This window comes from Burkholderia sp. BCC1638, assembly GCF_902833195.1.
GTDB classification, from domain to species: Bacteria; Pseudomonadota; Gammaproteobacteria; order Burkholderiales; family Burkholderiaceae; genus Burkholderia; species Burkholderia diffusa.
Genome location: NZ_CADFEC010000023.1, coordinates 1 through 57,219, shown reverse-complemented (window position 1 = coordinate 57,219; position 57,219 = coordinate 1). Strand labels below are relative to the sequence as shown.

Sequence of the window (57,219 nt, the reverse complement as noted above, 5' to 3'; positions counted from 1 at the left end):
GGCGATCGCGTCGTCCTGCCGGGCGGCGCTGGCCTCGTCGGCGGCGCTCACGTCGTCAGAAGTTCTGGTAGTAGACGTAGGACGTTTGCTTCACGCGCGATTCCTGCTGCTCGGCGCGCTCGTCGAGGTCGATCGGCTGCTTGTCCCACAGCAGCGAGCGGCCCTTGCGCTGCTCTTCTTCGAGCGTCGGCTTCTGTTGCTTGAGCTGGTTCAGGAATTGCGTGACGTCGGACTGATACGGCATGGCTTGGCTTTCCGTTTCGGGCGGCGCACGATGCGCCGGGTTCGCGATGGCGGGATTTTACCGCATAGCGGGGAACAGCCGGCGGCAATCGCGCGTCGAATCCGCTGGCCGACACCCGCGGCGCGTCCGGCCGGCCCCGCGCGCGTCGCGTTGCGTCCAGGCGTCAAAGCGGCGCCCGTGCGGGCAGCGCCGCCGCCCTGTGGTCAAATACGGGGTTTTCCACAAAATCACCAACCGAGGACGAGGTCATATTTGGCGGGTCAGGTGAACCAGCAGGCACATACGGCGCATGAGGCGAGCCCGCGCGCGGCGCGTCACCACGGTCGTCGCGCGCGGCGTGGCGCCGGCGCGGCGGCCCGGGCGGCCCTCGCGGGCTGTCTCGCCGCGTGCTTCGTGCTGCCGGCGTATGCGAAGTACGACGTCGAGATCGACTCGCCGCGCGCGATCCGCAAGCTCCTCGAGGCCCATCTCGACATCGCGCGCTTCGCCAAGCGCGACGACATCAGCGACGACCAGTTCGACTTCCTCGTGACCGCCACGCCGCAGCAGGTGCGCGACCTGACCGCGACGGCCGGCTATTTCTCGCCGGTCGTGCGCACCGACGTGCGCACGCGCGACGGCAAGCGTGACGTGCGCGTCGCGGTCGATCCGGGGCCGCAGACCGTCGTGTCGACGGTCGACCTGGCGTTCAAGGGCCCGGTCGAGACCGAGGATCCGAAGCAGGAGGCCGCGACCCGCTTCGCGTTCTCGCTGAAGCCGGGCGACCCGTTCACGCAGTCCGACTGGGACGGCGCGAAAGGGGCGGCGCTCCGGCAGTTGCAGTCGCGCCGCTACCTGGGCGCGAAGATCGCGTCGTCGGAAGCGCGCGTCGATCCGCGCACGCAGCGCGCGACGCTGGCCGTCACGTTCGACAGCGGCCCGACTTTTACGATCGGCAAGGTCGACGTCGACGGCGTGCGCCGCTATCCGGAAAAAATCGTCACGAACGTCAATCCGCTGTCGGAAGGCGAGATCTACGACGTGCAGCGGATCACCGAGCTGCAGCGGCAGCTGCAGAACACGCCGTACTACGCGAGCGTCGCGATCGACGTCGGCGACGATACGACGAAGCCCGAGCGCACGCCCGTGCACGTGAAGGTCAGCGAGTTTCCGTACAACAACATTCGCGGCGGCGTCGGCTACGCGACCGATACGGGCCCGCATGTGCAGGGCTCCTACACGTATCTCGACACGTTCGGCGCCGCGTGGCCGCTCACCGTGTCCGGCCGGCTCGACCAGATCCAGCAGTACGGCCAGGTCCAACTGTCGATGCCGCCCGGCGAGAAAGGCTGGACCAACAGCGTGCTCGCGTCGTACACGAACACCAACGTGTCCGGCACCCGGATCTACAGCGCGCGGATCGGCGCGCAGCGCACCCGCACCGGTCAGTTCATCGACTACGCGTATTCGCTGATGTTCTACCAGGACCGGCTCGACCAGAACGGCGCCGGCCCGACCACCAGCCGCGCGCTGGTGCCGCAGTGGGCATGGACGCGCCGCAACGTCGACGATCCGTTGTTCCCGCGCTCGGGCAACCTGATCCACGCGGAGGCCGGCTTCGCGATCAAGGGCGTGTTGACGGACCAGACCTTCATCCGCGGTTACGCGCGCGGCCAGCAGTACGTGCCGATCGGCAAGCGCGACCTGTTCGTGTTCCGCGCGGAGCTCGGCGGCGTGTTCACGAGCGGCAGCTCGGCCGGTGTGCCGGCGTCGCTGCTGTTTCGCGCGGGCGGCTCGAATTCGGTACGCGGCTACGGCTACCAGAGCATCGGCAACAGCGTCGACGGCTCCGTGCTGCCGACCAAGTACCTGATGACGGGCACCGCCGAATACCAGCACTGGTTCAATCGCGACTGGGGCGCCGCGACCTTCTTCGACATCGGCACCGCGACCGATGCGTGGGGCGAGAAGGTGTTCTACCCGGGCGTCGGCATCGGCGCGCGCTGGCGCAGCCCCGTCGGCCCGATCAACGTCGACGTCGCGTACGGACTGCGCAACCACAGCGTGCGCCCGTACCTGACGCTCGGCATCGCTTTCTGACCTTGTTGCACGAGCCACGACGAACCGCATGACGAAGGATCCGAACGACACGCCGCCGCCTCACGATCCGGACTCGCCCGAGCGCGCGCCCGACGCGCCGCCGCGCGCGCCGCGCCGCGTGCGTGCGGGCCGGATCGTCGCGTGGACGCTCGTGACGGTCGTGCTGCTCGCCGTGCTGGCGGCCGGGCTCGTGCTGGCCGCGGCGACGACCGAGCGCGGCACGCGGCTCGCGTGGCAGACGGCCGTGCGCGTGCTGGGCGGCCGGCTGGCGGGCACGCTGGAAGGCGGCGCGCTCGCGACGGGCGTGCGGTTGCGCGGCTTCGCGTGGACGAGCCCCGGCGGCGCCGGCACCGAAGTGCGGATCGACCGGCTCGACGGCCGCTGGGCGCTGACCCGCGCGCCGTGGCGGCTGTCCGTCGACTACCTTCGCGCGGGCACGATCGACGTGCGGATCGCGCCGGGGCCGTCGACGCCGAGCACGACGCCGCAGGACCTGCGCCTGCCGCTGCAGTTGCGGATCGACGATCTGCGCGTCGATCACCTGGCGATTCACGAAGGCGGGTCGACGACGCAGCTCGACCATCTCGCGCTGAACGGCCGCAGCGACGGCCGCCACCATGAACTTGCGCTCGACGGTGTCGACACGCCGTACGGCGCGCTGACCGCGCGCGCGAAGCTCGACGGCGTGAAGCCGTTCGCGCTGACGGGCAACGCGACTTACGTGGGCAAGCTCGCGAACGAACCGGTCAACGCGAGCGCGAACGTATCGGGTTCGCTCGAAGCGCTCGTCGCCGACGTCGCCGCGAGCGGGATGAAGCTGAACGGGCGCGCGCACGTCGAGGCCGCACCGTTCGGCGCGGTGCCGCTCACGCGCGCGTCGCTCGCGTTCGATCACGTGAACCCGCAGGCGATCGCGCCGGGCGCGCCGGCCGCCGATCTCGCGGTGCGCGCGGAGCTGGCGCCCGTGACCGCGCCGGCCGGTGCCGCACCGGCGAAGGGATTCGCGGTGACCGGCCCGGTGTCGATCGTCAACGCGAAGCCCGGCACGCTCGGCGAGCACCTGCTGCCTGTCGTCGACGCACATGCGACCGTCAATCTCGACGCACACGCGCAGCGGATCGACGGCCTCGCGCTGAAACTGATCCGCGACGGCAGCGTGACCGGCAACGGCGCGCTGACCGGCGGCAAGGGCCGCTTCGACCTGAAGGTCGCGAACCTCGACCTCAATGCATTCGTCGCCGAGTTGCGGCCGATGCGCCTCGGCGGCCCGCTCGGCGTGACGCTCGCAGGCGACGTGACGACCGTCGACTTCAACCTGAACGATCCGAAGCTCGCGCTCGGCGCGCGCGCGAAGGTCGCGCTGACGCAGCAGCAGACGGTGCTGACCGATGCGCGCGTGACGGCGGGCAAGGGCCGTATCGACCTGACCGGCGTGTTCCGCCACGACGCGCATTCGAGCTACGACGCGAAGGCGACGCTGACCGCGTTCGATCCGCTGCTGCTCGCCGCGATGCGCGCGCCGGGCGCGGGCGGCGGCAAACCGGCCGCCAAAGCGGCGAAGGCGACCGCGAAGGCGCCGGCCAGGCGCGGCGAGACGCGCGTATCGGGCACGCTGACGGCCTCCGGCGCGTTCGCGCCGCAGGTGTCGACGAAGGCGACCTTCAAGCTCGGCGACAGCCTCTACGACGGCGTGCCGCTGACCGGCGCGGGCGTCGTGCAGCTCGTCGGCGCGCGGATCCTGCCGAGCAACGCGAACCTGTCGATCGCGGGCAACCACGTCGACCTGCGCGGCAGTTTCGGCGCGCCGGGCGACCGGCTGCGCTTCGTCGTCGACGCGCCCGAGCTCGACCGGCTCGGCTTCGGCGTGCAGGGGCTCGTGCAGGCGCAGGGCGAGCTGACCGGCAGCTTCGCGCATCCGAACGTGACGGGCACCTACAAGGCCCAGCACGTCGTGGTCGGCTCGAACCGGATCGGTGCCGCGCAGGGGCGCGCCGACATCCGCGACGGCGCGCACGGTGCGCTCGTGTTCACGGCCGATGCGACCGACATCGCGCTCGGCTCGCTGCAATTGAAATCGCTGCGCGCGAACCTCGACGGCACGCGCGCGAAGCACACGCTCGACGCGTCGGCGATCGGGACCGCCGGCGGCCGCGTGATCGACCTGACGCTCGCGGCGAACGGCGGCGTGATCGAGAATCGCGACGGGATGCGCTGGGACGGTACCGTCACGCGCCTCGCGAACCGCGGCACGCCGTCGGTGGCGCTGCAGGCGCCGCTTCCCGTGTCGGCCGGCGCCGGCCGCGTGACGCTCGGTGCGACGCGGCTCACGCTCGAAGGCGCGGCGATCGACCTGAAGTCGTTCGTGTTCGATCACGGGCAGATGCGCTCGGCCGGCGCCGTGCGCGGCGCGTCGGTCGCGCGCTTCCTCGAGATCCGCCAGGAGCTGACGGGCCAGCGACCGCCGGTGCGCACCGACGTCGTGCTCGATGCCGACTGGGATTTCTCGCTCGGCGCGAACGCGACGGGCTACGTGCAGGTGAAGCGGCGCGGCGGCGACGTGACGATCGAGACCGGGCGCGGCATCGCGTCGCTCGGGCTGACCGACCTGTCGGCGCGCGCGAGCTTTGCACCGGGCAACCGGCTCAACGTGGTGGCGCTCGCGAAGGCGAACCGGGTCGGCACGCTCGACGCGAACGTCACCGTGCCGTTCGCGCTGCGCGACGGCGTGTTCGGCGTCGTCGACGACGGCCCGCTGGCGGGCCGCATCGACGCCGACATCCCGTCGCTGAAGTCGACCGGCAACCTGTTCGGGCCGAGCTACCTGCTCGGCGGGCGCGCGGCGCTGAAGCTGACGATCGCGGGCACGCCGGTGAAGCCGAACGTGTCGGGCATGCTGACGGGCGACGATCTGTCCGCGACGCTCGTCGACCAGGGCGTGCAGTTGAAGGACGGCATCGTGCGCGTGAAGCTCGCGGAGAACCTCGTCGAATTCCAGCAGGTCGAGTTCCACGGCGGCGACGGCACGCTGCGCGCGATCGGCCGCGTGCGTCTCGACGGCGAGGCGCCTGACCTGACCGCGAGCATCGTCGCGGACAAGCTCGAGCTGTTCGCGGCGCCGGACCGCAAGCTGTCGCTGTCGGGCAAGGCGACCGTCGCGAACGACGGGCCGCGCGGCGCGCTGTCGATCGACGGCAAGTTCGTCGTCGACCGTGCGTTGTTCGACCTGCCGGAAGACGCGGCGCCGCACTTGTCCGACGATGTCGTCGTGGTGCGGCCGGACGGGACGGTGCGCGGCGAGACGCCGACCGGCACGGCGGTCGCGAAGCCGCAGAAGGTCGAGGACAAGCCGGCGCCGTCGCTCGCGCCGCGCGCGAACATCGACATCGGCCTCGGCAACAGCTTCCGCTTCAAGGGGCACGGCGCGGATCTCGGGCTGCGCGGCACGATCACCGTGATGAGCGCGCCGGGCGTGCCGCTGCGCGCGGTCGGCAACGTGCGCGTGACGGAAGGGTCGACGTATACGTCGTTCGGCCGCAAGCTCGCGGTCGAGAACGGCTTCTTCACGTTCAACGGCCCCGTGTCGAATCCGGGCGTGAACATCCTCGCGATGCGGCGCAACCAGGAGGTCGAGGCAGGCGTGCAGGTCACCGGCACGATTCAGTCGCCGACGGTCAAGCTCGTGTCCGAGCCGAACGTCACCGACAACGAAAAGCTGTCGTGGCTGCTGTTCGGGCACGGCACCGACCAGGGCAACAACGTCGGCCAGCAGAATGCGATGACCGCCGCGCTCGGGCTGCTTGGCAGCGCGACCGGCAGGCGCGTCGCGCAAAGCATCGGTCTCGACGAGTTCTCGATTGGCCGCAGCGACGTCGGCCTCACCGACGCACAGGTCGTGCAGATCTCGAAGGCGATCAACGAGCGCTTCGTGCTCGGTTACGAGCAAGGGCTGCAATCGGCGAGCAACGCGTTCAAGGCGACGATCAACCTGACGCGCTTCTGGTCGGTGTCGGCGTATGGCGGCACGTTCCAGGGCGTCGACCTGAACTACACGCGGCGCTTCGATCGCTGGTTCAGCCAGCGGTGACGATGCCGCGCGCCGGCTCGCACCGCCGTCGCGCGGTCCCCGTTGCGAACATAAAAAAGCCCCGCACACATCGGTGCGGGGCTTTCTCGTGCAAGCGGCCGTGCGTGCGGCTTACTTCACGCGCATGCCGGGCTTCGCGCCGCTGTGCGGCTCGAGGATGTAGAGGCCCGGCTCGGCCTTCTCGTCGGCAGCCGACGCGGCGAGCACCATCCCTTCGGACAGCCCGAACTTCATCTTGCGCGGCGCGAGGTTCGCGACCATCACCGTCAGCTTGCCGACGAGCTGCTCGGGCTGGTACGCGGACTTGATGCCCGAGAACACGTTGCGGGTCTTTTCCTCGCCGATGTCGAGCGTGAGCTGCAGCAGCTTGTCCGAGCCTTCGACGGCCTGGCACGCGACGATCTTCGCAATGCGCAGGTCGACCTTCGCGAAATCGTCGATCGAGATCGGACCGTCGTCGGCGCCGTTCGTAGCGGCCGCCTTCGCGTTCGCCTTGGCGTTCTTGCCTTCCTTCGCGGCGTTGGCCGTGGCCGCGGCAGCGGCGCCGGAGGCCTCGGCCTGCAGCGAATCGCGGTTCGCGGCGAGCAGCGCGTCGATCTGCTTCGGATCGACGCGCGTCATCAGGTGCTGGTACGCCTTGATCGGCTGCGTGGACGACAGCGGTTTCGCGGCGTCGGCCCACGTGAGCGGCGCGATCCCGAAGAAGGCCTCGACGGCTTCGGCCACGCGCGGCATCACCGGCTTCAGCGCGAGCGACAGCAGGCGGAACGCCTCGAGGCTCACGCTGCAGGTTTCGTGGAGGGCGACCGCATTGGCCGGATCCTTCGCGAGTTCCCACGGCTTCGCGCCGTCGACGTATGCGTTCACTTCGTCGGCGAGTTCCATCGTCTGGCGCAGCGCACGGCTGTATTCGCGCGCTTCGTAGTGCGCGGCGATCGCGGGAATCGCATCGCGCAGCTTCGCGACGAGCGGATGGTTCATCGCGCTGTCCTGCACGCGGCCGTCGAAGCGCTTGAGCAGGAAGCCGGCCGCACGGCTCGCGATGTTGACGTACTTGCCAACGAGATCGCTGTTCACGCGCGCCTGGAAGTCGTCGAGGTTCAGGTCGATGTCTTCCATCGTCGCGTTCAGCTTCGCGGCGAAGTAGTAGCGCAGCCATTCCGGGTTCAGGCCGGTGTCGATGTAGCTCTGCGCGGTGATGAACGTGCCGCGCGACTTCGACATCTTCGCGCCGTCGACCGTCAGGAAGCCGTGCGCGAACACGTTGGTCGGCGTGCGATGGCCCGAGAACTCGAGCATCGCCGGCCAGAACAGCGTGTGGAAATACAGGATGTCCTTGCCGATGAAGTGGTACTGCTCGGCGGTCGAGCCCGACCGGATCCACGCGTCGAAGTCGATGCCCTTGCGGTCGCACAGGTTCTTGAAGCTCGCGTAATAACCGACCGGCGCGTCGAGCCACACGTAGAAGTACTTGCCGGGCGCGCCCGGGATCTCGAAGCCGAAGTACGGCGCGTCGCGCGAGATGTCCCAGTCGGCGAGGCGGGCTTCGCCGGCGTCGCCGAGCCATTCGCGCATCTTGTTGGTGGCTTCGGGCTGGGCGAGGCCGCTCACCCATTCGCGCAGGAACGACTCGCAGCGCGGGTCCGACAGGCGGAAGAAGTAGTGCGTCGACGTCTTGCGCACCGGCGTCGCACCGGACACGACCGAATACGGGTTCAGCAGTTCGGTCGGCAGGTAGGTCGAACCGCACACTTCGCAGTTGTCGCCGTACTGGTCCTTCGCGTGGCACTTCGGGCATTCGCCCTTGATGAAGCGATCCGGCAGGAACATTTCCTTGACCGGGTCGTATGCCTGCTCGATCTCGCGCTCGGCGATCAGGTCGTTGTCCTTCAGCGCGAGGTAGATCTTCTCGCTCAGCACGCGGTTCTCGTCCGAGTCGGTCGAGTAGAAGTTGTCGAACGACACGCCGAAGCTGTCGAAATCGCGCTTGTGCTCGGTCCACACGCGATCGATCAGCTGCTTCGGCGTGAGGCCTTCCTTCTCCGCGCGCAGCATGACCGGCGTGCCGTGCGTGTCGTCGGCGCCGATGTAGTAGACCTCATGGCCGTGCATTCGCAGCGTCCGCACCCAGATGTCGGTCTGGATGTACTCGACCAGATGGCCGATATGAATCTGGCCGTTGGCATAGGGCAGTGCGGACGTAACGAGGATCTGGCGGCTGCCTTGCGGCGCCGCGGCCTGCACGGAAGTGAGGTCGGATGCGGACATAGGGTCTGTAGAAGAACGGCGGGAAACGACGGAAACTGCGATTCTAGCAGGGGCGCGGGCAGGTCAGCCGGCGCGGGCGCCGTGGACCGGGCGCCGGAAGGGGCGGGGCCGCCGTGGCGGCGCGCCCGGTGGCATGCTGCTGCGGCGCAGCATACAAATTCCGGGCAAAAAAAACCGGGGCGGATACGGCCCCGGAGCAACAACGACAAGAGGAGAATGGTGACGCGCCGGCTGCGCCAGCCGCGTACCGTAAAGACAGACCGCGGGCCGCGACAGAAGTTCGAAATTTTTTTCGATTTGTTACGGGCCCCGCGGAAAGCCTTGTGCGACGGGGGCGCGCGCCCCCGTTTCCTCCTCTCGCGTCGATGCTTACTGCTGTGCTGCGCGCAGGTAGATCTCGACGCGGCGGTTTTGCGCACGGCCGGCTTCGGTTGCGTTGTCCGCGATCGGGTTCGACGGGCCCATGCCTTGTGCCGACAGGCGGCCGCCGGCGACGCCGCGCTGCACCAGCGCGTTCACGACGCTCTGCGCACGGTTCTGCGACAGCGTCTGGTTCAGCTGCGCCGAGCCCGTGCTGTCCGTGTAGCCGACGATCGATGCCGTCACTTGCGGGTTCTGGTTCAGCGTCGTCGCCAGGTCGTTCAGCAGCGGCGTGAAGGCCGGCGTGATCGCGTACTGGTTCGTCGCGAACGTCACCGAGCTCGGCACGTTCAGCTTCAGCGAGCCGTCCGGCTGCTCGGTCACCTGCGTGCCCGTCTTGGCTGCCGACGGCGCGAGCTTGTTCTTGATCGCTTGCCAGTTGTAACCCGTCACGCCGCCGACCAGTGCGCCGACGCCCGCGCCGATCGCCGCGCCCTTGCCGCCACCGGCCAGCGCGCCGATGCCCGCGCCCAGCGCCGCACCCGTGCCGGTGCCGACGGCCGTATTGTTGCCTTGCTGCGTGGCGCAGCCTGCCAGCAGCGCGCCGGCGAGTGCGAAGACGGACAGGCGAGTCGCGATTTTCATGTTCATCTTGGATTCCTCTCTTGGTTGAACGAGTCGACAACGACAAACAACAGTTACGGCTTCCTGCACGGACGCCCGAAAAAGGAAGGGCAGGCCCGTGCTCGCGGCAGCCGCCGAGGCGGCTGCATGCCCTGTTCGCCAGCGGGGCTGTTCCGGACAGGGCGACGCATCAGCCTCTACAATATAGGCGGTTGGCGGCCGATTTGGCCCCATAGCATGCCGCACGCGAAGATTGCTCCGACGCGCGCATTCGCGCAATGGCGTGCAACAGATTCTTTCACTTTTCCCGATTTTCGCAGCGTTATTTGATATTTTTTGACGTTTGCGCGAGAGAAAAACGTTTTCACGGAGTTTCGATGAGCATTGACCGGGCACAAGTCGACGCCGCATTGGCGGCTGTCGTCGACCCCAATACCGGCCGTCCGTACGCGGCGAACAAGGGCGTGCGCAACGTCGCGATCGACGGCGACGCCGTGGCGGTCGACGTGGTGCTCGGCTATCCCGCGCGCAGCCAGCACGACGACGTGCGCGCGCGCATTGAAGACGCGCTGAAGGCCGTGCCGGGCGTGCGCGACGCACGCGTCGCCGTGTCGCAGGAGATCGTCGCGCACACGGTGCAGCGCGGCGTGAAGCTGCTGCCGAACGTGAAGAACATCGTCGCGGTCGCATCGGGCAAGGGCGGCGTCGGCAAGAGCACGACGGCCGTGAACCTCGCGCTCGCGCTCGCCGCGGAAGGCGCATCGGTCGGCATTCTCGACGCCGACATCTACGGTCCGTCGCTGCCGACCATGCTCGGCATTCACGGCCAGCGCCCCGAGTCGCCGGACAACCAGTCGATGAATCCGCTGGTCGGCCATGGGCTGCAGGCGAACTCGATCGGCTTCCTGATCGAGGAAGACAACCCGATGGTGTGGCGCGGCCCGATGGCGACGTCGGCGCTCGAGCAGCTGCTGCGGCAGACCAACTGGCGCGAGCTCGACTACCTGATCGTCGACATGCCGCCGGGCACGGGCGACATCCAGCTCACGCTCGCGCAGCGCGTGCCGGTGACGGGCGCCGTGATCGTGACGACACCGCAGGACATCGCGCTGCTCGACGCGAAGAAGGGCCTGAAGATGTTCGAGAAGGTCGGGATTCCGATCCTCGGCATCGTCGAGAACATGAGCATCCACATCTGCTCGAACTGCGGCCACGAAGAGCACATCTTCGGCGCGGGCGGCGCCGAGCGGATGGCCAAGGATTACGGCGTGAACGTGCTCGGCAGCCTCCCGCTCGACATCGCGATCCGCGAGCGCGCCGACAGCGGCACGCCGACGGTCGCGGCCGAGCCGGACGGCGCGCTGGCGCGGCGCTACCGCGACATCGCGCGCGGGGTCGCGCTGGCGATCGCCGAGCGCGCGCGCGACATGACGTCGAAGTTCCCGTCGATCGTTGTTCAAAATACGTAAAACCCTTGCGGGGCGGGGCCTCACGCTGTTTACGGCGCCGCGAGGCGCGGTATCATGGCGACTTTTCCCGGGTCCCTTTACCCGCCCGGCATGGCCGCCGTATCGAACGGCCCCCAGCCGGCATGAGGATCGAATGAACCAACGACATCACGGCGCGTACGCCGGCCGCGCGCGGCGCGCGCTGCTGGCCGCCGCCGCGCTGGGCCTGCTGGCCGGCTGTACCTCTTTTTCCTCGTCGCACGAGAAGCGCGCCGACGCGCAACTGCAGCCGACCGTCGGCTCGCAGACACGCGGCGCGGTGACGTTCGTCGAACGCCCGGACGGCGTCCAGGTCACGTACAACCTGGCCGGCCTGCCGCCGAACAGCGATCACGCGCTGCAGGTGCACGAGCGCGGCGACTGCAACGCGGGCGACGGCTCGAGCGCCGGCCAGGTGTTCGCGCCGGCCGCCGACCGGTTGCGCGCGGGCGCGCGCGTCGCCGGCGATCTCGGCAACATCCATGCGGATGCGAACGGCGTCGCGGCCGGTTTCATCGTCGCGCCCGATCTGGCCCTCGACGGCGTGCGCTCCGCGCTGAATCGCGCGGTGCTGGTGCACCGTGAACCGAGCGACCCGGCGTTTCCGCAGCATGCAGCGGGCCCCGCGCTCGCCTGCGGCGTGATCCGTTGACGGCCGCCGCGTGCGCGCGCCGATGATCGCGTAAAATGTGCGCCTTCCCCGGCCGCCGCCTTGAACCGGCGGCCGTCGTTTACCGTCACGCAGCGTTTCCTGGCGCCCCGTTATGAGCATCAAGTCCGACAAGTGGATTCGGCGCATGGCCGAAGAACACAAGATGATCGAGCCGTTCGTGCCCGATCAGGTTCGCGCGTCCGAGGACGGTCGCAGGATCGTCAGCTACGGCACGTCGAGCTACGGCTACGACATCCGCTGCGCGGACGAATTCAAGATCTTCACGAACATCAACTCGACGATCGTCGATCCGAAGAACTTCGACGAGGGTTCGTTTGTCGATTTCAAGGGCGACGTGTGCATCATCCCGCCGAACTCGTTCGCGCTGGCCCGCACCGTCGAATATTTCCGCATCCCGCGCACCGTGCTCACCGTCTGCCTCGGCAAGTCGACGTACGCGCGCTGCGGGATCATCGTCAACGTGACGCCGTTCGAACCCGAGTGGGAAGGCTACGTCACGCTGGAATTCTCGAATACCACGCCGCTGCCCGCGAAGATCTACGCGAACGAAGGTGTCGCGCAGGTGCTGTTCTTCGAAAGCGACGAAGTGTGCGACGTGTCGTACGCCGATCGCGGCGGCAAGTATCAGGGTCAGCGCGGTGTCACGCTGCCGAAAACCTGATCTGGTTGCATAACGTCTCACCAGTTTCCGGGTGACCGCTGCGCGTGACGCGCCGCGGTCGTTCTTTTTGGAGAATCGCCCATGAAGTTTCGTTTCCCCGTCGTCATCATCGACGAAGATTTCCGCTCCGAGAACATCTCGGGCTCCGGCATCCGGGCGTTGGCCGAAGCGATCGAGAAGGAGGGCGTCGAAGTCCTCGGCCTCACGAGCTACGGCGATCTGACGTCGTTCGCGCAGCAGTCGAGCCGCGCGTCGTGCTTCATCCTGTCGATCGACGACGACGAACTCATGCTCGGCGAAACGGGCCCGGACGGCGAGCTGCCCGAACTCGCGACCGCGATCATCGAGCTGCGCGCGTTCGTCACCGAAGTGCGCCGCCGCAACGCGGACATCCCGATCTTCCTGTACGGCGAAACGCGCACGTCGCGCCACTTGCCGAACGACATCCTGCGCGAACTGCACGGCTTCATCCACATGTTCGAGGACACGCCGGAGTTCGTCGCGCGCCACATCATCCGCGAGGCGAAGGTCTATCTCGACTCGCTCGCGCCGCCGTTCTTCAAGGAACTGGTGAAGTACGCGGACGAAGGCTCGTACTCGTGGCACTGCCCGGGCCACTCGGGCGGCGTCGCGTTCCTGAAGAACCCGCTCGGCCAGATGTTCCACCAGTTCTTCGGCGAGAACATGCTGCGCGCCGACGTCTGCAACGCGGTGGACGAACTCGGCCAGCTGCTCGATCATACGGGCCCGGTTGCGGCGTCCGAGCGCAACGCGGCGCGCATCTTCAGCGCGGACCACCTGTTCTTCGTGACCAACGGCACGTCGACGTCGAACAAGATCGTCTGGCATGCGACGGTGGCGCCGGGCGACATCGTGCTGGTCGACCGCAACTGCCACAAGTCGATCCTGCACGCGATCACGATGACGGGCGCGATTCCGGTGTTCCTCACGCCGACGCGCAATCACTTCGGCATCATCGGGCCGATCCCGCGCGACGAATTCAAGCCGGAGAACATCCGCAAGAAGATCGAGGCGAACCCGTTCGCGCGCGAGGCGCTGCGCGAGAACCCGGACATGAAGCCGCGGATCCTGACGATCACGCAGAGCACGTACGACGGCGTCGTCTACAACGTCGAGATGATCAAGGACCTGCTCGGCGACCTGCTCGACACGCTGCACTTCGACGAAGCGTGGCTGCCGCATGCGACCTTCCACGATTTCTACCGCGACATGCACGCGATCGGCGACGGCCGTCCGCGCACGGGCGCGCTCGTGTTCGCGACGCACTCGACGCACAAGCTGCTCGCGGGCATCTCGCAGGCGTCGCAGATCGTCGTGCAGGATTCGGAGAACCGCACGTTCGACAAGCACCGCTTCAACGAGGCGTACCTGATGCACACGTCGACGAGCCCGCAGTACGCGATCATCGCGTCGTGCGACGTCGCGGCCGCGATGATGGAGCCGCCGGGCGGCACCGCGCTCGTCGAGGAATCGATCGCCGAGGCGATCGATTTCCGCCGCGCGATGCGCAAGGTCGACGCCGAATACGGCGACGACTGGTTCTTCAGCGTGTGGGGTCCGGACGACCTGTCGGAAGAAGGCATCGGCTCGCGCGAGGACTGGATGCTGAAGCCGAACGACCACTGGCACGGCTTCGGCCCGCTGGCGGAAGGCTTCAACATGCTCGACCCGATCAAGGCGACGATCATCACGCCGGGGCTCGACGTCGACGGCGAGTTCGGCGAGACGGGCATTCCGGCCGCGATCGTCACGAAGTACCTGGCCGAGCACGGGATCATCGTCGAGAAGACGGGCCTGTACTCGTTCTTCATCATGTTCACGATCGGCATCACGAAGGGCCGCTGGAACTCGATGGTCACCGAGCTGCAGCAGTTCAAGGACGACTACGACAACAATCAGCCGCTGTGGCGCGTGCTGCCGGAATTCGTCGCGCAGCATCCGCGCTACGAGCGCGTCGGCCTGCGCGACCTGTGCACGCAGATCCACGACGTGTACCGCGCGAACGACATCGCGCGCCTGACGACGGAGATGTACCTGTCGGACATGGAGCCGGCGATGAAGCCGTCGGACGCGTTCGCGAAGCTCGCGCACCGCAAGATCGACCGCGTGCCGCTCGACGAGCTCGAAGGCCGCGTGACGAGCATCCTGCTCACGCCGTACCCGCCGGGCATCCCGCTGCTGATTCCGGGCGAGCGCTTCAACAAGACGATCGTGAACTACCTGCGGTTCGCGCGCGACTTCAACGAGCGCTTCCCGGGCTTCCACACCGACATCCACGGCCTCGTCGCGGAAGAGGTGAACGGCCGCGTCGAGTACTTCGTCGATTGCGTGCGCGACTGATGGCGGCGCAGGGACGAATCCGGACGATGCGTGCGGCGCTGGCCGCGCTCGTCGTCTGGGCAGGCTGGTCGGCAGGGCCGGCGGGGCTGAACGTCGCGCATGCGGAAGTGGCGGCGGCCGACCCGATCGACGTCGCGATGCGGCAGTGTCTCGCGCGGCGCGACCGGTCGTCGACGGCCGGCCAGATCCAGTGCATGGGCGAAGCGCAGCAGCAGTGGCAGGCGGTGATGGACGGTGCGTACCAGCGCCTGTCGAACGACGCGCCGGCCGACGCGAAGCGCGGCTGGCAGGACAGCCAGCGCCGCTGGGTCACGTGGCGCAAGGATGAAGTTCATCTGCTGAAGGCCGTGTACGACACGACGCGCGGCACCGCGTACGCGATGTCGAGCGCCGACATGCAGTTGCAGCCGGTGCGCGATCGCGCATTGGCGCTGCGCGCGGCGGCCGACCGCTATGCGCCGCCCGCCGCCGTGCCGGTGGCGGCCACGAGCGGTGCGCAAGGCGACACCCAGGGCGGTGCGGGCACTGCCGCGGCGGCCACCGGCAAGCCGGCGAACGCGCCGCGCGAACCGGCCATACGCCGTGTGCGGCCGTGCGTGCAGGATGCCGCGTGCGAGCACGCGCTGTTCGATTTGAACCGCTATTACCAGAAGCTGCGTCGCAAGATGCCCGCGCATTCGGCCGCGACGCTCGTGCGCGCGCAGCGCGCGTGGGTCGCGTTCAGCGATGCGACGGCGCCGCTCGTCGGCGAGGACGGACGCGTCGACCTGATCGGCGCGCGCATCGCGACGATGAAGCGTCTGTCGGAGACAGCCGGCAACGACTGACGATCGCCGCGACGCCGGTCATTCGGCGCGGAAACGGAAAACGGGCACCCAAGGGTGCCCGTTTTGCATGTGGCGTGCCGCGCGCGACGTCTACGCGGGCTGCTGCGTGTCCAGACGGCCGAACCACGAGGGCACGAGCGCGACCGCATCGTCGAGCGACGCGAGCACGTGCAGGCTCAGCGCGACGATCTCGGGCGTCGGCGCCTTCAGGTCGGGCACGGTGACGACCGATGCGCCCGCGCCGGCGGCCGATTGCGCGCCGAAGTCGCTGTCCTCGAACGCGACGCACGCGTGCGCCGGCACGCCGAGGCGTTCGGCCGCGAGCCGGTACACGGCGGGGTCGGGCTTGCCGCGCGCGACTTCGTCGCCGCCCGCGATCGCGCGGAAGAACGGCAGCACGCCGACCGCATCGAGCCGCGCACGGATCACGTCGCGCGCGGACGACGATGCGACCGCGCACGGAATGCCGGCCTGCGCGAGCGTCTCGAGCAGCGCCAGTGCGCCGGACTTCAGCGGAAATTTCGGATGAGGTTCGGGCGCGGCGAGCCGTTCGCGCACGAGGGTGCGCACGGCGTCGAACGTGTCGATGTCGCCGATCAGCCGAGCGAGAATGACCTGGCCCTCGGCGAACGAGCGGCCGACGATCTGCAGGTAGTCGATCTCGGTCAGCACGACGCCATGTGCGGTCGACACGTCGATCCACGTGTTCATGATGGTCCGCTCGGAATCGACGAGCAGGCCGTCCATGTCGAAGAGCGCGGCGGAGAAGGTCATCGGCGGTATCCGGGAAGCGGGAAGGGCGTCGGGCGGCGCGGCGGCCGCCCGAGCGAAAGACCGACGCCGAAGGCGCCGGTCCGTGCCGGCTGGCTTACTTGCCGAGCGCGGCGCGAGCGGCCTTGACCGCCGCACGCACTTGATCGGGCGCGGTGCCGCCCGGGTGGTTGCGGCTTGCGACCGAACCTTCGAGCGTCAGGTAGCCGAACACGTCGTCGCCGATCAGGTGCGCGACGTTCGGCAGTTCCTGCTTCATTTCGTCGAGCGTCAGGTCGGCGAGGTCGATCCCGCGATCGTCGCAGATCCGCACCGCGTGCGCGACGGCTTCGTGCGCATCGCGGAACGGCAGCCCGCGCTTCACGAGATAGTCGGCGAGGTCGGTGGCGGTCGAGAAGCCCTGCAGCGCGGCCGCGCGCATCGCGTCCGGCTTCACCGTGATGCCGGCGACCATCTCGGCGAAGATCCGCAGCGTGTCGGCGACGGTGTCGACCGTGTCGAACAGCGGTTCCTTGTCTTCCTGATTGTCCTTGTTGTACGCGAGCGGCTGGCCCTTCATCAGCGTGAGGAGGGCCATCAGGTGGCCGTTCACGCGGCCCGTCTTGCCGCGCGCGAGCTCGGGCACGTCCGGGTTCTTCTTCTGCGGCATGATCGAGCTGCCGGTGCAGAAGCGGTCGGCGATGTCGATGAAGCCGACGCGCGGGCTCATCCACAGCACGAGTTCTTCGGAGAAACGCGACACGTGCGTCATCACGAGCGCGGATGCCGCCGTGAATTCGATCGCGAAGTCGCGATCCGACACCGCGTCGAGCGAGTTCGCGCAGATGCCGTCGAAGCCGAGCGTCTTCGCCACCGCGTGACGGTCGATCGGATAGCTGGTGCCGGCGAGCGCGGCCGCGCCGAGCGGCAGGCGGTTCACGCGGGTGCGGCAGTCGCGCATGCGCTCGGCGTCGCGCGTGAACATCTCGACGTACGCGAGCAGGTGGTGGCCGAACGTCACCGGCTGCGCGACCTGCAGGTGCGTGAAGCCCGGCATGATCGTGTCTGCGTTCTGTTCAGCGAGGTCGATCAGCGCGCCGCGCAGGTCGTTCAGGAGGCCGCCGATGCGGTCGATCTCGCCGCGCAGCCACAGACGGATGTCGGTCGCGACCTGGTCGTTGCGCGAGCGGCCCGTGTGCAGGCGCTTGCCGGCGTCGCCGATCAGCGCGGTCAGGCGCGCCTCGATGTTCAGGTGGACGTCCTCGAGATCCAGCTGCCATTCGAATTCGCCGCGCTCGATCTCGCCCTTGATTTGCGTCATCCCGCGTTCGATGGCGGCGAGGTCGTCGGCGCTGATGATCTTCTGCGCCGCGAGCATGCTCGCGTGCGCGAGCGAGCCGGCGATATCGACGAGCGCGAGGCGCTTGTCGAAAAACACCGACGACGTGTAGCGCTTGACCAGCTCCGACATCGGTTCCGAGAAGCGGGCCGACCAGGCCTCGCCCTTTTTGTGCAGTTGGGACGTCATGGCGATTCTTCGAAGGGGAGTTGGGCGGCGTGCGCCGCCGAGGGAATCCCGCAATTCTAGCATTCGCGGGGCTGGCGGCCGGCGTGCGCGTCGGCCGCGAACGGGCGCGGATTACCGGGGGCCGCAGGTCAGCGGTCCGATGCGCGGCAGCGTGCCGTCGTCCGGGCGCCGGTACGCGAATTCGACGGCGCAGTCGCGGCCGCCGCCCGAGATTTCGAGATGATTGTTCGCGCCGAGGCCGTCGACGAAGGTCAGGCCGTCGTAGCCGACGATCGTGCGCTGACCGCTTTCGACGTGGCGAACCTCGAGCCCGGGCGGCAGCGGGGTGCCGTCCGGCGCGCGCAGCGCGATCGACGCGGCGCTGTAGCGCGTCACTGCGAAGTGCGCGAGCACGCCGGAGCGCGCCTGCGGCACGACGTCGAGCGTCGTGTCGGCGATCCGCGCGTCGGCGGGCAGCGCGGTGCCGTCGATCGCGACGCGATTGCTCTGGTACGCATTCAGGTCGGGCACGAGCAGGTAGCCGGCCCGGTCGGTCTCGCCGATTAGCCGGTTCTGGTGGAGCACGGGGACGCGCCCGGTGTCGGTCGAGACGAGCGCGAAACCGTCGTCGACGCGGCGCGCGGTCATCAGCCGGCCGTCCATCAGCACGAACGCACCCGTGACGTCGACCGACGCGTTGCCGCGTCCGTCGAACGATTGCGCGAGCAGCGTGACCTGGCCGGCGCGGCCGAGATACTGCAACTGCCCCTGCGCGTAGCGGATACCCGCGTTGGCGCCCGCCTGCACGTTCCAGCCGACGCCGCCGCCGTAATCGGGCGGCTTCGTCGCGTTCAGCGTGTAGGTCGAGTCGCCGTTCTGCCGGCCGGCGTTCGCCGAGACGGACGTGTTGCCGCCGAGCCCGATGCTCAGGCTCACGAAGAAGCCGCGTGCGTCGTGCTGCCGGAAATCCTGGAAGCCGCTGAACGTGATCGAGCTCAGCCCGCCGAGATTGACGAGGTACGCGATCGAGCCGATCCGCGACGGGGCGACGCCCGGATACTTGAGGCCGAGATAGCTGAACGACAGCGTCTGCGCGCGCAGGAACGGGAACGAGACCGTGACGCGGTCGGTGGCGCGCGAGACCGGCACGCCTTCGCGGCTGCCGAGGTCGCCGTAGTCGCCGAAGGCGCGCAACGTCTGCGCATCGATCGAGAAGCGCGGCGTCACGTACTGGTAGCCGACGCCGGCCTGCACGCCCGCGCGGCCCGGCGCGCTGAGCGCCAGCGATGCGTTCGCCACGCCACGCTCGCCGAGGCGCGCGAGCGCGCCGGCGCCCGCGTTATAGACGCCGGCCGTCGCTTCCGCATGCGCCTCGACGGTCAGCCGCTCGCTGATGCCGTAGCGCAGCGAGCCGCTCGCCGCCGGCGTGCGCGCATAGTCGAACGAATCATTGCCATACGCGCGGCGCAGGAACCCGGCTTCCGCCGAATAGCTGGCGAGGCCGGGCGCGAGCAGGCGCGTGTCGACGTACAGCGGAATGGTCGTCGCGATCGAGCGGCCGAGCGCGTCGCGCGTGACGACCGTCGCGTTGCCCGCGCCGGTGATTCCGGGCACGCTGTTGATCACGAACGGCCCGCTCGGCACGTCGCCGCTGAACTGGCGCACGTTGTTCACGTACAGGTCGACGGAAGTCGGCACGACCGCGCTGCCGGACAGCGCCGGTACCGGAAACGTGACGAGGTCGGGGCGCAGGCCGAAGTTGCTGCGCCACTGCACGCCGCCGAGGCGCAGCGAGCGGGTCCATGACAACGACGACGAAATCGTGTCGCCGATCTGGGTCGTCGTGAGCGTGCCGGGATTCGAGTGGCTCCACGACGTGTCGTAGCGCACGTAGCGCCGGCGGTCGTCGTACAGGTACGCGATGCCGGTACTGCTGAACACGCCGGCCGGATCGAAATAGCGCGCCTCGCTCCAGACCGCGAGCGGGGCGTGGGCGACGGTCTGCGCGTAGGCGTCGTAGTTCAGCACGAAGCCGCGGCCGGAGGTGGCGGGCGGCGCGGCCGCGAGTGCGCGCGTATCGAACGTATGCGGGATGCGCAGCGCATCGGACACGCGCAGGTCGAGCGTCTGCCGACCCGCGTCGTAGTCGTAGCGCAGCCCCGCGAGCGTATCGAGTGCGACGAGCGTGTTCGACGGCGCGGTCGCCCGGTCGCCGGTCGCGATGCCCAGGTCGTTCAGGTCGGCGGACGCAGCGTACAGCCGGCCGTCGATTCGCTGGAAGCGCGCGATGCGGTGCGTCGGTTCACCGTTGAGCGACACGTCGAGAAACAGCGTGTCGGGGGCAGGCGCGGGTGCGGCTGCCCCCGGCATTGGCATCGGCACCGGCTGAGCACGGACGGCGCCGGCATGCGGTGCCAGCGCCGCCGCGAGTGCCAGCACCGCGGCGGCGGGCCGGGCGTATCGGGCGGGGCAGGCAGCCCGGAGGGCCGTGCTCGTTGTCGGAACGGGCAACGTCGTGCGATCCTCCGGCGTGGATCAGGGCGGTGCCAGCCGGGCTTCGACCGGCTGCGCATTGACGGTCGCCTGGATCCTGACGAACCCGGCCGCGCCCGCGTCCAGCTTGAGCGGCCAGCGTCGCGTGCTGCCCGCGAGCGCATAGCCGAGCAGGCCGCGCGTGACGTCGTGCACGGTGCCGCGCGCGTCGACGAGACGGACCGCGGAAATCTGCGCACGGCGTCCGCCGCGATTGTCGACCGCGAGCCGCGTGCTGGATCCGTCGCGCTCGACGCGCCAGTCGAGGCGTGGCATTTGCGGTGTGCCGGCGGACTCGACGAAGATGGGCACGGAATAGCGCAGCCGGATCGTGATGCCGTTCTCGGCCGGCGTGCCGGGCGCGGGCAGTTCGTCGATCAGCACGCGATAGCTTTCCTCGGCGGCCGGCGCGCCGCGTCCCGTGCGTACGAGCCGGATCAACTGCTCGGCGTTCGCGCCGATCTGCAGCAGCGGCGGCGAGGCGGCGAGCGCATCGGTTGGCGTCATCACGTCATCGCCGTTTTCCTGCGTCCAGCGATAGGCGCGGACCTGGCCGTAGATCGGCTGCCCGCCCGGATTGCTGAGCGTCATGCTCGCCGCAGCCGCCGACGGCGGCAGCTCGATCGTCACGGGCGTGATCTGCAGTGTGGCGGCGCACGTGGCCGCGGACGCCGACGCGACGCACAGCGCGGCCAGGGCGCGCGGGATCGATGCCACGGCGCGTCAGAAGTACACGGTGGCGGTGACGGCGGCCTGGTAGGTGTCCGGCTTCGGCGTCGCTTGCGTCGGCACCTGGCCGTACACGTTCAGCACTTGCGCGGAGCCGGTGCCAGTGCCGCCGACCGTGTCGGTGCCTTGCGTGTTGCCCCAGACCGTCGTGTGGCCCGAGTCCTGGTAGAGCTGGTAGCCGACCGTCGTGCTGGTATTGCCGCTCGTCGTCCCGGCCATCAGCCGGCTGGAGACCGTCGAGCCGCTTACCGAGCCGGCATCGAGTCCGATGTTGTACGGCGTCGAGTTCGAGCAGGTGACGGAGACCGTGGTCTGCTGGTTGATCGCCGCCGTGAGCACGCCGGACGAGCCGAATGCAAGCGGATTCGCGGCGATCGCGCAGTTTGCCTGGATCGTGAGCGTGACGTTGAACTGGGCGGTGGCCGTGCCGTTCGAATAGACTGCGGCAACGGTGACGGGCTGCAGCGCGGGCGCGAATGCGAAGATGGCCGCGAGCGTGGCTGAAAGAATACGACGTCGGGAAGCGTTCATTATGATTATCTCCTGCCGTTCAATGGGGTCGCCCGGCCGCGGAGTGCCCGCCGCGTGGTCTGTTGCCGGTCGCCGTAACCGCTCTGTCGTTGGTGGAAGACTACTCCACGGATTCGCTCGCGCGCAATGGAGAAAACGCCGACTCGGAGCGCATTGTCAGGGGTTCGAGATCGATGGCCATCGGCGGTTTTGACATGGATCAAGTAACAGTGCGAATGATTGGTGCGCGGACGGATACCATGAGGGCGCTGCCCGGGCCGGAAGCCGGGTCGAACGGACGGGCATTTTCGGGGGAATGCATGGCGGATCACGGACTCCACACGGCGCGCCGCTGGTTGCGCGCGCTATCGTGCCTGTTGCTGGTCGTGCTGCTCGGCTTGCCGTGGATGTCGGCCCGCGCGGATTCGTGTTCGGTGACGCCGCCGGTGCCGAGCTTCGGCTCGGTCAGTCCGATTACGCAGCAGGCCTATACGACGAACAGCACGATGACCGTGAGTTGCACGTGGGACACACTGAGCCTGAACACAGGTGTGCTCGTTTGCGTGAACCTCGCCGGCACGAGCCCGCGCTACCTGACCAACGGGGCGAACCAGATGCAGTACGACCTGTATCAGGACTCGGGTTATTCGCAGCCCTGGGGCGCGGTCAGTGCCGGCACGACGCCGATATCCGTCTCGTTGACGAAACCGGGGCTCGGCACGTCCGCGAGTACGAACGTGACCATCTACGGCCGCATCGCGGCGAACCAGCCCACCGTGCCGACCGTGAACAATGCCAGCACGGTCTATACGCAGAGCTTCAGCGGCAACCAGGCCGCCTACAGCTACAGCTTTTCGCTGCTCGGCGTGCTGCCGACGCCGTGCGCATCGCAGGCAACGGCGGGCACGACGAGTTTTACCGCCACCGCCACCGTCATCAACAACTGCATCATCAGCGCGACCGGCGTTGCGTTTCCGGCGTCGGGCGTGCTGGCGTCGGCGCTGACCGCGAGCGGCTCGATCAGTGCGCGATGCACGAACGGCGATGCGTTCCAGATTGCGTTGAACGGCGGCGCCAGCGGCAGTGTCAGCGCACGCACGATGCAGCGCACGGGCGGCGGTTCGGTCGGCTATCAGCTCTATCAGGACAGCGCCTTTACACAACCGTGGGGCGACGGCACCGGCGGCACGACGATGGCGACCGGAACCGGGAGCGGGTTCGCGCAGGCGATCACGATATACGGCCGCGTACCCGCGCAGACGACACCGGCGCCCGGCAACTACAGCGACACCATTACTGCGACGATCAGCTTCTGAGGGGCATCAATCGCGCACGAGCACGACCAGCTTCAGGTCCTCGCGATGCGCGGGCTTCAGCGTGATCTGCTGATACACGAGGCGGCCGTCGGTCGGATGGTCGAATTCGCGCAGGCCGCCTTCGCGCTCGAACACGTCCTGCGACGCCCAATACTGCGCGAAGGCATCGCTGCCGGCCATCAGTGCGTCGATCAGCGCGCGGGTCGGCGCATCGGCGAGGTGGCGGATCGAGTCGGCGCGGAATTCGGCCGCGAGTCGCCGCGCGCGGGTTTCCCAGTCGACGATCAGCGTGCGCGCGGCCGGCGCCATGAACGTGAAGCGCAGCAGGTTGCGGTCGTGTTCGCCGTCGAGCCAGCCCGTGAACAGCGCGGCGGCCGGTGCATTCCATGCGAGCGCGTTCCATTGCCGGTCGAGCACGTAGGCGGGCGTGGCGATCGCGGCGACGGTTGCCGCGAGCGTCGGCGGCAGGTCGCCGGCCGCGACGTCGGGCTCGGCCGGATCGCGCTGCGCTGCCAGTTCGAACAGGTAAGCGCGTTCGGCCTTCGACAGCTGCAGAGCGACGGCGATCCGCGCGAGCGCATCGGCCGACGCCGACACCGGGCGGCCCTGCTCGATCCACGTGTACCAGGTGGGGCTGACGCCGCACAGCTGCGCGACTTCCTCGCGCCGCAGCCCTGGCGTGCGGCGGCGCGGGCCGGGCGGCAGGCCGACGGCCTGCGGCGACAGCCGTTCGCGGTGCGCGCGGATGAATTCGCCGAGTGCGCGGGCGGGCGTGGCGTCGAGGGGCGGGGTGGGGGCGGAGGACGGCAGGTTCATGCGGAAACGGCTGAAAAGGGGCGCCGAAGGCGCGACAAGGATCAGGCAGGTGTAACAAATACCAGAATAACTGCTTAACTTGTACTGGTACAAGCGCGGCCCTATTGTAGCGATTCGCGCGCTGACAGGCAGCGAGCGCCCCACCCAAAGAAGGAGCGAACGATGAAACACCACGACCAGGTCGCCGACGCATTCGGCACGACGGCCGCCGCCTACCTGACGAGCACTGTCCACGCGACGGGCGCCGATCTGCAGGCGCTGGCCGACGCCGTGCGCGCGACGCCCGACGCCGCGGTACTCGATCTCGGTTGCGGTGCGGGCCACGCGAGCTTCGCGGTCGCGCCGCACGTGCGCGAGGTAGTCGCATACGATCTCGCGGCGCCGATGCTCGCGACCGTCGACGCCGCCGCGCGCGAGCGCGGGCTCGCGAACATCCGCACGCAGCAGGGGCCGGCCGAACGGCTGCCGTTCGAAGCCGGCACGTTCGACTGGGTGGTCAGCCGGATGAGCGCGCACCACTGGCACGACGTGCGCGCGGCGCTCGCCGAGGTGCGTCGCGTGCTGAAGCCGGGCGGCCGCGTGCTGATGATCGACATCGCAGGCAACGACCATCCGCTGCTCGACACCTATCTGCAGGCCGCCGAAGTGCTGCGCGACGCGTCGCACGTGCGCGACTACCGTGCCGACGAATGGCTCGCGATGTTCCGCGACGCCGGGTTCGACGCGCACGTGCAGAGCCGCTGGCGCTTGCCGATCGATTTCGATACATGGGTCGAGCGGATCCGCACGCCGGCCGACAGCGTCGCGGGCATCCGCGCGCTGTGGGCGCATGCGCCCGACGAGGTGCGCGGCTACTACGCGGTGCGGACGGACGGCTCGTTCGAGCACGACGCGCTGCTGATCGACGCGCAATGAGCGTATGAGGCGACACGGCGGCCGGCGCCGTCGTGCCGCTCCATGAAAAAAAGCCGCGATACGCGTGGTTGCGTATCGCGGCTTTCGTTTTGCGGCTTTCGCTTCGCGATGCCGGCGCGGTGCCGGGCAGGCCCGCGCCGCGCACGGATCAGCCCGTATTGCGCAGGCCGGCCGCGATCCCGTTGATGGTCAGGTGAATCCCGCGGCGCAGCCGAGCGTTCGTGTCGCCCGCGCGGTGACGCTTGATCAGCTCGACCTGCAGGTGGTTCAGCGGATCGAGATACGGGAAGCGGTTCTTGATCGAGCGCGCGAGCAGCGGGTTGGTCGCGAGGCGGCCTGCGTGCCCGGTGATTTCCGCGAGCGCCTGCGACGTGCGCTCCCATTCCGCGACGATCCGCTCGAACACGTGCTTGCGCAGCTTGCGGTCGGCGACCAGTTGCGCATAGCGCGACGCGACCGCGAGATCGGTCTTCGCGAGCACCATGTCCATGTTCGACAGCAGATTCGCGAAGAACGGCCAGGTCTTGTTCATCTTCTTCAGCAGCGCGACGCGCTTCGTGCGTTCGGCCGCGTCCTGCGCGCCGTCGAGATACGCGCTCACCGCGCTGCCGAAGCCGTACCAGCCCGTCAGCAGCAGCCGGCACTGGCCCCACGAGAAGCCCCACGGAATCGCGCGCAGGTCTTCGATCCTGCGGTGCTTCGGATCCTGCAGCTTGCGCGAGGCCGGGCGGCTGCCGATGTTCAGCTCGGCGATCTCGGTGATCGGCGTCGACGAGAAGAAGTAGTCGGTGAAGCCGGGCGTTTCGTAGACGAGCGCGCGATACGACGCCATCGCGGCGTCGGACAGCGTCTGCATCACGGCTTCGAACGCGGGCAGCTGGGCGGGCGCGTTCGATTGCGGCAGCAGCGACGCCTCGAGCGTCGCGGCAACCACCGTCTCGAGATTGCGCCGGCCGATTTCGGGGTTCGCGAACTTGCTCGCGATCACCTCGCCCTGTTCGGTCAGGCGGATCTGGCCGTTCACGGTGCCCGGCGGCTGCGACAGGATCGCCTGGTAAGTCGGGCCGCCTCCGCGGCCGACCGTGCCGCCGCGGCCGTGGAACAGCCGCAGCGTGATCTTGCGTTCGCGGAACAGGTCGACGAGCGCGAGCTCCGCGCGATACAGCTCCCAGTTCGACGTCAGGAAGCCGCCGTCCTTGTTGCTGTCCGAGTAGCCGAGCATCACTTCCTGCTCGGCGCCCTGGTGCGCGATCAGCGCGTCGATGCCCGGCAGTGCGAAGTATTCGCGCATGATGCGCGCAGCGTCGCGCAGGTCGGGGATCGTCTCGAACAGCGGAATCACCATCAGGCCGTTGCGCGCGCTGTCGTGAGCGGCGCCGAACGCGCCTTCGAGCAGCCCGGTTTCCTTCTGCAGCAGCAGGACTTCGACGAGGTCGCTGACCGTCTCGGTGTGCGAAATGATGTAGTTGCGTACCGCGCGCGGGCCGAACTGCGCACGCACCTCGCGTGCCTTCTCGAACACGCCCAGCTCGCTCTGCGCGAGCGCCGAGTATTCGATGTACGGCGAGCGCAGCGGGCGCGGATCGGCAAGCGCGGCAAGCAGCGCGATCAGCTTGTCGTCCTCGGAGAGCGACGCGTAGTCTGCGTGTACGCCGGCTCGCGCGAACAGCTCGGCAACCACGGCTTCGTGGATGTCGGAGCTCTGGCGCAGGTCGATGCTCGCGAGATGGAAGCCGAACACCTCGGCCGCGCGCACGAGCGGTGCGAGGCGCGGCGCGGCGAGCGACGTGCCGTGATGTTCGTCGAGCGAGGCGGTCAGCACCTTGAGGTCGGCGACGAACGCCTCGGAATCGGCATACGGCACCGCACGCACCGGCGGCGCGCCGCGGCCGGCGCTGCGCACGGGCACCGTGCCTTCGCCGAGTCGTACGCGCGCGCTTGCGGCGAGCCGCGTGTAGATGCCGATCAGCGCACGGCGATACGGTTCGTCGACACGGTGCGGCGACTGGTCCGGCGACGCGGCCGCGAGCGCTTTCACCGCATCGTTCGCGCCGACCAGCAGATTCGACACCGACAGCTCGGCGCCGAGCTTGTGCACCTGTTCCAGGTAGTGTTCGAGAATCACTGCGGCCTGGCGGTTGATCGCTTCTTCGAGCGTCGGGGCGGTCACGTTCGGATTGCCGTCGCGGTCGCCGCCGATCCAGCTGCCCATCTGGAAGAACGCGGGCACGCGCGCGGACAGGCCGTGCTCGGCGAGCGCGGCCTCGATGTCGCCGTACAGCGCGGGCAGCTCGTCAAGGAACGTCGCGCGGTAGTACGACAGCGCGTTCTCGATCTCGTCGCCGACCGTCAGGCGCGCGTCGCGCAGCATGCGGGTTTGCCACAGCGCGGTCACGCGCGCGCGCAGCATCGATTCGTTGTACGAGCGTTCGCGCGCCGTCAGCGGCTGGTCGCGCTCGGCGAGCAGGCGCGCGATGTCGTGCTGCGCGTCGAGGATGCTCTTGCGCTGCACTTCGGTCGGGTGCGCGGTCAGCACCGGGACGATCAGCGCATCGTCGAAGAAGCGCTGGAGCAGGCGCTTCGACGCGTTGCCGGTCGTCTTCAGCTGCTCGAGCGCGTACGCGACGGTGCCCGGCTGTGCAGCGGAGCCGGCCAGCGCGTGGATGCGGCGGCGGCGGTTGTGATGGCGGTCTTCGGCGATGTTCGCCAGATGCGAGAAATAGCTGAACGCGCGCACGACGCTCACCGTCTGCTCCGGCGTCAGCTTGCGCAGCTTCTTCTCCAGCGTTTGCGCGGCCTCGCTGTCGTCCTCGCGGCGAAACTTCACCGCCGTCTGGCGAATGGTCTCGACGACGTCGAACACGGTGTCGCCTTCCTGTTCGCGCACCACGTCGCCGAGCAGGCGGCCGAGGTAGCGAATGTCCTCGAACAGCGGGCCGTCCTTGTCCTCGCGCGTGCGGGCGCCGGGCTTCGCCGCGCCGGCCTTGCCGTTAGCCGGGGCGGCGGTCTTGATCGCGCGTTTTGTCTGACGTATCGGGTCTTTCGGTTTCGTTGCCGTTTTCGCACGGCCGTTCGCGGCGGTGGCGATGGAGCCCGTCTGGGCGTCGGAGGAGGGCAAGGCAGCATTGCGGCGCGTCGTACGCGCCGATCCGGAAGACTTCACGATGGGTTTCCTTGGGAAAGCTCGAGTCAAAAGGGACTGCGGGGACTGCGGAAACTACGGGAACTACGGTCAAGCAACCAGCTACGTGCGGCACATCCGCGCATCGGTGTCGCCGCCGGCGCCGAAGCGCGGCGGGCGCAGGCGCCGGGCCCGGGCGGGCCGGGGCGTGCGTGCTACCATTGTTCGATCTTCAATCCCGTCCTTCGATTGTTCCTGCAATGAATTCCGAGATCTCTTCGGCCGGGCCGCGGTCGGCACAAGCCCCCGTGACGCTGACGATTGCTTCGCGCGAGAGTCGCCTGGCGATGTGGCAAGCCGAACATGTGCGTGATGCGCTGCGCAAATTATATCCAGCTTGTGACGTGAAAATCCTCGGGATGACGACCCGTGGAGATCAGATTCTCGACCGCACGCTGTCGAAGGTCGGCGGCAAGGGCCTGTTCGTGAAGGAACTGGAGAATGCGCTCGCCGACGGCCGTGCCGACCTGGCCGTGCATTCGCTGAAGGACGTGCCGATGGCGCTGCCCGACGGCTTCACGCTCGCCGCGATCATGGAGCGCGAGGATCCGCGCGACGCGTTCGTGTCGAACGACTACGCGTCGCTCGACGCGCTGCCGGCCGGCGCGGTCGTCGGTACGTCGAGCCTGCGCCGCGAGGCGATGCTGCGCGCGCGTTATCCGCACCTGAACGTGCTGCCGCTGCGCGGCAACCTCGACACGCGCCTGTCGAAGCTCGATCGCGGCGACTACGCGGCGATCATTCTCGCGGCCGCGGGCCTGAAGCGCCTTGGCCTCGAAGCGCGAATCCGCGCGCTGATCGGCGTCGAGGACAGCCCGCCGGCCGCCGGCCAGGGCGCGCTCGGCATCGAAATCGCCGCGCATCGCACGGACGTCGCCGGATGGCTCGCGCCGCTGCACGACCCGCGGACCGCGCTCGCGGTCGAGGCCGAGCGAATGGTGTCGCGCGCGCTCGGCGGCAGCTGCGAGGTGCCGCTCGCCGCCCACGCGGTGTGGCGCGCGGGCGAGCTTTACCTGACGGGCCGCGTGTCGACGACCGACGGACAGCGCGTGCTGACCGCGGAGGAGTGCGGTGCCGTCATGACCGTCGCCGATGCGCTCGCGCTCGGCCGCGCGGTGTCCGACGAGCTCGAGGCGCAGGGCGCACGCGACATCGTCAACGCACTGCTCGCCGGCTCGCAGGCCGGCAAGGGCGACGCCTGATGGCGGGCGGCGCGCGCGCATTCACCGCCGTCCTGACACGCCCGGACGGTCAGTCGGCCGGGCTTGCGGCCCAATTGGCCGAGGCCGGTTGCGACGTGCTCGAATTCCCGCTGATCGACATCGCGCCGGTCGACGACCCGGCGCCGCTCGACGCCGCGTTCGCGGCGCTTGAGCGTTACGCGCTCGTGATCTTCGTGTCGCCGAACGCGATCGACCGCGCGCTCGCGCAGTATGGCGCGATCTGGCCGAATGCGCTGCCGGTCGGCGTCGTCGGCCCCGGCAGCGTCGCGGCGCTCGAGCGCCACGGCATCGCGGCGCCCGCGCATCGCGTGATCGCGCCGCAGGCGCCCGCCGATGGCGGCGTCCCGCGTTACGATTCGGAAAGCCTGTTCGCGAGCATCGAGGCCGCGTTCGGCGGCGCGCACGCGCTCGTCGGCCGGCACGTGCTGATCGTGCGCGGCGACGGCGGCCGCGAATGGCTCGCCGAGCGGCTGCGCGAAGCCGGCGCGGAGGTCACGCTGGTCGCGGCCTACCGGCGCGTCGTGCCCGAGCCGCGCATCGGCGCGTGGGAGCGCGTGCATGCGCTGCTCGCCGGCGCGCCGCACGCGTGGCTCGTCACGAGCTCGGAGGGCGTGCGCAACCTGCACGAACTCTCTCGCGCGCATCTGAACGACGCCGAGATCGAGGCGCTGAAGCATGCGCCGCTCGTGACGCCGCATCCGCGCATCGAGCAGACCGCGCGCGCACTGGGTTTTGATAGGATTACGCTGACCGGCGCGGGCGATGAGCGCATCGTCCGCGCGTTTCGAACGATGGCCGACGAGGCCGTCCAACCGGCGACAGCCGCACCGGTGACTAAACGCATGACAGATACCAACGATTCCAAAGGCGTCGCTTCCCAGCCGGCCGCTGCATCCGCACCGCCGTCCAGTCCTCCTTATCTCGCGTCCGAACCGCATGCGCGCCGCGGCGGCAGCGCGGCGCTGTGGTTCGTCGTCGTCGTGCTCGGCTGCGCGGCGGGTGTGGGCGGCTACGCGCTGAACCGCAAGGTCGACCGGCTCGACGAGTCGTTCGTCGCGCGCCAGAAGGCGCTCGATGCGCAGACGGCCGAAACCCGCACGAAGACCGAGCAGGCGCTCGCGAGCACGCATCAGGTCGACACGCAGCTTGCGCAGCTCGACGGCAAGCTCGCCGACGCGCAGAGCGCGCAGCAGGCGCTGCAGCAGCAATACCAGGACCTGTCGCGCAACCGCGACGCCTGGATGCTCGAGGAAGTCGACCAGATGCTGTCGAGCGCGAGCCAGCAACTGCAGCTGACGGGGAACACGCAACTCGCGCTGATCGCGCTGCAGAATGCCGATGCGCGCCTCGCGACGTCGCAGAGTGCGCAGGCCGTCACGGTGCGCAAGGCGCTCGCGCAGGACATCGAGAAGCTGAAGGCCGCACCGTCGGCCGACCTCACGGGCCTCGCGATCAAGCTCGACGACGCGATCGCGAAGATCGACGCGCTGCCGCTGTCCGGCGAGGCGATTGTCCCGCATGCGGCACCGAAGGCCGTGCCGGCCGACGCTGCTTCGTCGGCCGCGGCCGTGGCCGGCGAGCCGCGCTGGAAGGTGTGGTGGCATGACTTCTCGGCCGGGCTCGGTCAGCAGCTGAAGGGCCTCGTGCAGGTGCGCCGGATCGACAACGCCGACGCGATGCTCGCATCGCCGGACCAGGGCTACTTCGTGCGCGAGAACGTGAAGCTGCGCCTGCTCACCGCGCGGCTGTCGCTGCTCGCGCGCAATGACGGCGCGATGAAGGCCGACCTGCATGCAGCGCAGGCGTCGCTGGGCAAGTATTTCGACCAGGCATCGAGGGACACGCAAACCGTCGAGGATCTGCTCAAGCAGGTCGACGGCGCATCGCTGACGGTCGCGGTGCCGAACCTGAACACGAGCCTGAACGCCGTTCAGCAGTTCAAGAGCCGGGGGTAACGATGACGCTTCGAGGAATCGTCTGGCTCGCGATCCTGTTCGCGATCGCCGCGGCACTCGCCACCGTCGGCCATTTCGACGCGGGGCAGGTGCTGCTCGTCTATCCGCCGTACCGGGTCGACGTGTCGCTGAACCTGTTCGTGATCTCCATCGTCGTGTTGTTCATCGTCGTGTACGCGCTGCTGCGCATCGTGCGCAACATCTGGCGCATGCCGCAGCGGGTCGCCGCATATCGTGCGCGCTCGCGCAACGAGAAGGCACAGGCGTCGCTGCGCGATGCGATCGCGAACCTGTACGCAGGCCGCTTCTCGCGCGCCGAGAAGGCCGCGCGCGACGCGCTCGCGGTCGATGCGAACCAGGGCGCCGCGAGTCTCGTCGCGGCGACCGCCGCGCACCGGATGCACGAATACACGCGCCGCGACGACTGGCTGTCGAAGGTCGACGCGCCCGAATGGCAGGACGCACGGCTGCTTGCCGCGGCCGACATGCGCGCGGATGCGCGCGACGCCGACGGCGCGCTCGCCGCGCTGGCCGACCTGCAGGCGGGCGGCAAGCGCATTCATGCACAGCAGGTCGCGCTGCGCGCTCAGCAGCAGCTGAAGAACTGGGCCGAGGTGCTGAAGCTCGCGAAGGCGCTCGAGAAGCGCGAGGCGCTGCATCCGGCCGCCGCCGTGCGGCTGCGCCAGCAGGCGGCGGAGAATCTGCTGCGCGAACGCCGGCACGACCCGGACGCGCTGCTCGAGGTGTGGCAGTCGCTGTCGCCGCTCGAGCGCCAGTCGCCGCGCCTGGCCGATCTCGCGGCCGACTTGCTGGTGACGCTCGAGCGCCGCACCGAAGCGCGCCGCATCGTAGAGGAAGCGCTCGCGCACAACTGGGATGCGCGCCTCCTGCGCCGCTATCCGGACACGGCCGGCGGCGATGCGTTGCCGCTGATCCAGAAGGCCGAAGGGTGGAAGAAGGATCACCCGGAGGATGCCGACCTGCTGTTCGCGCTCGGCCGTCTCTGCCAGCAGCAGCAGCTGTGGGGCAAGGCGCAGTCGTTCCTCGAAGCCGCGCTGAAGCAGGCCGACAACGAGGCGCTGAAGGTGCGTGCGCACCGTGCGCTCGCCCGCCTGTTCGAGCATCTCGGCGAAACCGACAAGGCGGCCAAGCATTACCGCGAAAGCGCGCTCGCGATCACCGTGGTCTGACGCGGCGGCGCTTGCCCGTCGCGCGTAAAAAAGCCCCGAACGCCAATCGGCCTTCGGGGCTTTTTCATGCATTTCACTGCGGCAGGCACGTCGTCACGTGCGGCATCACCTGTCGACAAGCCGCTTCGGCACCGACAGCGCAAGCAGTCCGCCGAGCACGAGGAACCCGGCGAGCATGTACATGCCTGCATCGTTGGCGCCCGTCGCCTGCTTGAGCCAGCCCATCATGTACGGGCTCAGGAAGCCCGCGAGGTTGCCGATCGAATTGATCATCGCGATGCCCGCTGCAGCGGCCGCACCGCCGAGGAACGCGGTCGGCAGGCTCCAGAACAGCGGCAGCGTCGTCAGGATGCCCATCGTCGCGAGCGTGAGGCCGAGCATCGCGAGCGCCGTCTGGTGCGCCCAGATCACCGACAGCACGAGCCCGAGCGCGCCGAACGCGGCTGGAATCGCAAGGTGCCAGCGTCGTTCGCGGCGCTTGTCCGCGCTGCGCGCGATCAGGATCATCGCGACCACCGCCGCCGCATACGGAACCGCCGACAGCAGGCCGATCATGAACGTGTCGGTCACGCCGGTCGCCTTGATGATGGTCGGCAGCCAGAAGCCGACGCCGTACAGCCCCATCACGAACGAGAAGTAGATGAGCGCCATCAGCCACACGCGCGGGCTCGCCATCACCGCGCCGAGCGGCAGGTCTTCCTTCGTTGCTTCTTCCGCGTCGACGTTGCGCGCGAGCAGCGCCTTTTCGTCGTCGGTGAGCCATTTGGCCTTCGCGATCCGGTCGTCGAGCGCGAAGAACACGAGCACGCCGGCCAGCACCGACGGGATCCCTTCGAGCAGGAACAGCCATTGCCAGCCGTGCCAGCCGCTCACGCCGTTGAACGCCTTCAGGATGAAGCCGGAGATCGGCCCGCCGATCACGCCGGACAAGGCGACTGCCGTCATGAAGAACGTCGTCATCCGGCCGCGCCGATGCGCGGGATACCAGTAGGTGAGGTACAGGATCACGCCGGGGAAGAAGCCGGCTTCGGCGACGCCGAGCAGGAAGCGCATCACGTAGAACATCGCGGGCGTCGTGACGAACATCGTCAGGATCGAGATCACGCCCCACGTCGCCATGATGCGCGCGATCCAGACGCGCGCGCCGACCTTGTGCAGGATGATGTTGCTCGGCACTTCGAACAGGAAGTAGCCGAAGAAGAAAATCCCGGCGCCCAACCCGTAGACCGTGTCGCTGAGATTCAGGTCGCTCGCCATCTGCAGCTTCGCGAAGCCGACGTTCACGCGGTCGAGATACGCGACCACGTAGCACAGCAGCAGGAGCGGCGTGAGCCGCCAGGACACCTTGCGGTAGGTTGCTTCCTCGAATGCGCCGGACGAGCCCGGCAGCGACTGCGTCGATGTTGCCATGTTGTCTCCAGTTCTTGTCGTTGTCCGGACCTGGCGCGTCGGCGCCCGATCCGGTGTCGTGCGAAGCAATGATGATGCTTGGATACGGCGCCGGCGGGCGATGCCGATGCGCGCAATTCACGGCGGCGCGGCTAGATGCAGCGCCCGCCGTCGACTTCGAGGCAGACGCCGGTGATGAACTCGGCTTCGTCGGATGCAAGGTACAGCGCCGCGTTCGCGATGTCCTGCGGCGTCGAAAAGCGGCCGAGCGGAATCGTCGCCAGGAACCGGCGGCGATTCTCCGGCGTGTCCTCGCAGCCCATGAACTCGGTCATCAGGCCCGTCTCGCCGAGCACCGGGTTGATGCAGTTCACGCGGATCCGGTCGGCGCCGAGCTCGGCCGCGAGCGACTTGCTCGCGGTGATCATCGCGCCCTTCGTGCTGTTGTACCAGACGAGGCCCGGGCGCGGCCGCACGCCGGCCGTCGACGCGACGTTCACGAACACGCCGCCGCCCTGGGTGCGGAAATATGGCACGAAGGTCTGCACGCTCCAGAACAGGCTCTTCATGTTGACGGCATACACGCGGTCGAACTCGGCTTCCGTCACGTCGAGCACCGGCTTGTTGCGGTGCGTGGTGCCGGCGTTGTTCACGACGATCTGCACCGAATGGAAATCGTCGAGCGCGGCTTGCAGCAGCGCGCGCCAGTCGGTGTCCTTCGACACGTCGCCCGCGACCGCGATCGCCTTGCCGCCCGCCAGCGCGATCTCGCTCGCGACGCGCTCGGCCGCCGCGCCGTTCAGGTCGTTGACGACGACGTTCGCGCCTTCTCGCGCATAGGTCTTCGCAATGCCCTCGCCGAAGCCCGAACCGCCGCCTGTGACGATGGCCGTCTTGCCGCTCAGCCGCATGATGTGTCTCCTATGTTGGAAGCGTGCGTGGTGTTTCGGTGCGCGGCCGGTCATCGCCGGCCGCGTTCGTCCGGTTCAGCCGTGCCGGATCGCGATCGTCTTCAGCGCGGTGAAGCCGTACAGCGCCTCGAAGCCTTTCTCGCGACCATGCCCCGAGTGGCCGACGCCGCCGAACGGCAGCTCGACGCCGCCGCCCGCGCCGTAGTTGTTGATGAACACCTGGCCCGCGCGCAGGCGGCGCGCGAGACGCAGCTGGCGTGCGCCGTCGCGGGTCCAGATGCCGGCGACGAGGCCGTACGGCGTGCCGTTCGCGAGCGCAACCGCTTCGTCTTCGTCGACGAAACGCATTGCGGCAAGCACCGGGCCGAACACTTCTTCCTGCGCGAGGCGGTGCGACGGCGGCACGTCGCGCAGCAGCGCGGGGGCCTGATAGAAGCCGCTTTCGGGCGCCTCGGCGACGACCTGGCCGTGCGCGGCCATCGGAATGCCGTCGTGCTGCGCGTCGGACAGGAAATCCCACACGCGCTGCTGCTGCTTCGCGTTGATCAGCGGGCCGCAGTCGAGATCCGCGCGGCTCGGGCCGACCCGCAGCCCGTTGAAGGCGGTGGCGAGCCGTTCGACGAGCGGCTCGTACACCGCGCGCTCGATCAGCACGCGGCTGCCGGCCGAGCAGGTCTGCCCGCCGTTCTGCACGATCGCCGACACGAGCACGGGCAGCGCCGCGTCGAGATCGGCGTCGGCGAATACGATTTGTGGCGACTTGCCGCCGAGCTCGAGCGTGACGGGGACATGATTCTCCGCCGCCATCTGCGTGACCAGCTTGCCGGTTGCGGGCGAGCCGGTGAACGAGATGTGGTCGATGCCGGGATGGCGCGCGAGTGCGGCGCCTGCTTCATGGCCGTAGCCGGTGACGACGTTCAGCGCACCGGACGGCAGCCCGGCTTCGGCGGCCAGCTCGGCCACGCGCAGCACGGACAGGCACGCATCCTCGGCCGGCTTCACGACGCATGCGTTGCCGGCCGCGAGCGCCGCGCCGACGCTGCGCCCGAAGATCTGCATCGGGTAGTTCCACGGCACGATGTGGCCGGTGACGCCGTGCGGCTCGCGCACCGTGAGCACCGTGTAGCCGGCCTGATAGGGGAGGGTCTCGCCGTGCAGCTTGTCGGCGGCGCCCGCGTAGAACTCGAAGTAGCGCGCGAGCGCGGCGGCGTCGGCACGTGCCTGCTTCAGCGGCTTGCCGGTGTCGCGCGCCTCGATCGCGGCGAGTTCCTCGATGTGGTCGGCGACGCGCGCGGACAGCCGCATCAGCACGCGGCCGCGCTCGGCGGCGCTCGCCGCGCCCCACGGGCCCGCGAACGCGTCGCGGGCCGCGGCGACGGCGCGCTCGATGTCGGGCGCGGTGCCGCGCGCGATCGTCGCAAACGGCTGACCGTCGGATGGGTCGACGACCGGAATCGTCTCCAGTTGCGCGGGCAACGTCCATTCGCCCGCGATGAAGTGCTTCGCCTCTTCCATGCCTGCTCCTGTCGACCCGGGTTGGCGCTTCGGCGCTTGCTCGGGTCCCATGCAAATCTGTTGGTGCTTCAGCGGTTACGCGGATCCCATGCAACGTCGCCCGCGGTTCGATGGCCGGACATCCGGAACGATTATCGCGCCGATCGTCATCCGGACGCCACCGGTCGATTGGCTATAATGGCGCATTCCCTGCGGGGACGCCCGCGGCGGTGCATCGGCTGCGGCGCCCTGTCCCGAATTCCCATCGACCAACAGAGAGCGCTATGAGCTTCAATCATGTTCCGGCCGGCAAGGACCTGCCGCACGATTTCAACGTGATCATCGAGATCCCCGCGCAAAGCGATCCGGTGAAGTACGAGGCGGACAAGGAGCTGGGTCTCCTCGTCGTCGACCGCTTCATCGGCACGGGCATGCGCTACCCGGTGAACTACGGCTACATCCCGCAGACGCTGTCGGGCGACGGCGATCCGGTCGACGTGCTGGTGATCACGCCGTTCCCGCTGCTGGCCGGCTCGATCGTGCGTTCGCGCGTGCTCGGCATGCTGCAGATGACCGACGAGTCGGGCGTCGACGCGAAGCTCGTCGCCGTGCCGCACGACAAGGTCTGCCCGATGACGGCGAACCTGAAGTCGATCGACGACGTGCCCGAGTACCTGAAGGACCAGATCAAGCACTTCTTCGAGCAATACAAGGCGCTCGAGAAGGGCAAGTGGGTGAAGGTCGAAGGTTGGGCCGGCATCGACGCCGCGCACAAGGAAATCGCCGACGGCGCCGCGAACTACAAGAAGTAAGCCGGCACGCCGGCCTCGCGGCCGGTTCGTTCGGAACGCAAACCGCGCGTGTCTCCTCAGGAGGCCGCGCGGTTTTGTTTTGTGCGCGCGGTGGCGCGTGCGAGGGTTTTCTTGCGGGCCGGCGCCGGCTGGGCGCCAGCACTCGCCGCGGCCTTCGCACGTTTCGCGCCCGTTGCGCTGCGCGCCGGGGCAACGGGGGCCGGGGCGGCCTCGATGACTTCGGCGGTTACTTTCCTTGCCGACGGACGGCCGCGCGCCGGGGCGGAAGCAGGGGCGGCGAGTCCGTTCGCAGCAGGCTTGCCGCCGGCTGCCGACGCTTTCCGCTTCGGCAATGCGTTCGTGGCCGGCTTGTTCAGTTTTGCCGGCGTGCCTCGCGAGGCGGTCTTTTTCCCTTCCGTGTCGTCGGCGGTCCCGGCACGTTTCCTGGAAACAGGCGAGGCTTTTGCCGACGTTGGCGCCGTTGCGGCGCGTCGGGTCTTCGCGGTTTTCGCGGACGCGGTCTTTTTTCCGGCAGTTCGGCTCTTCGCGGCCTTATCGCGAGCCTCTTCAGTTTCGGCCGGCTCGTTCGCAATGTCGGCGGGCTTCGCTTTCACCTTCTTCTTTTCGCGTGTGCCGTCCTGCGGCCCTGCGGCGTCGACGTTTCCGTCGATCGACATCCCTGCCGGCAACACCGATTCGAGCGTCCGGATCCCGGCCGCCAGCTCGCGTTTCTGCGCGGCCGTGAGCCGCTTCACCCAGTATTCGGCGCGCGACGCGATCGACCGGTCGGGCAGCGGGAACGATGCGAGCACGGCGCGCGGCTTGCGCGAGCGCGTATAGCGCGCACCCTTGCCGGACGCGTGCTCGTCGAAGCGCGCGGCGACGTCGGTCGTGATGCCCGTGTAGACGCTGTCGTCGGCGCACTCGATCAGATACAGAAACCAGGACATGGGAAGGCGGCGGGATGCGAAGCCGTCAGTGTCTCAGAAATGGCGGGCGTCAACGCCACCGATCGCCGTGACCGTCGCCGAAGCGGATGTGCCTGCCGGCCAATGCTACCCGGCACTCCGCCGGAACGGATCGTGTTCGCGCAGCTCGTCGACGTACGCGTGGATATGCTCGGTCTCGCGTTCGAGAAAGCGCGCGACCGCATCGGAGAACGCCGGATGCGCGAGCCAGTGCGCGGAATGCGTGACGGTCGGCAGGAAGCCGCGCGCGAGCTTGTGCTCGCCCTGTGCACCGCCCTCGAACGTGTCGAGCCCGGCCTCGATGCAGAACTCGAGCAACTGGTAATACGCCGTTTCGAAATGCAGGCACGGCACGTGTTCGAGCGCGCCCCAGTAGCGGCCGTACAGCGTGCCGCCGCTGCCGTTCGCGCCGCGCCGGTACACGGCGAGCGAGCTCGCGATCGGCTTCCCGTCGGCTTCGGCGATCACGAGCAGCAGGTTCTCCGGCATCGTCGCGCCGATCGCGCGAAAGAAGTCGAGGTTCAGGTACGGGCTCGAATAGTGCTCGCGGTAGGTCTGCCGGTAGCAGCGCGTGAAGAAGCGCCAGTCGGCGTCGGTGATCTGCTCGCCGGTAAGCCGCCGGAACGTGACACCGGCATCGCGCACCTTGCGCCGTTCCGCGCGGATGTTCTTGCGCTTCTTCTGCTCGAGCGTGCCGAGGAAGTCGTCGAAATCGCGATAGCCGTCGTTGAGCCAGTGGAACTGCACGCCTTCGCGCAGCATCATTCCCATCGACTCGAGCAGCCGCGCTTCGTCTCCGGTCGGGAACAGCACGTGCAGCGACGACACGTCGCTCTGCTCGGCGAACGCCAGCAGCGTGGCTGCGAGCTGGCGGCGTGCGTCGTCGTCGGCGGCGAGCAGGCGCGTGCCCTGCACGGGCGTGAACGGCACCGCGCACAGCAGCTTCGGGTAATAGGGCAGGTCGTTGCGCTGATATGCATCGGCCCACGCCCAGTCGAACACGTATTCGCCGTACGAATGCTGTTTCGCGTAGACGGGGGCAGCGGCCGCGAGCCGGCCCGTGCGCGCGTCGGTCAGCGTGACGAAGTGCGGCGACCAGCCGGTGTCGTCGACCGCGCAGCGCGCGACGTGCAGTGCGTCGAGGAATTCGTGGCGCAGGAACGGCGTCGGCTGCGCGTCGCGCTCGAGCAGCGCGTTCCATTCGTCGGCCGGCACCTCCGCGGGGGACGACAGGATGCCCGTGCGATAATCGATGCGTTCGTGTTTCAAGCGTGAATCCGTACTGTTGGATGCCGCCGGATGCGTGCCGCCGTGGCCCGCGTCCGGGACGATTTCGTCAGCCGTTCAGGGCGCGCCACCGGGCTGCGCCGATCCCGTCATGAAGACCCGACTCGCTCTCGCCCAGATCAACGTCACCGTCGGCGATTTCGCCGGCAACGTCGCGCGGATCATCGCCGCTGCCCGCGCCGCGCACAACGACGGTGCGCACCTGATGATCGCGCCCGAACTCGCGCTGTCCGGCTACCCGCCGGAAGACCTGCTGCTGCGGCCCGCGTTCTACACGGCGGCGGCTGCCGCGCTCGACACGCTCGCCGATGCGCTGCGCGCGTTCGACGGGCTCGCGGTGCTCGTCGGCCATCCGCTGCGGAGCGCGGGCGGCGATCCGCACGCGCCAGCCGTCGATGGTAATGCAAACCGCCCGATCGAGCGCGGCGTGCCGCCGACCGACACCTACAACGCGGTGTCGCTGATCGTCGGCGGCGAGATCGTCGGGACGTACCGCAAGCAGGATCTGCCGAACGCAGACGTGTTCGACGAGAAGCGCTACTTCGCGACGGACACCGAGCCGCTCGTGTTCGAGCTGGACGGCGTCAGATACGGCGTGATCATCTGCGAGGACGCCTGGCATGCGTCGGCCGCGCAGATCGCGAAGGCCGCCGGCGCGCAGGTGCTGCTGATCCCGAACGGCTCCCCGTACCACATGAACAAGGAAGCGCTGCGCATCGACATCCTGCGCGCGCGGATCCGCGAAACGGGGCTGCCGATGGTGTACGTGAACCTCGTCGGCGGCCAGGACGAGCTCGTGTTCGACGGCGGCTCGTTCGTGCTCGACGCGCAGGGCGCGCTCGTCGCGAAGATGCCGCAGTTCGACGAAGGGCACGCGATCGTCGAGTTCGACGGCGCGCGCCCGCTGCCCGGCGCGATCGCGCCCGAGTTGCCGGTCGACGCGCAGGTCTATCGCGCGCTCGTGACCGGCGTGCGCGACTACATCGGCAAGAACGGTTTTCCCGGCGTGCTGATCGGGCTGTCGGGCGGTGTCGATTCGGCGCTGGTGCTCGCGGTCGCCTGCGACGCGCTCGGGCCCGAGCGCGTGCGCGCGGTGATGATGCCGTCGCGCTACACGGCCGACATCTCGACCACCGACGCGGCGGAGATGGCGCGGCGCGTCGGCGTGCGCTACGACGAGATCGCGATCGCGCCAATGTTCGACGCGTTCCGTGCGGCGCTCGCGGGCGAGTTCGCGGGCCGCGCGGAGGACGCGACGGAAGAGAACATCCAGGCGCGCATCCGCGGCACGCTGCTGATGGCGCTGTCGAACAAGTTCGGCTCGATCGTGCTGACGACCGGCAACAAGAGCGAGATGGCGGTCGGCTATTGCACGCTGTACGGCGACATGGCCGGCGGCTTCGCGGTGATCAAGGACATCGCGAAAACGCTGGTCTACCGGCTGTGCCGCTATCGCAACGCAACGACGGACTACGGGCTGCGCGACGTGATTCCCGAGCGGATCCTGACGCGTGCGCCGTCGGCCGAGCTGCGCGAGAACCAGACGGACCAGGACAGCCTGCCGCCGTACGACGTGCTCGACGCGATCATGCGGATGTACATGGAGGAGGACCGGCCGCTCGCGGAGATCGTCGCGGCCGGCTATGCGGAGGCCGACGTCGCGCGCGTGACGCGGCTCATCAAGGTCAACGAATACAAGCGCCGCCAGGCGCCCATCGGCATTCGCGTCACGCATCGCGCATTCGGGCGCGACTGGCGCTATCCGATCACGTCACGCTTTACCGAACGTCTCGACTGAGCCGCGCTGGGCCGTACGCGGCCGGCCGGCTTACAATCGGGATCGCGATTCTGCATCCAAACGAGCATTGAGGGACAACCATCATGAAACGCATCACCGCCATCATCAAGCCGTTCAAGCTGGACGAAGTCCGCGAAGCGCTCGCCGAAGTGGGCCTCACCGGCCTGACCGTGACGGAAGTGAAGGGCTTCGGCCGCCAGAAAGGGCACACCGAACTGTATCGCGGCGCCGAATACGTGGTCGACTTCCTGCCGAAGATGAAGATCGAGGTGGTCGTCGCGGAAGCGCAGGTCGACCAGGTGATCGACGCGGTGATCGGCGCGGCGCGCACCGGCAAGATCGGCGACGGCAAGATCTTCGTGTCGGACGTCGAACGCGTGATCCGCATCCGCACCGGCGAAGAGAACGAAGCGGCGGTCTGAGCGCCGCTTCGGGCACGGTCGACCCAACGGTCGATCGGGCCGTGGATCGTACGATCCCGGCCCGCCAATAAAAAACGGTGCGGATACCCGGAAGGGTACCGCACCGATACGCGCCTCTCGCAGCAGCGTGGAAAGTGTTGTCGAATCGTTCTCTGGACGGCGCCTGATCAGAACAGGTGCTGGATGCCGGCGTAGACGCCGGTCTGGCTGCCGCCCGGATGCGGGTTGCCCGTCGAGACGTCGGTACCCGCGCCGTTTGCGTTCAGACCGAAGTTTGCGGTCTTGCTGTTGCGTACCGTCGCGACTTGCACGTCGAACAGCGTGCGCTTCGAGATGTTGTACGAGCCGCCGACCGTGTAGATGTTCGCGTTGCCGCCGCCGTGGTTGGCATTCACGTGGTACACGGCCGCGATCAGCGCTGCCGCTGGCGTTGCCTGCCACGTCACGCCGCCCCAGACTTGCTGGGTGCCGGTCACGCCATTGTTCGCGGGCGGGCCGCCGCTGCCGTCTGCATGCGATGCCTGGTAAGCTGCCTGCAGCTTGAACTGGCCGAGGAACACGTTCAAGCCGGCAAAGTATTCACGCGAGTAATTGAACACGTCCGAGAAGCGGCCGTTGCTATCGCGCGTTTCGTCATAGATGCCGCGCAACTGGAACAGCGAGTTCGTGTACGTGATCTGAGCGCCGGCTGCACGACCGGGTTGTTTCGGGTCGGTGTTGCCGTTGAAGCTGGTCGAGTTCGAGAACGCGAACTGGCCGTAGAAGTCGAGGCCGTAGAGCGACGGCGACTGGTACGACACGTTGTTGCTGGTCTTGTTCCAGTTGCGGCCGCGCACCAGCGATGCCGACGACCAGCTCGACTGGCCCAGCGGATCGAAGTCCCACACGCCGTTTGCGATCGCGAGTTCGCGACCCAGCAGCAGCGTACCGTAGCGGTCGTTCGAGATACCGACGGTCGCGAAACGATCCCAGATCGAGCCGGACGTGCCGAGACCGCCGTTCATCGTGTTGAACGCGCCTTCGAGGTGGAACAGGACCTTGTTGCCGCCGCCGATGTCCTCACTGCCCTTCAAGCCCCACAGGCTCGTGCCCCAGTCGCCGCTTTCTGCGCGAACGCGATGGCCATCCTGCAGCCCGTTCATGTACTCGAGGCCGGCATCCAGGCGACCATACAGCGTGACGCTGCTCTGCGCGTGCGCCGTAACCACCCCAGCAGCCATCAGCGCGGCCGCGACCAAAGCTTTCTTCATCATCTCCTCCATACCCTGTCAAAAAGTCAACCCAGACTGCACGAGATGCCCGGAGCAGCGAACGCCGGGCAAAAGCGAAAAGCGGGATAACCAGGGAGACCTCGTGCAGAGCCGGTAAGCGCGGCACGCGGGCAAGCGGACGGAAAACCGTTGAGCGGTCCCGCGCGGCCGGGTCGGCTTGCGGGGTCTCCTTGTTGTGTCGTGAAGCTAAACTACATTTCACGAACTTCGTTTTGCTACTTTGGTTACTAATTTAGCAAAAATACAATTTTGTGGCGATGGAAATCGTTGTTTGACTAACAGCTGTCGCCAATTTGCCATGCAACACCGTGCGCGATGAGTGCACAAAGGGGCGTCGATTCCCGGAAAACCCTTGTCACACAAGGGAGACACGGATTCGATACGCATGGGTCAAGGATTGCCACTATTGACGCCATCGGGGCGCGAGCGTAGGCGCCGCAGAGACGAAATTGGTAAGTATTTCGTAATGATTTGGCGGGGGTCAGCCGTTGCCGGGCGAGGCTCGAAACGCTTGTCCGGCAACGGCTGACCGCCGCCCGCCGCGGAAGCGCGCCAGGCTCAAGCGGATGCCGCCCGGGCGTCGAGCAACTGCGCGCGAAGCCATCGGTGCGCGTCGGTGCGCGCGTGCTTCGCGTGCGAGTAGATTTTCACCGTGTAGCGCGGGATCTCGAACGGCGCGGGGAAGATGCGGATCGGCGCCGCGTGGCGCAGCGCCTGCGCGGCACGGTTCGGCACTGTCATCAGGAGTGCCGATTCCGCGATCACGAACGGCGCGGCCAGCACGCTGGGCAACTGCACGGCGACCTGCCGCGCGAGGCCGAGCCGGTCGAGCACGTAGTCGACGACGCCGCGCGACTCGTTCCAAGGCGTGACGACCACGTGGCGTGCCTCGAGGTACTGGTCGAGCGTCAGCCGCCGGCGGATGTCCGGATGCGTGGCGCTCGCGATCACCACGTAGTCGTCCGAGAACCAGTCGAAATCCTCGATGCCCGGCGCGTCGGCGGCCGACTCCTCGTGATAGCCGAGCGCGAAGTCGATGCGTCCGGCCGCGAGTTCGTCGGTCGAAATCTTGCGATCGGAGTGGACGACGCGGATCCGCAGCCGCGGCGCGACCTGCTCGATGCGCGCGAGCAACGCCGGCAGCACGGCGAATGCCGTGTAGTCGCTCGCGGCGAACACGAACGTGCGGTCGCTTTGCGCGGGATCGAACCGGCGCGCGCGGGCGAGCCCCTTCGACATCGTGTCGAGCGCATCGCCGGCCCAGGTGGCGATGTCGTCGGCGCGCACGGTCGGCTGCATCTCGTTGCCGAGCCGCACGAACAGCGCATCGCCGATCGCGTCCCGCAGCCGGGCGAGCGCGTGGCTCAGCGCGGACGGGCTCATCGCCAGTTCGTGCGCGGCCGCGGCGACCGACCTGTGGCGGTACAACGCGTCGAACGCGAGCAGCAGGTTCAGGTCGAGACGGCGCAGGTCGGGATGCATCATGTTCATGTCCGGATGAAGAAACTGCACTTCCTGCAGTTGAACCGCGAACGTAGCATGTCGATCTGTCCGGTGCCAGGCGCGCTTGCGCGGGCGCCGCATTCCGTTTTCAGTCCGGGCCGAAGGAGGGCTCCTCACCGTGCAAATCGACATTCGTTCTGCCACCGTCGCCGACGTGCCGCAAATCCTGCGCTTCATCACCGAGCTGGCCATCTACGAGAAGGCGGAGCATGAAGTGGTCGCGACACCTGCGTCGCTCGAGCGCAGCCTGTTCGGCGAAGGAACGCCGGCGCGCGCGCTGATCTGCGAGGTCGACGGCGAGCCGGCCGGCTTCGCCGTGTATTTCTCGTCGTACTCGACGTGGCTCGGCCGCCAGGGCTTGTATCTCGAGGATCTGTACGTATCGCCGCGCTTTCGCGGCGCGGGTGCCGGGCTGCGGCTGCTGAAGGCGCTCGCGCGCATCGCCGTGGACACCGGCTGCGGGCGCTTCGAATGGAGCGTGCTCGACTGGAACGAGCCGGCGATCCGCTTCTACGAAAGCGTCGGCGCGGCGCCGCAAAGCGAATGGGTGCGCTACCGGCTCGCGGGCGATGCGCTGCGCGCGTTCGCCGACGGCGTACCGGTGGACGCCGTGTAAACGCAAAACGGGCGCCGCATGGCGCCCGTCCGCGTGTCGTCGCGCGTCGCGCGCGTTACTTGAGGCTGCCCGACAGGAACCCGCGCAGGCGTTCGCTCTTCGGGTTGGCGAACACCTCGGACGGCACGCCTTCCTCCTCGACGCGCCCCTGGTGCAGGAACATCACGTGATTCGACACGTTGCGCGCGAAGCCCATCTCGTGCGTGACGACGATCATCGTACGGCCTTCCTCGGCCAGCTTCTGCATCACCTTCAGCACTTCACCGACCAGTTCCGGGTCGAGCGCCGACGTGGGCTCGTCGAACAGCATGACGTCCGGATGCATCGCCAGCGCGCGCGCGATCGCGACACGCTGCTGCTGCCCGCCCGACAGATGCGACGGATACTGCTTCTCGACGCGCGGCGCGAGGCCGACCTTTTCGAGATACTCGCGCGCACGGTCTTCGGCTTCCTTCTTCGAGATGCCGAGCACGTTGACGGGCGCTTCCATCACGTTCTCGATCACGTTCATGTGCGACCAGAGATTGAAATGCTGGAACACCATCGACAGCTTGGTGCGCACGCGTTGCAGCTGCTTCGAATCGGCCGCGCGCAGCGCGCCCGTCTTGTCCGGCGTGGTGCGCACTTCCTCGCCGTCGACGATGATGCGGCCCGCGTTCGGCTGCTCGAGGAAGTTGATACAGCGCAGCATCGTGCTCTTGCCTGAACCGGACGAGCCGATCACGCTGATCACGTCGCCCGAGTTCGCCTTCAGCGACACGCCCTTGAGCACCTCGTTGTCGCCGTACCGCTTGTGCAGATCGTCGACGAAAAGCTTTTGAGTCTGGGAATTCATCAATAGTCCTGCGAAAACTTACTTGCCTTGCGGGCGCAGATACGCGAGCCAGCGACGCTCGGCCTGGCGGAACAGCCACACGAGCGTGAACGAGATCGCGAGATAGAGCAGGGCGGCGATCCCGAATGCGTGGAACGACATGTAGGTCGCCGAGTTTACGTCGCGCGCGATCTTCAGGATGTCCGGCACGGTCGCGGTGAACGCGACGGTGGTCGCGTGCAGCATCAGGATCACTTCGTTGCTGTAGAGCGGCAGCGCGCGGCGCAGCGCCGACGGCAGGATCACGCGGCGATACATCGTGAAGGTGGACATCCCGTATGCGCGCGCGGCCTCGATCTCGCCGTACGACGTCGCTTTGATTGCGCCCGCGAAGATCTCGGTGGTGTACGCGCAGGTGTTCAGCGTGAACGCGAGCAGCGTGCAGTGCATCCCGTCGCGGAAGAACGCGTCGAGCAGCGGCGTGCCGCGCACGACCTGCAGGCTGTAGAGGCCGGTGTAACAGAGCAGCAGCTGCACGTAGAGCGGCGTGCCGCGGAACACGTACGTGTAAAGCCACACGGCGCTCGACAGCCACTTCCTTTTCGACACGCGGGCCACCGCGAGCGGCACCGACAGGCAGAAGCCGAGGCCGATCGACACGACCAGCAGCCACAGCGTGATCGCGACGCCGGTGATCCGGAAGCCGTCGGTGTAGAGGTAGTTGCGCCAGTATTCTTGGATGAGTTCGATCATAGGTCAGCCTTGCGGACACCGGTCGAGTAGCGCTTTTCGAGCCAAATCAGCACGAAGTTCGAGATCGTCGTGATGGCGAGGTAGACCGCACCGGCGATCAGCGTGAAGAAGAAGAACCGCAGCGTGCCCTTGCCGGCGTCCTGCGACGCCTTCACGACGTCCGCGAGGCCGATGATCGACACCAGTGCGGTCGACTTCACGAGCACCTGCCAGTTGTTGCCGATGCCCGGCAGCGCGAAGCGCATCATCTGCGGGAACATGATCCGCGTGAACACCTGCCAGTTGGTCATCCCGTACGCGCTGCCGGCCTCGAGCTGGCCGCGCGGCACCGACAGGAATGCGCCGCGGAAGGTCTCGGTGAAGTACGCGCCGTAGATGAAGCCGAGCACGAGCACGCCGGCGAGGAACGGATCGATGTCGATCTGGTCCCAGCCGAGTGCGTCGGTCGCCATGTTCAGCCAGATCTGCAGGCTGTAGAACAGCAGCAGCATCAGCACGAGGTCCGGCACGCCGCGGATCAACGTGGTGTAGACGGTGCCGACGCCGTTCGTGAAGCGGTTGCGCGACAGCTTCGCGCCCGCGCCGAGCAGGCCAAGCAGGAACGACAGCGCGAGCGAAAGCACCGCCAGTTTGACGGTTTGCCAGGTGCCTGCGAGGATCAGCGGGCCGTAGCCTTGTAGAAACATATGTGGTCCCTGGTGTGGTCCCGGACGGCGCACGCGGTGCGCCGCGAAAGACGCGCCCGCCAAGCTGCGCGGAACGCCCCGTGCGTATCATGACCGTCCGCCCCGGCAACGGTGCCGGGCCAGCCCGTCGCGGGGAGCGGCGGGCGAGGGGCGGGCGGCGCGTGGTGGACTGCCTGTACTGCCGGACGCGGGGCGCCCCCGCATCCGCTTCCCGTCATTGTCTGCGCTCAGCGAGCCGAGTAGACGCTGAACGAGAAATACTTGTGCGACAGCCGGTCGTACGTGCCGTCCTTGTGCATGTCGGCCAGCGCCTTGTTGATCTTGAGCTTCAGGTCCGTGTCTTCCTTGCGCAGGCCGATCGCGGTGCCGTCGCCGATCGTCTTCGGATCCTTCACTTCCGGACCGGCGAACGCGAAGCCCTTGCCGCGCGGCGTGCGCAGGAAGCCGTAGTCGGCCTGCAGTTCATCCTGCAGCGTCGCGTCGAGGCGGCCCGAGCCGAGATCGGCATAGACCTGGTCCTGGTTCTGGTAAGGAATGATCGTGACGCCTTGCGGTTCCCAGTACGCCTTCGCGTAGGATTCCTGCGTCGAACCCTGCTCGACGCCGACGCGCTTGCCCTTGAGCGACGCAACCGTCGGCAGCAGCGGCGAGCCGGCCTTCGCGATCATCCGCGCGGGCGCGTCGTACACCTTGTCGGAGAAGTCGATCTGCTCGCGACGCTTGTCCGTGACGGTCAGCGACGACACGATGACGTCGTACTTCTTCGCCTTCAGCGCGGGAATGATCCCGTCGAGATCCTGCGCGACCCACACGCACTTTACGTTGATGCGCTTGCAGATTTCCTTGGTGAGATCGACGTCGAAACCGACGATCTCGCCGCTCGGCGCGGTCGACTCGAACGGCGGGTAGCTGGCATCGACACCGATCCGCACGGTCTTCCATTCTTTCGCGAAGGCGCTGCCCGCCACGAGGGCGAGGGCGGCGCACAGGGCGGCCTTCTTCATTTCCATCCTTTTGTCGCTCACTTCCGGTGGGCGCTCGCGGCCGGTCGGGCCGGGCGCCGCGGCGTATTCTAGACGGCCAAAATTCGTGTTTCGGCGCGCGGGCAACGGCGCTCGCCGGACGGGCGAACGCCAAAAGGGCGGTATTTTACCCGAACGCGATACCCGGAAAACGGCAATCCGGCGCGACCGATGGATTCTTCGATCCGGGCGTTGCGGCAATCGTGGTATTCACAACGAGCATTGCGCCGATTGGACTCGTGGGTGCAACGATGCGGTGCGCGGGCGGCGGATTGTGGCGCGCTTGGCGCGCCCCTACAGTGCAGGTAAACCCGAAGAAAGAATGTCTGCCTGCCGGAGTGCCCGCCCCATGTTCCAGATCCTTCGCGCCGCCGACCGCTGCCACACGCGCCAAGGCTGGCTCGAGTCGAGTCACAGCTTTCCGCTTGTCGGCGACGCCGAGGCCGCCCATCCGCCGTTCGGCGCGCTGCGCGTGCTGAGCGAGGACCGGATCGCGCCGACGCGCGGCTTCGGGATGCAGCCGCGCCGCGACCTCGAAATCGTCACTTACGTGCTGGACGGCGCGCTCGCGCATCGCGACAGCCTTGGCAACGGCGCCATCGTGCGAGCCGGCGGCATCCAGCGGATGAGTGCCGGCACGGGGCTCATGCACAGCGAAACCAATGCGTCGCGCGACCGGGTGCTGCATCTGCTGCAGATCTGGCTGCAGCCGGCCGAGCGCGGCGGGCGGCCCGGTTACGCGGAGCGGCATTTCGCCGACGACGAGAAGCGCGGCCGCCTGCGGCTCGTCGCGTCGCCGGACGGCGGCGACGGCGCGCTGTCGATCGGTGCGGATGCGCGGATCTTCGCGGGGCTGATCGACGGCGACGAGGAGGCGGTATTCGGTGTGCCGGCCGGACGTGGCACTTATGTGCACGTGGCGCGTGGCGACGTGGAGGTCAACGGCCACGCGCTGGCCGCGGGCGACGGCGCGCGGATCGCCGGGGTGGAAGCGATCGCGTTCGCACGCGGCCGGGCGGCCGAGGTGCTGCTATTCGACGTCGCCTGAAGCGAAACAGGGGGCGCGGGCCGAGTACCCGCGTCCCCTGCGAAGCCGCCCGGGGAGGCGGCCCGCCGGCTTACTGCGCCGGCGCCGACGCGGCCTTGGCCGCGCGGTGCTCCTGCCAGCGTTCCTTCATCTTCTCGTGACGCTGTTCCATCCGCGCGAACTGCTGCTTCAGCGCGGTGCTGACCGTCGTCTTCTGCTGGTCGTTCAGTCCGTTGTAGAACGCGAGCCAGGCGGCCGAGCTTTGCTCGCGCAGCTGCGCATTCTGCTGCTCGGCCTGCTGCCGGGCGGCGTGCATCGCGTTCAGGTCGAGGATCGGCTGATTCTGCTGCGCCTTGAACTGCTCGCGCATCTGCTCTTGGCTCTTGCGCATCGCTTCATGGTTCTGCTTCATCGTGTTGACGGCCGTCTGCCATTGCTGCTCCTGCGATGCGTTGAGTTTCAGCTGATCGTGCAGCTTCATGATCACGCCGAACGGGCCGCCGTCATGGCCGCCGTGCATCTGGTGCATGCCGGGGCCGCCCGGCGGCGGCATGTCGTTGGGCTGCGCGGCATGCGCGGTGCCGAATGCGAGAGCGAGCACGGTGGCGGCCGCGATGGCCACGCGGGAAGTCTTCTTATACATTTCAGAAACTCCTGTATCCAAAGGGTCCGGCGATGCGGTGCGCGGGTGACCCGTGTGCCGCATCCGGTAAGACGCAGGTTAGCGGTGCGTGCCCCGGCGGGTGTTACGCGGGGTGGCTGCCGGGTTACGGTGCATTACAGTTCCCTTGCGCCGTAACCCGCAGTAACCCTTTCGTTCCTTTGTTTCGTTCTTCGACTCCGCACTCGCGCGGTAAACTTCGAGCCATGACTACCCAGATCCTCATCGTCGACGACGACCAAGAACTCCGTGACCTGCTGCGCGACTATCTCGTGCGCCAAGGGATGGAAGTGTCCGTGCTGCACGACGCGGCGACGCTCGAGAAGCGTCTCGAGCGCGAGCGGCCCGACCTGATCGTGCTGGACCTGATGATGCCGGGCGTCGACGGCCTGACCGCGCTGCGCCAGCTGCGCGCGGCCGGCGACGACATCCCCGTGATCATGCTGACGGCGCGCGCGGACGACGTCGACCGCATCGTCGGGCTCGAACTCGGCGCGGACGACTACCTCGGCAAGCCGTTCAACCCGCGCGAGCTGCTCGCGCGTGTGCAAGCCGTGCTGCGCCGCCGCCGGGCGACGCCGTCGGCGGCGGCGCCCGAGCAGCGCGAGCCGTTCGCGTTCGGCCGTTTCGTGCTCGACTTCCAGGCGCGCACGCTGGCGGTCGACGGCAAGCCGGCAACGCTGTCGAGCAGCGAATTCGCGCTGCTGAAGATCTTCGTGAACCACGCGCTGCGCACGCTCACGCGCGAGCGGTTGCTCGAGCTGCTGCACGGGCCCGAGTACGACGGCACCGACCGCGGCATCGACGTCCAGGTGTGGCGCCTGCGCCGCATCCTGGAAACGGATCCGTCGACGCCGCGCTTCATCCAGACGGTCCGCGGGCGCGGCTACGTGTTCGTGCCCGACGGCGAGGCCCATGCGCAAACCCATTGATTCACTGTTCGGACGGCTGGCGCTGCTGGTCGTCGGCGTGCTGCTCCTGTCGCACTTCGCGTGGTTCTTCGCGATGCGCCTCGAGCGCAGCCAGATGCAGACGCGTTACGCGGTCGAGGAGGCTGCCTTCCTCGTCGATGCCGTGCGCCAGCACGTCGAGCGCACGCCCGACCAGCCGCTGCCGTCGCGGGTGCGGCTGGTGTCGCCGGACAGTCCGGACGTGCCGACGAGCGCAGGCTCGAATCTGCCGGCGCCGCTCAAGCGATTTCGCGACGACGTGAGCGAGCGCATGCCGGCCGGCACCCTGGTCGAGATCGGCGCGCCGGGCCACCCGCCGGTGTTGTGGGTCAAGGAGCCGACCGACCGCAACTGGATCGTGGTGCCGGTGCAGCCGCTGCGCCCGCCGCGCTCGCTCGACCGGATGCTGCTGTGGCTCGGCACGATCTTCTCGGCAGGCGTGATCGCCGCGCTGTTCGCGGCCTGGCAGCTGCAGCAGCCGCTGCGTTCGCTGGCGCGCGCGGTCGCGCGCTTCGGCCGCGGCCAGCCGGTGCCGCCGCTGCGCGAGCGCGGCCCGCGCGAGCTGCGTCAGCTCACGCATGGCTTCAATCAGATGGTGGAACAGGTGTCGCAGGCCGAGAGCGATCGCGCGGTGATGCTGGCTGGCGTCGCGCACGACCTGCGCACGCCGCTCGCGCGGATGCGCCTGCGCGCGGAAATGATGGACGACGCGCGGCTGCGCGACGGCGTGGTGCGCGATGTCGACTCGATGTCGCACATCGTCGACCAGTTCCTCGTGTTCGCGCACGGCGGGGCGGACCGCAGCGAGCCCGTGCCGGTCGACCAGACCTGCGAGCGGATCGCGCGCAGCTATCGCGCGGTCGCACCGAACGCGCCGGCGGTCCAGACGCATCTGGCCGCCGACGAAGGTTTCCGCCTGCCGACCGCGACGCTCGACCGGATCTTGTCGAACCTGCTGGACAATGCGCATGCGTACGGCGCGCCACCCGTGCTCATCGAGACGTTGCGTACGCCGACGGGTTACGTGTTGTCGGTCAGCGACAGCGGCGGCGGGATCGCGCCGCGCGACCTGGCGGCCGCGACAAGGCCGTTCGTGCGGCTCGACCCTGCGCGCGGCGGCAATGGCCACAGCGGGCTCGGGCTTGCTATCGTCGAGCGGCTGGTGCTGAGGCTGGGCGGGGCGTGCGAGATCGGCAATCGTCCCGAGGGCGGCCTGCGCGTGGCGATGACGTTCCCGTTCGACGTGGTGCCGAAGGACGAACTGCACGCCCAGGCCGCGTAAGCGGCGGATGCGGCGCCTGCCGGGCAGGCGCCGCGCGGCATCATTCGCCGAACAGCGTGCCGAGCGTCTCGGCGGCGTTGCTGTCGATGGTGTTGTAGGTCACGCTCGTGGCCTCGAAGATATAGACGGTCGTATAGCGGCCAAGGCGCTCCAGAATCTCGTCCTGCAGCGATTCCGGCACGACGTTCATGTTCAGGTACCATGCCGTCGACGACAGCCGCGTCTGGAACGACCCATATTCCTGCATCAGCTCGTAGAACGCATCGGCATCCTGATCGCGGCAGACGATCACCAAGTTTCCTGCCATTCCCTTCCTCCCGCTGGTCGGTCGATCCCTGGCGGCAGTGGTCGACACCGACGCCAGGGGCTAGCCCCGATCATACCTGCTTCGCCGCAATCGTCCGATGACGTCCGGCATGGTTTGCGTCCGCATGCGGCTGGCGGGTTCCCGGCCGGCCCGGATCACGGCATAATTCGGGGCCTGCGTGCCGGCCGGAGGACTGCGGCCGGGCTGCTCCGCATCGCACGCCTGCCGTTCACCCGCGTGCCGGGCACGATCCGTGCGCCGTCCGCGCGTCGCATGGCACCGCGCCGGCCCCGGACGGTTGAACCTGAAATACAGGTTGGTGTAGTGTCGTGCCGTCGCGGCCTGACTCGCCGCGCCGGGGGCGCAGCTTGCACGCACGGCGCCTCGCGCCGGCGTCAGATCGTGAATCAATCGAATTACCGCGTCGAATTACCGCGCCCGTGCGCTTTGCCATGAATCAACATCGTCTGCCGGCTTCGTTCGGCCTTACCGGGGAGGGCGCCTGATGGACGTCGGATTCTTCAATCCGAACCGGACCGCCAACGCGTCCGCGTGGCGCGTTCTGCCGAACCGGTGGGACTTCATCGCGTTCCCGCTGATCATCTGCCTGATCGCGATGGCGGTCGTCGGTTTTCATGAAACGATGGCGCCGATCGGGACCCTTCAAACCCAGAAGATCTCGCTCGATTCGTCGAACCTGCCCGAATACGCGTTGCGCACCACGCTGCGGATGCTCGCCGCGATGGTCGCGTCGCTCGCGTTCACGCTGGTCTACGGCACGCTCGCCGCGAAAAGCCGCCGCGCCGGCATGGTGCTGATCCCGATCCTCGACATCCTGCAGTCGGTGCCGGTGCTCGGCTTCATCTCGTTTACGGTCACGTTCTTCCTCGCGTTGTTCCCGAGCCGCGTGCTCGGCGCCGAACTGGCCGCGATCTTCGCGATCTTCACGAGCCAGGCGTGGAACATGACGTTCAGCTTCTACCAGTCGCTGCGCACGGTGCCGCGCGATCTGGACGAAGTGTCGCGCGGCTTCCACCTGACGTCGTGGCAGCGCTTCTGGAAGCTCGAGGTGCCGTTCTCGATGCCGGGGCTGATCTGGAACATGATGATGTCGATGTCGGGCGGCTGGTTCTTCGTCGTCGCATCGGAGGCCATCACCGTCGGCAACCAGACCATCACGCTGCCCGGGATCGGCGCGTATCTCGCGCAGGCGATCTCGGACAAGAACCTCGGCGCGATCGGCTGGGTGATCCTGACGATGACGGTGGTGATCCTGGCCTATGACCAGTTCCTGTTCCGCCCGCTGATTGCGTGGGCCGACAAGTTCCGGATGGAGAACACCGCGTCGGGCGACGCGCCGCAATCCTGGCTGCTCGACCTCGTGCGCCGTACGCGCCTGATCCATCAACTGCTCGTGCCGGCCGGCTGGTTCTTCGCGAAGGCCGCGCGGATTCCGCTGCGTCTGCCGGTGTCGGGCGCGATGCGCTTCACGCTGCCCAAGGTCGAGAAGAAGGCGTCGCGCACGGTCGACATCGCGTGGGCGGTGCTCGTGCTGCTCGGCACGGCCTATATCGTGTGGCGTGTCGTCAGCTTCGTGTCGACCGGCGTGACGATGGCCGAAGTCGGCCACGTGATCGTGCTCGGGCTCATCACGCTGCTGCGCGTGGTCGTGCTGATCTCGATCGCGTCCGTGATCTGGGTGCCTGTCGGCGTGTGGGTCGGGCTGCGCCCGAAACTCGCCGAGAAGCTGCAGCCGCTCGCGCAGTTCCTCGCCGCGTTCCCGGCAAACCTGCTGTTCCCGGTGTTCGTGATCGTGATCGCGCGCTTCCACCTGAACGCCGACATCTGGCTGTCGCCGCTGATCGTGCTCGGCACGCAGTGGTATATCCTGTTCAACGTGATCGCGGGCGCGACGTCCTATCCGAACGACTATCGCGAAGCCGCGACGAACTTCCGGATCCGCGGCTGGCAGTGGTGGCGTCAGGCGATCCTGCCCGGCATCTTCCCGTACTACGTGACCGGCGCGATCACCGCATCGGGCGGCGCGTGGAACGCGAGCATCGTATCGGAAGCGGTGCAGTGGGGCACGACCCGGATCGAGGCGCACGGCCTCGGCGCCTATATCGCGCAGACCACCGCCGCCGGCGACTTTCCGAAGATCATCCTGGGCATCGCCGTGATGTCCCTGTTCGTTACCCTGTTCAACCGCCTGCTGTGGCGCCCGCTGTATGCCTTCGCCGAAGCGAAGCTGCGGCTCGACTGAGACCGATTGAGAGCGAAACGCGATGCACAATCCGAATGCTGTAAACGCCCCCGTCCAGACGTCCCAGCCGCCGCGACTCGGTGAGGAAATCCTGCGCGTCGATCACGTCTGCCGCGGCTTCAACAAGACGCAGGGCGAACTGCTCGTGCTCGACGACGCGAACCTGTCGCTGCGCGAAGGCGAGATCGTCGGGCTGCTCGGCCGTTCGGGCTCGGGCAAGTCGACGCTGCTGCGGATCATCGCGGGGCTGATCGAGCCGACCGGCGGTGAAGTGACCTACCTCGGCAAGCCGCTGACCGGCCCGGCCGAAGGCGTCGCGATGGTGTTCCAGACCTTCGCGCTGTTCCCGTGGCTGACCGTGCTGCAGAACGTGGAGGCCGGGCTGGAAGCGCTTGGCGTCGGCGCACGCGAGCGGCGCGAGCGCGCGCTCGCCGCGATCGACCTGATCGGTCTCGACGGCTTCGAGAACGCGTATCCGCGCGAGCTGTCGGGCGGCATGCGTCAGCGCGTGGGCTTCGCGCGCGCGCTCGTCGTCGACCCGACGATCCTGCTGATGGACGAGCCGTTCTCGGCGCTCGACGTGCTGACGGCCGAAACGCTGCGCACCGACCTGCTCGATCTGTGGACGCAAGGCCGCATGCCGATCAAGTCGGTGCTGATCGTCACGCACAACATCGAGGAAGCGGTGTTCATGTGCGACCGCATTCTGGTGCTGTCGTCGAACCCGGGCCGCGTGATCGCCGAGATCAAGGTGCCGTTCAAGCATCCGCGCAACCGCCTCGACCCGGCCTTCCGCAAGCTCGTCGACGACATCTACGCGAAGATGACCGCACGCCAGACCGGCGAGGCGACGAAGAAGGGGCTCGAGCTCGGCAGCTGGCTGCCGCAGGTGTCGACCAACCTGATGGCCGGCCTGATCGAGACGCTCGCGATGGCGCCGTACCACGGCCGCGCCGACATGCCGGAAATCGCACGCACGCTGCATCTGGAGGTCGACGACCTGTTCCCGATCGCCGAAGTGCTGCAATACCTCGGCTTCGCCGACGTGCGCGAAGGGGACGTGTTCCTGACGCCGCCGGGGCGCGTGTTCGCGGAATTCGGCACGCAGGAGCGCAAGCTGATGTTCGCGGATCATCTGCTGAAGCACGTGCCGCTCGCCGCGCGGATCAAGAAGGTGTTGAACGAGCGCCCCGGCCATCGCGCGCCGCGCGTGCGCTTCGAGCAGGAGCTGGAAGATTTTCTGTCGGACGGCGCGGCCGAGGAAACGCTCGATGCGGTGATCGACTGGGGCCGTTACGGCGAGATCTTCTCGTACAACGACCAGACCGAAATCTTCAGTCTCGAGGACGTCGAGTCCTGAGCCATCGCGCCGGGCCGCAGGGCCCGGCATTCGCATGCGCCGCGCGTGTCGGGCGCCGCGCATCGCCTCGTTACTGCAGGTTGCCCCAGCGGTCGACGGCCGGTTCGGCCGACGCCCACTTCCAGTGCGTGCCTTGCTGGCACGCATTCGCGAAATACCAGTCGGCCTTGTCGCCGTCCTTCACCGAGAACGCGAATTCCTTGCACAGCGCGAGCGCCGTCGAGTACGCACGCGTGACGCGCACCTCGCCTTCGCCGTTTTCGAGCGGCAGCGTGTTCTTCACCTTCCACGGCTTCACTTCGCCGACGGCCAGGCTGCCCGCCGCTTTCGCGATCGCGTCCTGCTGATTCTGATGAAGCTGCTTCATCGTGCGGTTGACGGCCTCGTCGGTCGCCGCCTGCACGGCGATCCCGACACCGACGCCCACGGCCGGGTTCGCGGTGACGAGGCCCGTCGCCGCGCCGGCGAGCGCGCCGCTCGCCGCGCCGACCGAGCCGCAGCCCGACAGCGCGGCGCTGGCCGCGCACAGCGCGCCGATCGCCGCGATACGGATCGCGATGGTCATTGCAGCGCGCCCCAGCGTTCGGTCGCGGGTTCCGCCGACGCCCATTTCCACACGGGGCCGTCGCGGCAGATCGTGGCCACGTAGAACGCCGATTCGGCGGCCTTGTCGGCCTTCGCGGGCGTGTCGACCGCGAACACGATTTCCTTGCAGTCGAGCGGGCCGATGCTGATCATCCGGCTGACCGTCACGCGGCCCTGCTCGTCGTCCTCGATCGGGAACGAGTGGTGGGTCGTCCACGGAGCGACGCCGCCGACGTCGAGCGGGCCGGCCGCTTTCGCGATCTGCTCCTGGGTGTAGCGGTGCGCGACGCGCTGCGTGTACTGGACGCCCGCTCGCGCGCCGGCGACGGCGCCGAGGCCGATGCCCGTCGCGACGGCGGCGTTGTTGGTGACCTTGGAGGCAATCGCGGCGCCCGCGATACCGGCGCTGGCGGTCGCGCCTTCGCTGTACAGCGAGTTGCAGCCGGACAGCAGTGCGGCCGTGGCGATCGCGGCCAGCACGATGCGCGCCGGCATGGCCCGACGCGGCGGTTCGAAACGAATGTTCATCCCTGAGTGCAAGTCCTGTCTGGGTGAGCGGCGACGCATGCGCGCCCCCATGCCGTGTCATTGTTTCGCAATTGTCATAGGAAAACTGCAAAGCTTTGACAAATCGGTGGGCGAAGCGCTTTCCAATGGAACAGGAGCCTGGACGAGGGTCTGCACTGGCTCTTGCGTAGCGCTTTCGGCGCGTTTCCAATGCAAAAGAGCCTGTTGTTGGCCCGACACGCGCGAGTTGACCGACACCG

The 57,219-nt window shown here is 68.1% G+C and carries 48 protein-coding genes (1 of these 48 only partly in view); 21 read left to right on the top strand and 27 right to left on the bottom strand.

The window, feature by feature from the left end:
* Both HWX22_RS23495 and HWX22_RS23490 read right to left on the bottom strand, forming a co-directional pair.
* Positions 1-51, bottom strand: partial view of a ScpA family protein gene (locus HWX22_RS23495; RefSeq protein WP_059527573.1) — the start only. Its footprint begins 822 nt before the window's first position; 51 of the gene's 873 nt are visible here — the first part of the coding sequence; the start codon lies at positions 49-51; its stop codon lies beyond the left edge, outside the window.
* A gap of 4 nt (positions 52-55) precedes the next feature.
* Positions 56-244 carry a DUF3460 family protein gene (locus tag HWX22_RS23490; RefSeq protein ID WP_044849219.1) on the bottom strand — a complete coding sequence of 63 codons (189 nt, stop codon included), beginning with the start codon at positions 242-244 and terminating at the stop codon, positions 56-58.
* 252 nt (positions 245-496) lie between these two features.
* On the opposite strand from HWX22_RS23490, the gene HWX22_RS23485 reads away from it, so the two are divergent.
* A complete protein-coding gene (locus HWX22_RS23485) occupies positions 497-2,323 on the top strand; it encodes an autotransporter assembly complex family protein (RefSeq protein WP_175916493.1) in 1,827 nt (608 codons plus the stop codon).
* A gap of 28 nt (positions 2,324-2,351) precedes the next feature.
* On the top strand, positions 2,352-6,407 hold the full coding sequence (locus HWX22_RS23480) for a translocation/assembly module TamB domain-containing protein (RefSeq protein WP_175916492.1): 4,056 nt from the start codon (positions 2,352-2,354) through the stop codon (positions 6,405-6,407).
* A 111-nt stretch (positions 6,408-6,518) separates the two neighbouring features.
* On the opposite strand, the gene metG is transcribed toward HWX22_RS23480, so the two are convergent.
* The gene (metG, locus tag HWX22_RS23475) at positions 6,519-8,675 is read right to left on the bottom strand and encodes a methionine--tRNA ligase (protein ID WP_175916491.1); all 2,157 of its coding nucleotides are present in this window, start codon (positions 8,673-8,675) and stop codon (positions 6,519-6,521) included.
* 369 nt (positions 8,676-9,044) lie between these two features.
* On the bottom strand, positions 9,045-9,686 hold the full coding sequence (locus HWX22_RS23470) for an OmpA family protein (RefSeq protein ID WP_059527561.1): 642 nt from the start codon (positions 9,684-9,686) through the stop codon (positions 9,045-9,047).
* A gap of 350 nt (positions 9,687-10,036) precedes the next feature.
* Here HWX22_RS23470 and apbC point away from each other — a divergent pair, with 350 nt between their 5' ends.
* The 5 genes from apbC to HWX22_RS23445 all read left to right on the top strand — a co-directional run bounded on the left by apbC (position 10,037) and on the right by HWX22_RS23445 (position 15,668).
* Positions 10,037-11,128, top strand: coding sequence for an iron-sulfur cluster carrier protein ApbC (gene apbC / locus HWX22_RS23465; RefSeq protein WP_059820258.1), 1,092 nt, complete (start codon positions 10,037-10,039; stop codon positions 11,126-11,128).
* 133 nt (positions 11,129-11,261) lie between these two features.
* Complete coding sequence (locus HWX22_RS23460; RefSeq protein WP_175916490.1) at positions 11,262-11,798, top strand: superoxide dismutase family protein; 537 nt, start codon at positions 11,262-11,264, stop codon at positions 11,796-11,798.
* A 112-nt stretch (positions 11,799-11,910) separates the two neighbouring features.
* A complete protein-coding gene (dcd, locus tag HWX22_RS23455) occupies positions 11,911-12,480 on the top strand; it encodes a dCTP deaminase (RefSeq protein ID WP_006398615.1) in 570 nt (189 codons plus the stop codon).
* 81 nt (positions 12,481-12,561) lie between these two features.
* On the top strand, positions 12,562-14,841 hold the full coding sequence (locus HWX22_RS23450; protein WP_059527551.1) for an arginine/lysine/ornithine decarboxylase: 2,280 nt from the start codon (positions 12,562-12,564) through the stop codon (positions 14,839-14,841).
* Positions 14,841-15,668 carry a lysozyme inhibitor LprI family protein gene (locus HWX22_RS23445; RefSeq protein WP_175916509.1) on the top strand — a complete coding sequence of 276 codons (828 nt, stop codon included), beginning with the start codon at positions 14,841-14,843 and terminating at the stop codon, positions 15,666-15,668. Before HWX22_RS23450 ends, HWX22_RS23445 begins: the two co-directional genes overlap by 1 nt.
* A 90-nt stretch (positions 15,669-15,758) precedes the next feature.
* Here the strand turns inward: HWX22_RS23445 and HWX22_RS23440 are convergent, their stop codons facing one another.
* From HWX22_RS23440 to HWX22_RS23420, 5 genes are all read right to left on the bottom strand, one after another.
* Entirely contained in the window at positions 15,759-16,442 is a 684-nt protein-coding gene (locus HWX22_RS23440; RefSeq protein ID WP_175916489.1) for an HAD family phosphatase, read from the bottom strand.
* Between the two features lie 94 nt (positions 16,443-16,536).
* A complete protein-coding gene (argH, locus tag HWX22_RS23435; RefSeq protein ID WP_059701917.1) occupies positions 16,537-17,946 on the bottom strand; it encodes an argininosuccinate lyase in 1,410 nt (469 codons plus the stop codon).
* A 111-nt stretch (positions 17,947-18,057) separates the two neighbouring features.
* Entirely contained in the window at positions 18,058-20,301 is a 2,244-nt protein-coding gene (locus tag HWX22_RS23430; protein ID WP_244135274.1) for a fimbria/pilus outer membrane usher protein, read from the bottom strand.
* A gap of 159 nt (positions 20,302-20,460) precedes the next feature.
* Entirely contained in the window at positions 20,461-21,174 is a 714-nt protein-coding gene (locus HWX22_RS23425; protein ID WP_175916488.1) for a fimbria/pilus periplasmic chaperone, read from the bottom strand.
* Positions 21,175-21,180: 6 nt separating this feature from the next.
* Entirely contained in the window at positions 21,181-21,717 is a 537-nt protein-coding gene (locus HWX22_RS23420) for a spore coat U domain-containing protein (protein ID WP_059527537.1), read from the bottom strand.
* Positions 21,718-22,016: 299 nt separating this feature from the next.
* On the opposite strand from HWX22_RS23420, the gene HWX22_RS23415 reads away from it, so the two are divergent.
* Positions 22,017-23,012, top strand: a complete 996-nt coding sequence (locus HWX22_RS23415) for a spore coat U domain-containing protein (RefSeq protein WP_244135273.1) — start codon at positions 22,017-22,019, stop codon at positions 23,010-23,012.
* A gap of 6 nt (positions 23,013-23,018) precedes the next feature.
* Here the strand turns inward: HWX22_RS23415 and HWX22_RS23410 are convergent, their stop codons facing one another.
* The gene (locus HWX22_RS23410) at positions 23,019-23,828 is read right to left on the bottom strand and encodes a helix-turn-helix transcriptional regulator (protein ID WP_175907967.1); all 810 of its coding nucleotides are present in this window, start codon (positions 23,826-23,828) and stop codon (positions 23,019-23,021) included.
* 162 nt (positions 23,829-23,990) lie between these two features.
* Here HWX22_RS23410 and HWX22_RS23405 point away from each other — a divergent pair, with 162 nt between their 5' ends.
* Entirely contained in the window at positions 23,991-24,743 is a 753-nt protein-coding gene (locus tag HWX22_RS23405; protein ID WP_059527529.1) for a class I SAM-dependent methyltransferase, read from the top strand.
* A gap of 148 nt (positions 24,744-24,891) precedes the next feature.
* Here HWX22_RS23405 and ppc read toward each other — a convergent pair whose 3' ends face one another.
* A complete protein-coding gene (ppc, locus tag HWX22_RS23400) occupies positions 24,892-27,906 on the bottom strand; it encodes a phosphoenolpyruvate carboxylase (protein WP_059701929.1) in 3,015 nt (1,004 codons plus the stop codon).
* 218 nt (positions 27,907-28,124) lie between these two features.
* On the opposite strand from ppc, the gene hemC reads away from it, so the two are divergent.
* From hemC to HWX22_RS23385, 3 genes are read left to right on the top strand one after another with little or no spacing between them, the layout of a single operon-like run.
* Entirely contained in the window at positions 28,125-29,126 is a 1,002-nt protein-coding gene (gene hemC / locus HWX22_RS23395) for a hydroxymethylbilane synthase (protein WP_059820265.1), read from the top strand.
* Entirely contained in the window at positions 29,126-31,102 is a 1,977-nt protein-coding gene (hemDX, locus tag HWX22_RS23390) for a fused uroporphyrinogen-III synthase HemD/membrane protein HemX (RefSeq protein WP_175916487.1), read from the top strand. Before hemC ends, hemDX begins: the two co-directional genes overlap by 1 nt.
* Before the next feature lie 2 nt (positions 31,103-31,104).
* A complete protein-coding gene (locus tag HWX22_RS23385) occupies positions 31,105-32,292 on the top strand; it encodes a heme biosynthesis protein HemY (protein ID WP_059527516.1) in 1,188 nt (395 codons plus the stop codon).
* Between the two features lie 105 nt (positions 32,293-32,397).
* On the opposite strand, the gene HWX22_RS23380 is transcribed toward HWX22_RS23385, so the two are convergent.
* The 3 genes from HWX22_RS23380 to HWX22_RS23370 form a co-directional block, all read right to left on the bottom strand.
* Complete coding sequence (locus HWX22_RS23380; RefSeq protein ID WP_059820267.1) at positions 32,398-33,702, bottom strand: MFS transporter; 1,305 nt, start codon at positions 33,700-33,702, stop codon at positions 32,398-32,400.
* Positions 33,703-33,833: 131 nt separating this feature from the next.
* Positions 33,834-34,592, bottom strand: coding sequence for an SDR family oxidoreductase (locus tag HWX22_RS23375; RefSeq protein ID WP_059527501.1), 759 nt, complete (start codon positions 34,590-34,592; stop codon positions 33,834-33,836).
* A 75-nt stretch (positions 34,593-34,667) separates the two neighbouring features.
* Positions 34,668-36,107 (bottom strand): aldehyde dehydrogenase family protein, encoded by a 1,440-nt coding sequence (locus HWX22_RS23370; RefSeq protein WP_175907965.1) that lies wholly within the window; start codon positions 36,105-36,107, stop codon positions 34,668-34,670.
* 263 nt (positions 36,108-36,370) lie between these two features.
* Between HWX22_RS23370 and ppa the strand changes: the two genes are divergently transcribed.
* Positions 36,371-36,898 (top strand): inorganic diphosphatase, encoded by a 528-nt coding sequence (gene ppa, locus HWX22_RS23365; RefSeq protein ID WP_011885693.1) that lies wholly within the window; start codon positions 36,371-36,373, stop codon positions 36,896-36,898.
* 56 nt (positions 36,899-36,954) lie between these two features.
* On the opposite strand, the gene HWX22_RS23360 is transcribed toward ppa, so the two are convergent.
* Positions 36,955-37,827 (bottom strand): GIY-YIG nuclease family protein, encoded by an 873-nt coding sequence (locus HWX22_RS23360; RefSeq protein ID WP_175907964.1) that lies wholly within the window; start codon positions 37,825-37,827, stop codon positions 36,955-36,957.
* A gap of 105 nt (positions 37,828-37,932) precedes the next feature.
* Positions 37,933-39,114, bottom strand: coding sequence for a GNAT family N-acetyltransferase (locus tag HWX22_RS23355; protein ID WP_059820271.1), 1,182 nt, complete (start codon positions 39,112-39,114; stop codon positions 37,933-37,935).
* A 109-nt stretch (positions 39,115-39,223) separates the two neighbouring features.
* Here HWX22_RS23355 and HWX22_RS23350 point away from each other — a divergent pair, with 109 nt between their 5' ends.
* Entirely contained in the window at positions 39,224-40,930 is a 1,707-nt protein-coding gene (locus HWX22_RS23350; protein ID WP_175907961.1) for an NAD+ synthase, read from the top strand.
* Between the two features lie 83 nt (positions 40,931-41,013).
* The gene (locus HWX22_RS23345) at positions 41,014-41,352 is read left to right on the top strand and encodes a P-II family nitrogen regulator (RefSeq protein ID WP_006398637.1); all 339 of its coding nucleotides are present in this window, start codon (positions 41,014-41,016) and stop codon (positions 41,350-41,352) included.
* Positions 41,353-41,519: 167 nt separating this feature from the next.
* Here the strand turns inward: HWX22_RS23345 and HWX22_RS23340 are convergent, their stop codons facing one another.
* Entirely contained in the window at positions 41,520-42,605 is a 1,086-nt protein-coding gene (locus HWX22_RS23340) for a porin (protein WP_175907958.1), read from the bottom strand.
* Positions 42,606-43,181: 576 nt separating this feature from the next.
* Positions 43,182-44,108, bottom strand: a complete 927-nt coding sequence (locus tag HWX22_RS23335) for a LysR family transcriptional regulator (RefSeq protein ID WP_175916486.1) — start codon at positions 44,106-44,108, stop codon at positions 43,182-43,184.
* A gap of 136 nt (positions 44,109-44,244) precedes the next feature.
* Here HWX22_RS23335 and HWX22_RS23330 point away from each other — a divergent pair, with 136 nt between their 5' ends.
* Entirely contained in the window at positions 44,245-44,742 is a 498-nt protein-coding gene (locus HWX22_RS23330) for a GNAT family N-acetyltransferase (protein ID WP_175907954.1), read from the top strand.
* Between the two features lie 55 nt (positions 44,743-44,797).
* Here HWX22_RS23330 and HWX22_RS23325 read toward each other — a convergent pair whose 3' ends face one another.
* The 4 genes from HWX22_RS23325 to HWX22_RS23310 all read right to left on the bottom strand — a co-directional run bounded on the left by HWX22_RS23325 (position 44,798) and on the right by HWX22_RS23310 (position 47,999).
* Positions 44,798-45,577, bottom strand: a complete 780-nt coding sequence (locus tag HWX22_RS23325) for an ABC transporter ATP-binding protein (protein WP_175916485.1) — start codon at positions 45,575-45,577, stop codon at positions 44,798-44,800.
* An 18-nt stretch (positions 45,578-45,595) separates the two neighbouring features.
* Positions 45,596-46,309, bottom strand: coding sequence for an ABC transporter permease (locus HWX22_RS23320; RefSeq protein ID WP_059820273.1), 714 nt, complete (start codon positions 46,307-46,309; stop codon positions 45,596-45,598).
* On the bottom strand, positions 46,306-46,995 hold the full coding sequence (gene hisQ, locus HWX22_RS23315; RefSeq protein ID WP_059527478.1) for a histidine ABC transporter permease HisQ: 690 nt from the start codon (positions 46,993-46,995) through the stop codon (positions 46,306-46,308). The genes HWX22_RS23320 and hisQ overlap by 4 nt, the downstream gene beginning before the upstream one ends.
* A 227-nt stretch (positions 46,996-47,222) precedes the next feature.
* Entirely contained in the window at positions 47,223-47,999 is a 777-nt protein-coding gene (locus HWX22_RS23310; RefSeq protein ID WP_059451025.1) for an ABC transporter substrate-binding protein, read from the bottom strand.
* Between the two features lie 367 nt (positions 48,000-48,366).
* On the opposite strand from HWX22_RS23310, the gene HWX22_RS23305 reads away from it, so the two are divergent.
* A complete protein-coding gene (locus HWX22_RS23305; RefSeq protein ID WP_175916484.1) occupies positions 48,367-49,065 on the top strand; it encodes a pirin family protein in 699 nt (232 codons plus the stop codon).
* 70 nt (positions 49,066-49,135) lie between these two features.
* Here HWX22_RS23305 and HWX22_RS23300 read toward each other — a convergent pair whose 3' ends face one another.
* A complete protein-coding gene (locus tag HWX22_RS23300; RefSeq protein WP_175916483.1) occupies positions 49,136-49,687 on the bottom strand; it encodes a periplasmic heavy metal sensor in 552 nt (183 codons plus the stop codon).
* A gap of 224 nt (positions 49,688-49,911) precedes the next feature.
* On the opposite strand from HWX22_RS23300, the gene HWX22_RS23295 reads away from it, so the two are divergent.
* Together HWX22_RS23295 and HWX22_RS23290 are read left to right on the top strand one after the other, a co-directional pair.
* Entirely contained in the window at positions 49,912-50,637 is a 726-nt protein-coding gene (locus HWX22_RS23295; RefSeq protein ID WP_059527468.1) for a response regulator, read from the top strand.
* Complete coding sequence (locus tag HWX22_RS23290) at positions 50,621-51,937, top strand: ATP-binding protein (RefSeq protein WP_059527465.1); 1,317 nt, start codon at positions 50,621-50,623, stop codon at positions 51,935-51,937. Before HWX22_RS23295 ends, HWX22_RS23290 begins: the two co-directional genes overlap by 17 nt.
* 40 nt (positions 51,938-51,977) lie before the next feature.
* Here the strand turns inward: HWX22_RS23290 and HWX22_RS23285 are convergent, their stop codons facing one another.
* The gene (locus HWX22_RS23285) at positions 51,978-52,244 is read right to left on the bottom strand and encodes a hypothetical protein (RefSeq protein WP_006398649.1); all 267 of its coding nucleotides are present in this window, start codon (positions 52,242-52,244) and stop codon (positions 51,978-51,980) included.
* A 505-nt stretch (positions 52,245-52,749) separates the two neighbouring features.
* Here HWX22_RS23285 and HWX22_RS23280 point away from each other — a divergent pair.
* Together HWX22_RS23280 and HWX22_RS23275 are read left to right on the top strand one after the other, a co-directional pair.
* Positions 52,750-54,507, top strand: coding sequence for an ABC transporter permease subunit (locus tag HWX22_RS23280; RefSeq protein WP_175907952.1), 1,758 nt, complete (start codon positions 52,750-52,752; stop codon positions 54,505-54,507).
* Between the two features lie 22 nt (positions 54,508-54,529).
* The gene (locus HWX22_RS23275) at positions 54,530-55,867 is read left to right on the top strand and encodes a nitrate/sulfonate/bicarbonate ABC transporter ATP-binding protein (RefSeq protein WP_059468207.1); all 1,338 of its coding nucleotides are present in this window, start codon (positions 54,530-54,532) and stop codon (positions 55,865-55,867) included.
* Positions 55,868-55,937: 70 nt separating this feature from the next.
* Here HWX22_RS23275 and HWX22_RS23270 read toward each other — a convergent pair whose 3' ends face one another.
* The 3 genes from HWX22_RS23270 to HWX22_RS31800 all read right to left on the bottom strand — a co-directional run.
* Positions 55,938-56,432, bottom strand: a complete 495-nt coding sequence (locus HWX22_RS23270; RefSeq protein ID WP_175907950.1) for a hypothetical protein — start codon at positions 56,430-56,432, stop codon at positions 55,938-55,940.
* Entirely contained in the window at positions 56,429-56,980 is a 552-nt protein-coding gene (locus HWX22_RS23265; protein WP_059820279.1) for a hypothetical protein, read from the bottom strand. Before HWX22_RS23265 ends, HWX22_RS23270 begins: the two co-directional genes overlap by 4 nt.
* A 57-nt stretch (positions 56,981-57,037) precedes the next feature.
* Positions 57,038-57,219: hypothetical protein (locus HWX22_RS31800; protein ID WP_208456486.1), on the bottom strand; the 182-nt coding region annotated here is incomplete at its 5' end.

Coding starts and splice junctions, on each gene's coding strand:
- HWX22_RS23325 (WP_175916485.1), bottom strand. CDS start 45,577: ATGAATTCCCAGACTCAAAAGCTTTTCGTCGACGATCTGCACAAGCGG.
- HWX22_RS23300 (WP_175916483.1), bottom strand. CDS start 49,687: ATGTATAAGAAGACTTCCCGCGTGGCCATCGCGGCCGCCACCGTGCTC.
- HWX22_RS23470 (WP_059527561.1), bottom strand. CDS start 9,686: ATGAACATGAAAATCGCGACTCGCCTGTCCGTCTTCGCACTCGCCGGC.
- HWX22_RS23335 (WP_175916486.1), bottom strand. CDS start 44,108: ATGATGCATCCCGACCTGCGCCGTCTCGACCTGAACCTGCTGCTCGCG.
- HWX22_RS23270 (WP_175907950.1), bottom strand. CDS start 56,432: ATGACCATCGCGATCCGTATCGCGGCGATCGGCGCGCTGTGCGCGGCC.
- HWX22_RS23450 (WP_059527551.1), top strand. CDS start 12,562: ATGAAGTTTCGTTTCCCCGTCGTCATCATCGACGAAGATTTCCGCTCC.
- HWX22_RS23440 (WP_175916489.1), bottom strand. CDS start 16,442: ATGACCTTCTCCGCCGCGCTCTTCGACATGGACGGCCTGCTCGTCGAT.
- HWX22_RS23265 (WP_059820279.1), bottom strand. CDS start 56,980: ATGAACATTCGTTTCGAACCGCCGCGTCGGGCCATGCCGGCGCGCATC.
- HWX22_RS23460 (WP_175916490.1), top strand. CDS start 11,262: ATGAACCAACGACATCACGGCGCGTACGCCGGCCGCGCGCGGCGCGCG.
- hemDX (WP_175916487.1), top strand. CDS start 29,126: ATGGCGGGCGGCGCGCGCGCATTCACCGCCGTCCTGACACGCCCGGAC.
- metG (WP_175916491.1), bottom strand. CDS start 8,675: ATGTCCGCATCCGACCTCACTTCCGTGCAGGCCGCGGCGCCGCAAGGC.
- HWX22_RS23290 (WP_059527465.1), top strand. CDS start 50,621: ATGCGCAAACCCATTGATTCACTGTTCGGACGGCTGGCGCTGCTGGTC.
- HWX22_RS23295 (WP_059527468.1), top strand. CDS start 49,912: ATGACTACCCAGATCCTCATCGTCGACGACGACCAAGAACTCCGTGAC.
- HWX22_RS23445 (WP_175916509.1), top strand. CDS start 14,841: ATGGCGGCGCAGGGACGAATCCGGACGATGCGTGCGGCGCTGGCCGCG.
- HWX22_RS23430 (WP_244135274.1), bottom strand. CDS start 20,301: ATGCCAATGCCGGGGGCAGCCGCACCCGCGCCTGCCCCCGACACGCTG.
- HWX22_RS23340 (WP_175907958.1), bottom strand. CDS start 42,605: ATGATGAAGAAAGCTTTGGTCGCGGCCGCGCTGATGGCTGCTGGGGTG.
- HWX22_RS23345 (WP_006398637.1), top strand. CDS start 41,014: ATGAAACGCATCACCGCCATCATCAAGCCGTTCAAGCTGGACGAAGTC.
- HWX22_RS23275 (WP_059468207.1), top strand. CDS start 54,530: ATGCACAATCCGAATGCTGTAAACGCCCCCGTCCAGACGTCCCAGCCG.
- HWX22_RS23385 (WP_059527516.1), top strand. CDS start 31,105: ATGACGCTTCGAGGAATCGTCTGGCTCGCGATCCTGTTCGCGATCGCC.
- HWX22_RS23310 (WP_059451025.1), bottom strand. CDS start 47,999: ATGAAGAAGGCCGCCCTGTGCGCCGCCCTCGCCCTCGTGGCGGGCAGC.
- HWX22_RS23285 (WP_006398649.1), bottom strand. CDS start 52,244: ATGGCAGGAAACTTGGTGATCGTCTGCCGCGATCAGGATGCCGATGCG.
- HWX22_RS23410 (WP_175907967.1), bottom strand. CDS start 23,828: ATGAACCTGCCGTCCTCCGCCCCCACCCCGCCCCTCGACGCCACGCCC.
- HWX22_RS23380 (WP_059820267.1), bottom strand. CDS start 33,702: ATGGCAACATCGACGCAGTCGCTGCCGGGCTCGTCCGGCGCATTCGAG.
- hisQ (WP_059527478.1), bottom strand. CDS start 46,995: ATGTTTCTACAAGGCTACGGCCCGCTGATCCTCGCAGGCACCTGGCAA.
- hemC (WP_059820265.1), top strand. CDS start 28,125: ATGAATTCCGAGATCTCTTCGGCCGGGCCGCGGTCGGCACAAGCCCCC.
- HWX22_RS23415 (WP_244135273.1), top strand. CDS start 22,017: ATGGCGGATCACGGACTCCACACGGCGCGCCGCTGGTTGCGCGCGCTA.
- HWX22_RS23320 (WP_059820273.1), bottom strand. CDS start 46,309: ATGATCGAACTCATCCAAGAATACTGGCGCAACTACCTCTACACCGAC.
- HWX22_RS23405 (WP_059527529.1), top strand. CDS start 23,991: ATGAAACACCACGACCAGGTCGCCGACGCATTCGGCACGACGGCCGCC.
- HWX22_RS23360 (WP_175907964.1), bottom strand. CDS start 37,827: ATGTCCTGGTTTCTGTATCTGATCGAGTGCGCCGACGACAGCGTCTAC.
- HWX22_RS23350 (WP_175907961.1), top strand. CDS start 39,224: ATGAAGACCCGACTCGCTCTCGCCCAGATCAACGTCACCGTCGGCGAT.
- HWX22_RS23280 (WP_175907952.1), top strand. CDS start 52,750: ATGGACGTCGGATTCTTCAATCCGAACCGGACCGCCAACGCGTCCGCG.
- HWX22_RS23490 (WP_044849219.1), bottom strand. CDS start 244: ATGCCGTATCAGTCCGACGTCACGCAATTCCTGAACCAGCTCAAGCAA.
- apbC (WP_059820258.1), top strand. CDS start 10,037: ATGAGCATTGACCGGGCACAAGTCGACGCCGCATTGGCGGCTGTCGTC.
- HWX22_RS23420 (WP_059527537.1), bottom strand. CDS start 21,717: ATGAACGCTTCCCGACGTCGTATTCTTTCAGCCACGCTCGCGGCCATC.
- HWX22_RS23375 (WP_059527501.1), bottom strand. CDS start 34,592: ATGCGGCTGAGCGGCAAGACGGCCATCGTCACAGGCGGCGGTTCGGGC.
- ppa (WP_011885693.1), top strand. CDS start 36,371: ATGAGCTTCAATCATGTTCCGGCCGGCAAGGACCTGCCGCACGATTTC.
- argH (WP_059701917.1), bottom strand. CDS start 17,946: ATGACGTCCCAACTGCACAAAAAGGGCGAGGCCTGGTCGGCCCGCTTC.
- HWX22_RS23370 (WP_175907965.1), bottom strand. CDS start 36,107: ATGGAAGAGGCGAAGCACTTCATCGCGGGCGAATGGACGTTGCCCGCG.
- HWX22_RS23480 (WP_175916492.1), top strand. CDS start 2,352: ATGACGAAGGATCCGAACGACACGCCGCCGCCTCACGATCCGGACTCG.
- HWX22_RS23305 (WP_175916484.1), top strand. CDS start 48,367: ATGTTCCAGATCCTTCGCGCCGCCGACCGCTGCCACACGCGCCAAGGC.
- dcd (WP_006398615.1), top strand. CDS start 11,911: ATGAGCATCAAGTCCGACAAGTGGATTCGGCGCATGGCCGAAGAACAC.